This window comes from Agromyces sp. C10, assembly GCF_023217995.1.
In the GTDB taxonomy this organism is placed as follows: Bacteria; Actinomycetota; Actinomycetes; order Actinomycetales; family Microbacteriaceae; genus Agromyces; species Agromyces indicus.
In genome coordinates this window covers 388,894-444,784 of record NZ_JALPSX010000001.1, presented here as the reverse complement: position 1 = coordinate 444,784, position 55,891 = coordinate 388,894, and the positions used below count along the sequence as shown (strand labels likewise).

At 71.8% G+C, this 55,891-nt stretch carries 51 protein-coding genes, 3 tRNA genes and 1 pseudogene (2 of these 55 running past the window's edge); 24 read left to right on the top strand and 31 right to left on the bottom strand.

What is annotated here, in order from left to right:
* Together M1L56_RS02225 and M1L56_RS02220 are read left to right on the top strand one after the other, a co-directional pair.
* A protein-coding gene (locus M1L56_RS02225) for a TrkH family potassium uptake protein (protein WP_248597969.1) crosses the window boundary here: on the top strand, window positions 1–1,369 show its 3' portion. The gene continues 98 nt to the left of window position 1, outside the view; only the last 1,369 of its 1,467 coding nucleotides appear in the window; the start codon falls outside the window, past its left edge; the stop codon is at window positions 1,367–1,369.
* Window positions 1,362–2,030, top strand: a complete 669-nt coding sequence (locus M1L56_RS02220) for a TrkA family potassium uptake protein (RefSeq protein ID WP_067948273.1) — start codon at window positions 1,362–1,364, stop codon at window positions 2,028–2,030. Before M1L56_RS02225 ends, M1L56_RS02220 begins: the two co-directional genes overlap by 8 nt.
* Before the next feature lie 19 nt (window positions 2,031–2,049).
* Here the strand turns inward: M1L56_RS02220 and M1L56_RS02215 are convergent, their stop codons facing one another.
* Window positions 2,050–2,445: a hypothetical protein gene (locus tag M1L56_RS02215; RefSeq protein ID WP_248597968.1), complete on the bottom strand. Its 396-nt coding sequence runs from the start codon at window positions 2,443–2,445 to the stop codon at window positions 2,050–2,052.
* A gap of 101 nt (window positions 2,446–2,546) precedes the next feature.
* On the opposite strand from M1L56_RS02215, the gene M1L56_RS02210 reads away from it, so the two are divergent.
* The 3 genes from M1L56_RS02210 to rlmC all read left to right on the top strand — a co-directional run bounded on the left by M1L56_RS02210 (window position 2,547) and on the right by rlmC (window position 6,294).
* Complete coding sequence (locus M1L56_RS02210) at window positions 2,547–3,479, top strand: ABC transporter ATP-binding protein (RefSeq protein ID WP_248597967.1); 933 nt, start codon at window positions 2,547–2,549, stop codon at window positions 3,477–3,479.
* The gene (locus M1L56_RS02205) at window positions 3,476–5,098 is read left to right on the top strand and encodes an ABC transporter permease (RefSeq protein ID WP_248597966.1); all 1,623 of its coding nucleotides are present in this window, start codon (window positions 3,476–3,478) and stop codon (window positions 5,096–5,098) included. Before M1L56_RS02210 ends, M1L56_RS02205 begins: the two co-directional genes overlap by 4 nt.
* A 65-nt stretch (window positions 5,099–5,163) precedes the next feature.
* A complete protein-coding gene (rlmC, locus tag M1L56_RS02200) occupies window positions 5,164–6,294 on the top strand; it encodes a 23S rRNA (uracil(747)-C(5))-methyltransferase RlmC (RefSeq protein ID WP_248597965.1) in 1,131 nt (376 codons plus the stop codon).
* A 195-nt stretch (window positions 6,295–6,489) separates the two neighbouring features.
* Here rlmC and proC read toward each other — a convergent pair whose 3' ends face one another.
* On the bottom strand, window positions 6,490–7,341 hold the full coding sequence (proC, locus tag M1L56_RS02195) for a pyrroline-5-carboxylate reductase (RefSeq protein WP_248597964.1): 852 nt from the start codon (window positions 7,339–7,341) through the stop codon (window positions 6,490–6,492).
* A 23-nt stretch (window positions 7,342–7,364) separates the two neighbouring features.
* Between proC and M1L56_RS02190 the strand changes: the two genes are divergently transcribed.
* On the top strand, window positions 7,365–8,327 hold the full coding sequence (locus M1L56_RS02190) for a cation diffusion facilitator family transporter (RefSeq protein ID WP_067948262.1): 963 nt from the start codon (window positions 7,365–7,367) through the stop codon (window positions 8,325–8,327).
* Window positions 8,324–9,109: a gamma-glutamyl-gamma-aminobutyrate hydrolase family protein gene (locus M1L56_RS02185; RefSeq protein WP_248597963.1), complete on the top strand. Its 786-nt coding sequence runs from the start codon at window positions 8,324–8,326 to the stop codon at window positions 9,107–9,109. The genes M1L56_RS02190 and M1L56_RS02185 overlap by 4 nt, the downstream gene beginning before the upstream one ends.
* On the opposite strand, the gene tadA is transcribed toward M1L56_RS02185, so the two are convergent.
* Window positions 9,034–9,504, bottom strand: coding sequence for a tRNA adenosine(34) deaminase TadA (gene tadA, locus M1L56_RS02180; RefSeq protein WP_248597962.1), 471 nt, complete (start codon window positions 9,502–9,504; stop codon window positions 9,034–9,036). The genes M1L56_RS02185 and tadA overlap by 76 nt on opposite strands.
* A gap of 78 nt (window positions 9,505–9,582) precedes the next feature.
* Here tadA and upp point away from each other — a divergent pair, with 78 nt between their 5' ends.
* From upp to M1L56_RS02165, 3 genes are all read left to right on the top strand, one after another.
* On the top strand, window positions 9,583–10,215 hold the full coding sequence (gene upp, locus M1L56_RS02175) for a uracil phosphoribosyltransferase (protein ID WP_067948258.1): 633 nt from the start codon (window positions 9,583–9,585) through the stop codon (window positions 10,213–10,215).
* 529 nt (window positions 10,216–10,744) lie between these two features.
* Window positions 10,745–11,548, top strand: a complete 804-nt coding sequence (locus M1L56_RS02170; protein WP_248597961.1) for a winged helix-turn-helix domain-containing protein — start codon at window positions 10,745–10,747, stop codon at window positions 11,546–11,548.
* Window positions 11,549–11,858: 310 nt separating this feature from the next.
* Entirely contained in the window at window positions 11,859–12,338 is a 480-nt protein-coding gene (locus M1L56_RS02165; RefSeq protein ID WP_248597960.1) for a MarR family transcriptional regulator, read from the top strand.
* A gap of 36 nt (window positions 12,339–12,374) precedes the next feature.
* On the opposite strand, the gene M1L56_RS02160 is transcribed toward M1L56_RS02165, so the two are convergent.
* The 4 genes from M1L56_RS02160 to M1L56_RS02145 all read right to left on the bottom strand — a co-directional run bounded on the left by M1L56_RS02160 (window position 12,375) and on the right by M1L56_RS02145 (window position 15,768).
* Window positions 12,375–13,256, bottom strand: coding sequence for a manganese catalase family protein (locus tag M1L56_RS02160; RefSeq protein ID WP_248597959.1), 882 nt, complete (start codon window positions 13,254–13,256; stop codon window positions 12,375–12,377).
* 437 nt (window positions 13,257–13,693) lie between these two features.
* Window positions 13,694–14,011, bottom strand: coding sequence for a GNAT family N-acetyltransferase (locus M1L56_RS02155; protein ID WP_248597958.1), 318 nt, complete (start codon window positions 14,009–14,011; stop codon window positions 13,694–13,696).
* Window positions 14,008–14,460 carry an Hsp20/alpha crystallin family protein gene (locus tag M1L56_RS02150; protein ID WP_248597957.1) on the bottom strand — a complete coding sequence of 151 codons (453 nt, stop codon included), beginning with the start codon at window positions 14,458–14,460 and terminating at the stop codon, window positions 14,008–14,010. Before M1L56_RS02150 ends, M1L56_RS02155 begins: the two co-directional genes overlap by 4 nt.
* An 84-nt stretch (window positions 14,461–14,544) precedes the next feature.
* Window positions 14,545–15,768, bottom strand: coding sequence for a hypothetical protein (locus tag M1L56_RS02145; RefSeq protein ID WP_248597956.1), 1,224 nt, complete (start codon window positions 15,766–15,768; stop codon window positions 14,545–14,547).
* 189 nt (window positions 15,769–15,957) lie between these two features.
* On the opposite strand from M1L56_RS02145, the gene M1L56_RS02140 reads away from it, so the two are divergent.
* On the top strand, window positions 15,958–17,895 hold the full coding sequence (locus tag M1L56_RS02140; RefSeq protein ID WP_248597955.1) for an alpha-amylase family protein: 1,938 nt from the start codon (window positions 15,958–15,960) through the stop codon (window positions 17,893–17,895).
* Between the two features lie 70 nt (window positions 17,896–17,965).
* On the opposite strand, the gene M1L56_RS02135 is transcribed toward M1L56_RS02140, so the two are convergent.
* A tRNA-Arg gene (locus tag M1L56_RS02135) sits at window positions 17,966–18,038 on the bottom strand.
* A gap of 228 nt (window positions 18,039–18,266) precedes the next feature.
* On the opposite strand from M1L56_RS02135, the gene M1L56_RS02130 reads away from it, so the two are divergent.
* A complete protein-coding gene (locus tag M1L56_RS02130) occupies window positions 18,267–18,935 on the top strand; it encodes a DUF6766 family protein (protein WP_248597954.1) in 669 nt (222 codons plus the stop codon).
* Between the two features lie 57 nt (window positions 18,936–18,992).
* On the opposite strand, the gene M1L56_RS02125 is transcribed toward M1L56_RS02130, so the two are convergent.
* The 4 genes from M1L56_RS02125 to M1L56_RS02110 all read right to left on the bottom strand — a co-directional run bounded on the left by M1L56_RS02125 (window position 18,993) and on the right by M1L56_RS02110 (window position 23,668).
* Window positions 18,993–19,937 carry a carbohydrate ABC transporter permease gene (locus M1L56_RS02125; RefSeq protein WP_082847127.1) on the bottom strand — a complete coding sequence of 315 codons (945 nt, stop codon included), beginning with the start codon at window positions 19,935–19,937 and terminating at the stop codon, window positions 18,993–18,995.
* Complete coding sequence (locus M1L56_RS02120; protein WP_082847126.1) at window positions 19,934–20,941, bottom strand: carbohydrate ABC transporter permease; 1,008 nt, start codon at window positions 20,939–20,941, stop codon at window positions 19,934–19,936. The genes M1L56_RS02125 and M1L56_RS02120 overlap by 4 nt, the downstream gene beginning before the upstream one ends.
* Window positions 20,941–22,326 carry an extracellular solute-binding protein gene (locus M1L56_RS02115; protein ID WP_248597953.1) on the bottom strand — a complete coding sequence of 462 codons (1,386 nt, stop codon included), beginning with the start codon at window positions 22,324–22,326 and terminating at the stop codon, window positions 20,941–20,943. The genes M1L56_RS02120 and M1L56_RS02115 overlap by 1 nt, the downstream gene beginning before the upstream one ends.
* Before the next feature lie 160 nt (window positions 22,327–22,486).
* Entirely contained in the window at window positions 22,487–23,668 is a 1,182-nt protein-coding gene (locus M1L56_RS02110) for an alcohol dehydrogenase catalytic domain-containing protein (RefSeq protein WP_248597952.1), read from the bottom strand.
* 105 nt (window positions 23,669–23,773) lie between these two features.
* Between M1L56_RS02110 and M1L56_RS02105 the strand changes: the two genes are divergently transcribed.
* Window positions 23,774–24,097 carry an ATP-dependent DNA ligase gene (locus tag M1L56_RS02105; RefSeq protein WP_067948241.1) on the top strand — a complete coding sequence of 108 codons (324 nt, stop codon included), beginning with the start codon at window positions 23,774–23,776 and terminating at the stop codon, window positions 24,095–24,097.
* Between the two features lie 27 nt (window positions 24,098–24,124).
* Here the strand turns inward: M1L56_RS02105 and M1L56_RS02100 are convergent, their stop codons facing one another.
* Entirely contained in the window at window positions 24,125–24,328 is a 204-nt protein-coding gene (locus M1L56_RS02100; protein ID WP_248597951.1) for a hypothetical protein, read from the bottom strand.
* A 137-nt stretch (window positions 24,329–24,465) separates the two neighbouring features.
* Between M1L56_RS02100 and M1L56_RS02095 the strand changes: the two genes are divergently transcribed.
* Window positions 24,466–25,056, top strand: a complete 591-nt coding sequence (locus M1L56_RS02095; RefSeq protein ID WP_308198801.1) for an SRPBCC family protein — start codon at window positions 24,466–24,468, stop codon at window positions 25,054–25,056.
* 4 nt (window positions 25,057–25,060) lie between these two features.
* Here the strand turns inward: M1L56_RS02095 and M1L56_RS02090 are convergent, their stop codons facing one another.
* A complete protein-coding gene (locus M1L56_RS02090; protein ID WP_248597950.1) occupies window positions 25,061–25,426 on the bottom strand; it encodes a hypothetical protein in 366 nt (121 codons plus the stop codon).
* Window positions 25,427–25,502: 76 nt separating this feature from the next.
* Window positions 25,503–25,667, bottom strand: coding sequence for a hypothetical protein (locus M1L56_RS02085; protein WP_197466993.1), 165 nt, complete (start codon window positions 25,665–25,667; stop codon window positions 25,503–25,505).
* A 282-nt stretch (window positions 25,668–25,949) separates the two neighbouring features.
* Between M1L56_RS02085 and M1L56_RS02080 the strand changes: the two genes are divergently transcribed.
* The 4 genes from M1L56_RS02080 to M1L56_RS02065 all read left to right on the top strand — a co-directional run bounded on the left by M1L56_RS02080 (window position 25,950) and on the right by M1L56_RS02065 (window position 29,389).
* Window positions 25,950–26,831, top strand: coding sequence for an SDR family oxidoreductase (locus M1L56_RS02080; protein WP_248597949.1), 882 nt, complete (start codon window positions 25,950–25,952; stop codon window positions 26,829–26,831).
* Between the two features lie 37 nt (window positions 26,832–26,868).
* Window positions 26,869–27,141 carry a Rho termination factor N-terminal domain-containing protein gene (locus M1L56_RS02075; RefSeq protein WP_067948234.1) on the top strand — a complete coding sequence of 91 codons (273 nt, stop codon included), beginning with the start codon at window positions 26,869–26,871 and terminating at the stop codon, window positions 27,139–27,141.
* Between the two features lie 10 nt (window positions 27,142–27,151).
* Window positions 27,152–28,135 carry a DNA topoisomerase IB gene (locus M1L56_RS02070; protein ID WP_248597948.1) on the top strand — a complete coding sequence of 328 codons (984 nt, stop codon included), beginning with the start codon at window positions 27,152–27,154 and terminating at the stop codon, window positions 28,133–28,135.
* Between the two features lie 153 nt (window positions 28,136–28,288).
* A complete protein-coding gene (locus M1L56_RS02065) occupies window positions 28,289–29,389 on the top strand; it encodes an acyl-CoA desaturase (protein ID WP_248597988.1) in 1,101 nt (366 codons plus the stop codon).
* 66 nt (window positions 29,390–29,455) lie between these two features.
* Here the strand turns inward: M1L56_RS02065 and M1L56_RS02060 are convergent, their stop codons facing one another.
* The 3 genes from M1L56_RS02060 to M1L56_RS02050 all read right to left on the bottom strand — a co-directional run bounded on the left by M1L56_RS02060 (window position 29,456) and on the right by M1L56_RS02050 (window position 32,989).
* The gene (locus tag M1L56_RS02060; RefSeq protein WP_248597947.1) at window positions 29,456–29,803 is read right to left on the bottom strand and encodes a hypothetical protein; all 348 of its coding nucleotides are present in this window, start codon (window positions 29,801–29,803) and stop codon (window positions 29,456–29,458) included.
* 111 nt (window positions 29,804–29,914) lie between these two features.
* Window positions 29,915–32,401, bottom strand: coding sequence for an ATP-dependent DNA ligase (locus M1L56_RS02055; protein ID WP_248597946.1), 2,487 nt, complete (start codon window positions 32,399–32,401; stop codon window positions 29,915–29,917).
* 90 nt (window positions 32,402–32,491) lie between these two features.
* Window positions 32,492–32,989 (bottom strand): hypothetical protein, encoded by a 498-nt coding sequence (locus M1L56_RS02050; protein ID WP_248597945.1) that lies wholly within the window; start codon window positions 32,987–32,989, stop codon window positions 32,492–32,494.
* Window positions 32,990–33,106: 117 nt separating this feature from the next.
* Here M1L56_RS02050 and M1L56_RS02045 point away from each other — a divergent pair.
* The 3 genes and pseudogenes from M1L56_RS02045 to M1L56_RS02035 all read left to right on the top strand — a co-directional run.
* A pseudogene (locus M1L56_RS02045) lies at window positions 33,107–33,304 on the top strand (hypothetical protein); the annotation flags it as partial.
* A 4-nt stretch (window positions 33,305–33,308) separates the two neighbouring features.
* The gene (locus tag M1L56_RS02040) at window positions 33,309–34,250 is read left to right on the top strand and encodes a Ku protein (RefSeq protein WP_248597944.1); all 942 of its coding nucleotides are present in this window, start codon (window positions 33,309–33,311) and stop codon (window positions 34,248–34,250) included.
* A 61-nt stretch (window positions 34,251–34,311) separates the two neighbouring features.
* A complete protein-coding gene (locus M1L56_RS02035; RefSeq protein ID WP_248597943.1) occupies window positions 34,312–34,623 on the top strand; it encodes a hypothetical protein in 312 nt (103 codons plus the stop codon).
* 49 nt (window positions 34,624–34,672) lie between these two features.
* On the opposite strand, the gene treZ is transcribed toward M1L56_RS02035, so the two are convergent.
* The 10 genes from treZ to serS all read right to left on the bottom strand — a co-directional run bounded on the left by treZ (window position 34,673) and on the right by serS (window position 47,189).
* On the bottom strand, window positions 34,673–36,424 hold the full coding sequence (treZ, locus tag M1L56_RS02030) for a malto-oligosyltrehalose trehalohydrolase (RefSeq protein WP_248597942.1): 1,752 nt from the start codon (window positions 36,422–36,424) through the stop codon (window positions 34,673–34,675).
* Window positions 36,421–38,817: a malto-oligosyltrehalose synthase gene (gene treY / locus M1L56_RS02025; protein WP_248597941.1), complete on the bottom strand. Its 2,397-nt coding sequence runs from the start codon at window positions 38,815–38,817 to the stop codon at window positions 36,421–36,423. The genes treZ and treY overlap by 4 nt, the downstream gene beginning before the upstream one ends.
* Window positions 38,814–41,021 (bottom strand): glycogen debranching protein GlgX, encoded by a 2,208-nt coding sequence (gene glgX / locus M1L56_RS02020; RefSeq protein WP_248597940.1) that lies wholly within the window; start codon window positions 41,019–41,021, stop codon window positions 38,814–38,816. The genes treY and glgX overlap by 4 nt, the downstream gene beginning before the upstream one ends.
* A 171-nt stretch (window positions 41,022–41,192) precedes the next feature.
* Window positions 41,193–41,651 (bottom strand): hypothetical protein, encoded by a 459-nt coding sequence (locus M1L56_RS02015; RefSeq protein ID WP_067948211.1) that lies wholly within the window; start codon window positions 41,649–41,651, stop codon window positions 41,193–41,195.
* Between the two features lie 136 nt (window positions 41,652–41,787).
* Window positions 41,788–41,876, bottom strand: a tRNA-Ser gene (locus M1L56_RS02010).
* An 86-nt stretch (window positions 41,877–41,962) separates the two neighbouring features.
* On the bottom strand, window positions 41,963–43,267 hold the full coding sequence (locus M1L56_RS02005) for an LCP family protein (RefSeq protein ID WP_248597939.1): 1,305 nt from the start codon (window positions 43,265–43,267) through the stop codon (window positions 41,963–41,965).
* Between the two features lie 55 nt (window positions 43,268–43,322).
* Window positions 43,323–43,407: transfer RNA gene (locus M1L56_RS02000), tRNA-Ser, on the bottom strand.
* Between the two features lie 140 nt (window positions 43,408–43,547).
* Window positions 43,548–45,032: an LCP family protein gene (locus M1L56_RS16045; RefSeq protein ID WP_248597938.1), complete on the bottom strand. Its 1,485-nt coding sequence runs from the start codon at window positions 45,030–45,032 to the stop codon at window positions 43,548–43,550.
* Window positions 45,033–45,066: 34 nt separating this feature from the next.
* Complete coding sequence (locus M1L56_RS01990; protein ID WP_248597937.1) at window positions 45,067–45,912, bottom strand: HAD family hydrolase; 846 nt, start codon at window positions 45,910–45,912, stop codon at window positions 45,067–45,069.
* A gap of 8 nt (window positions 45,913–45,920) precedes the next feature.
* Entirely contained in the window at window positions 45,921–47,189 is a 1,269-nt protein-coding gene (gene serS, locus M1L56_RS01985; protein WP_248597936.1) for a serine--tRNA ligase, read from the bottom strand.
* 108 nt (window positions 47,190–47,297) lie between these two features.
* On the opposite strand from serS, the gene M1L56_RS01980 reads away from it, so the two are divergent.
* Window positions 47,298–48,539: a diacylglycerol kinase family protein gene (locus M1L56_RS01980; protein WP_082847124.1), complete on the top strand. Its 1,242-nt coding sequence runs from the start codon at window positions 47,298–47,300 to the stop codon at window positions 48,537–48,539.
* A gap of 37 nt (window positions 48,540–48,576) precedes the next feature.
* Here M1L56_RS01980 and pheA read toward each other — a convergent pair whose 3' ends face one another.
* Entirely contained in the window at window positions 48,577–49,536 is a 960-nt protein-coding gene (gene pheA / locus M1L56_RS01975) for a prephenate dehydratase (protein WP_067948200.1), read from the bottom strand.
* Window positions 49,537–49,659: 123 nt separating this feature from the next.
* Here pheA and M1L56_RS01970 point away from each other — a divergent pair, with 123 nt between their 5' ends.
* Together M1L56_RS01970 and pgm are read left to right on the top strand one after the other, a co-directional pair.
* Window positions 49,660–50,949, top strand: a complete 1,290-nt coding sequence (locus M1L56_RS01970) for a DUF445 domain-containing protein (RefSeq protein ID WP_248597935.1) — start codon at window positions 49,660–49,662, stop codon at window positions 50,947–50,949.
* A gap of 148 nt (window positions 50,950–51,097) precedes the next feature.
* Window positions 51,098–52,732 carry a phosphoglucomutase (alpha-D-glucose-1,6-bisphosphate-dependent) gene (gene pgm / locus M1L56_RS01965; protein ID WP_248597934.1) on the top strand — a complete coding sequence of 545 codons (1,635 nt, stop codon included), beginning with the start codon at window positions 51,098–51,100 and terminating at the stop codon, window positions 52,730–52,732.
* 46 nt (window positions 52,733–52,778) lie between these two features.
* Here the strand turns inward: pgm and M1L56_RS01960 are convergent, their stop codons facing one another.
* Complete coding sequence (locus M1L56_RS01960) at window positions 52,779–54,092, bottom strand: glycosyltransferase (RefSeq protein WP_248597933.1); 1,314 nt, start codon at window positions 54,090–54,092, stop codon at window positions 52,779–52,781.
* Window positions 54,089–55,891, bottom strand: partial view of a glycosyltransferase family 4 protein gene (locus M1L56_RS01955; RefSeq protein WP_248597932.1) — the 3' portion only. Its footprint extends 369 nt past the window's final position; only the last 1,803 of its 2,172 coding nucleotides appear in the window; its start codon lies off the right edge, out of view; its stop codon occupies window positions 54,089–54,091. Before M1L56_RS01955 ends, M1L56_RS01960 begins: the two co-directional genes overlap by 4 nt.

Here is a 55,891-nt window from a genome sequence, read left to right as displayed (position 1 = left end):
CTCGCTCGTGCGCACGTCGCCCGCCCGCTTCGCGATCCTCATCTTCGCCGGACTCATCGGCATCACGACGCTCCTGCTGTCGCTGCCCCTCGCTCGCGCCGGCGAGGTCAGCGCGACGCCGCTCGCCGACGCGTTCTTCACCGCGACGTCGACCATCTGCGTCACGGGCCTGACCACGGTCGACATGGCGACGTACTGGTCGCCCTTCGGCAACGCCGTCATCTTCATCGGCATGAACATCGGCGGCATGGGCGTGCTGACGATGGCGTCGATCCTCGGCCTCGTGGTCTCGCGCCGGCTCGGGCTCCGGGCTCGGCTGATCGCCGCGAGCGACACGAACGCCGCGCGCGCGCACGCCGGACCGGTCTCGGAGCAGCAGGCGATCCGGCTGGGTGAGGTGGGCGGCCTGCTCGCGACTGTCGCGCTCAGCACGCTCGCGATCGAGTTCGTCATCTTCGTCGGCATGATCCCGAGCGTGCTCGCGCAGGGCTACGACTTCGGCACGAGCGTCTGGTACTCGGCCTACTACTCGGTCAGCGCGTTCACCAACACGGGCTTCAGCCCGAACCCGGAGGGGCCGGTCGAGTTCTTCGACGACTACTGGTTCCAGTCGCTCATGATGCTGGCGGTGTTCCTCGGCAGCCTGGGGTTCCCGGTGATCTTCGCGCTGCTGCGCACGTGGCGGGTGCCGCGGCGCTGGGGCGTGCACGTGAAGCTCACGCTCACCACGACCGTCAGCCTCTGGATCGCCGGCGCCCTCGCCTTCCTCGTGCTCGAGTACGACAACCCGAAGACCTACGGTGCGTTCGGGTTCGGCAAGACGCTGTACGAGGCGTTCTTCATGTCGACGATGACGCGGTCGGGCGGGTTCGCGACCATCGACATGGCCGACCTGTACGGCTCGAGCCTGCTCGTCACCGACATGCTGATGTTCGTCGGCGGCGGCTCCGCGTCGACCGCGGGCGGCATCAAGGTCACAACGCTCGCCGTGCTGTTCCTCGCCGCCTACGCCGAGGCCCGAGGCGCGCCCGCGATGGAGGCGTTCGGCCGCCGCATCCCGCGCGACATGCTGCGACTCGCGGTGAGCGTCGTGCTGTGGGGCGCGACGATCGTGGCCGTGTCGACGGTCATCATCGTGCAGATCACAAAGGCGCCGCTCGACTTCGTGCTGTTCGACGTCATCTCGGCGTTCGCGACCTGCGGGCTGTCCACCGGCCTCACCGAGTCCCTCCCACCGGAGGGCAAGTACGTGATGGCTGCGACCATGTTCATGGGACGTGTCGGCACCGTCACGCTGGCCGCGGCCCTCGCGGCGGCGCAACGGCGCCAACTGTTCAAGCGACCGGAAGAGAGGCCCATCGTTGGTTGATCGCATCAAGCACGACGCCCCCGTGCTCGTAATCGGACTCGGCCGGTTCGGGGCGGCCACCGCCGGCCAGCTCGACCGACTCGGCCGCGAGGTGCTCGCGGTCGACGAGGACGAGAACCTCGTCCAGAAGTGGGCGGAGCGCGTGACGCACGCCGTCGTCGCGGACGCGCGCTCGCTCGAGGCGCTGAAGCAGATCGGCGCGCAGGAGTTCTCGATCGCCGTGTGCGCGGTCGGCTCCTCGATCGAGGCGTCGGTGCTCATCACCGCGAACCTCGTCGACCTGAAGATCCCGCAGATCTGGGCGAAGGCGATCTCGAGCTCGCACGGCAAGATCCTCGAGCGCATCGGCGCCAACCACGTGATCTACCCCGAGCGGCAGGCGGGCGAGCGCACCGCGCACCTGGTGAGCGGCCGCATGCTCGACTTCATCGAGTTCGACGACGACTTCGCGCTCGTGAAGATGTACCCGCCGAAGCCGATCCGCGGCAAGAACCTCACCGAGTCGGGCGTGCGTTCGCGGCACAACGTCACGGTGGTGGGCGTGAAGAGCCCCGGCAAGCCCTTCACGTACGCGACCGAGAAGACGGTCGTCTCGACCCACGACCTCATCATCGTGTCGGGCACCGAGGGCGACATCGAGCGGTTCGCCGCGCTCGAGTGACGGATGCCGCGACCCGGCGTCAGTCGATGAGGCCCGCGACCGTCGACGCGATCGTCGCGAGCAGGCCGATCGACAGCAGGATCGCCGCGAGGCCGCCGAGCGCGCGCGGCAGCGGCGAGTCGGGCTGGAAGCGGAGCCGGTCGGGCGTTCGGCGCCGGTAGTACGCCGGCTGCGACTCCCCGGGCTGGATGTGCTGGCGCTCCTCCTCGTCGAGCGGCCGCTCGTGGAACTCCCCGCCCGCGAACCAGCGCACGCACGGGCCCGCAGGACCGTCGGCGACGACGGCCTCGGTGGGCTCCCAGGTGCCGTCGACCACGCGCGCGAACGCGAACGCCAGCAGGCACAGGGCGCCGCCGACGAACGTGATCCACGCGACCACCTCGCCGACGAGCGCGATCACGACGAGCACACCCATGCGCTGAGCGTACCGGCGCGATCGGGCGACGGATGACGCGGGGCCGGCGCCGCGACATCCGCCCCTACCGTCGTGCCCGCGCCGGGCGTACCATCCGCGCCATGACCACCGTGATCAGCACGCGCGCCCTCGAGAAGCGGTTCGAGCGGACGGTCGCCCTCGACGGGCTGGACCTCGAGGTGCGGGAGGGCGAGATCCACGGCTTCCTCGGGCCGAACGGCGCGGGCAAGTCGACGACGATCCGCATCCTCCTGGGGCTCGCGCGACCCACGGGCGGCGAGGCGCGGCTGTTCGGCGACGACCCGTGGCGGAACGCCGCCGCACTGCACCGGCGGGTCGCGTACGTGCCGGGCGACGTGAGCCTGTGGCCGAACCTCACGGGCGGCGAGGCGATCGACCTGCTCGCGCGTCTTCGCGGCGGCGTGGCCGACCGGGGCCGGTACGAGGAGCGGAAGGCGCGGCTGCTCGAGGCGTTCCAGCTCGATCCGCGCAAGAAAGGGCGGGCCTACTCGAAGGGCAACCGGCAGAAGGTCGCCCTCGTGGCCGCGCTCGCGACGCCGGCCGAGCTGTACATCCTCGACGAGCCGACGAGCGGCCTCGACCCGCTCATGGAGCAGGTGTTCAACCGGGAGATCACGCGCGCGGCGGGCGAGGGCGCGACCGTGCTGCTCTCGAGCCACATCCTGTCCGAGGTCGAGGTGCTGTGCGATCGGGTCACGATCATCCGGGCCGGGCGTCGGGTCGAGTCGGGGACGCTGCCCGAGCTGCGGCACCTCACCCGGTCGTCGGTCGCGTTCGCCCACCACCCGGGGCAGGACTCCGAGCTCGCCGCCCTCGAGGGCATCCACGATCTCGCGGTCGGCGACGGTCGCGTCAGCTTCACCGTCGACAGCGACCGCATCGCGGGCGTCCTGCCCGAACTCGGGCGTCTGGGCGTGCAGGGACTCACCGTCGCGCCGCCGTCGCTCGAGGAGCTGTTCCTCCGGCACTACGGCGACGAGTTGTCGCCGGTGGGCGAGGGGGCGACCCGGTGAACCGGCTCGCGGTGCTCCTCGCGCACCGGATGCGACGCGACCGCGTGCAGCTGGCGCTCTGGATCGTCGGCACGGCGGCCCTCGCGCTCATGGCGACCACGGCCGTCGCCGACACGTTCGGCGATCGGGCCGAACGCGAGTCGATCCTGCGGCTGACGATCCTCGCCCCGGCGATCCTCGTCTTCCGCGGCACGCCCAACGGGGCCGATGAGGGCGAGTTCACGACGTTCCTGATCCTCGCCTTCCTCGCGCTGCTCGCCGGGCTGATGAGCACCTTCCTCGCAGTGCGCCACACGCGCGGCGACGAGGAGCAGGGGCGCGCCGAACTCGTCGAGGCGACACCGGCCGGGCGGACGCTCCCGACGGCCGCGACCGTGGTGCACGGCATGCTCGCGAACGCGCTGCTCGGCATCGCGGTCGCGCTCGCATTCGCCATGAGCGGGCTGCCCGTCGACGGTTCGGCGGTCGCGGGCGCGGCGCTCGCGGCGACCGGGCTCGCTTTCTTCGCGATCGGCCTCGTCGCCGCCCAGGTGTTCCGCACCTCGCGCGGGGCCAACGGGTTCTCGGTCGCGATCGTGCTCGGCGCGTACCTGGTCCGCGGCCTGGGCGATGCCCTCGGCACGGCGTCCGAGGACGGGCTGACCCGGACGGCCGCGTGGCCGAGCTGGCTGTCGCCGATCGGCTGGGCGCAGCGGACCGAGCCGTTCGCGGCGAACGACCTCGCGCCGCTGCTGCTGTCGGTCGGCGTCGCGGCGCTGCTCGTCGGTCTCGTCTTCGCGTTCCAGTCCGCTCGCGACAGCGGCGCGAGCATCCTGCCCGACGCGCAGGGCCGGGCGCATGCCGGACCGCTGCTCGGCAGCGCGATCGGCCTCGCGTGGCGGCTCAACGCCGGCGCGATCCTCGCCTGGGCGGTGGGCGCGACGGTCTTCGGCGTGCTGGCCACGACGATGTCACCGCTCGTCGACGAGATCGGCTCGGACGCGCCGGCGATCGCCGAGACGCTCCGCCGGTTCGCGGGCGAGACCGCCTCGTTCGAGGAGGCGTTCGTCACGACCTTCTTCACGATGGTCGGCATCCTCACGGCCGCCGCGGCACTCCAGGCGGTCATGCGCGCCCGGCTGGAGGAGGCGCACGGCACGGCCGAGCCCGTGCTCGCCGCACCCGTCGCCCGCGAGCGCTGGCTCGGCGGGTACGCCGCGGTCGCCACGATCGCCGCGGCCGTGGTCGTCGGCCTCTCCGCGGTCGGCGCGGTGGTCGGCGCGCAGAGCACCGACGACCCCGGCGCGACGACCGAGCTCGCGCTGCGGGCGGCGGTCGCGCAGCTGCCGGCGGCGCTCGTCTACCTCGGCGCCGTGCTCCTGCTGTTCGTGCTCGCCCCGCGACTCGTCATCCCGCTGGGGTGGGCGCTGCTCGCGCTCGGGGCGTTCTTCGGCGTGTTCGGCGAGCTGCTCGGCATCCCCGAGTGGATGCACGAGCTGTCGCCGTTCGCGCACGTGCCCGTGCCCGTCGGCGGCGACGTCGACTGGACCGGCGGGACGTGGCTGCTCGCGATCGCGGTCGGGCTCGTCGCGGCATCCGTCGTGGGGATGCGCCGCCGCGAGCTCGTCACCGAGGGCTGACCGCGGGGCCGGCCGCGGGGCCGACCGCGGGGCCGACCGCGCGACGCCCCGCGTACCCTTGACGGGTGCAGTGCCCGTACTTCGACGCGGGGCGATGCCGGTCGTGCTCGCTCATGGGTCGGCCGTACCCGGCGCAGCTCGCCGACAAGCAGGCGCTCGCCGAGCAGTTGCTGGCCCCCTTCGACGTGCCGGCCTGGCTGCCGCCCGTGGCCTCCGGCGAGCGCGATTACCGCAACAAGGCGAAGATGGTCGTCGGCGGCACGGTCGAGGCGCCGACGATCGGCATCCTCGACGCCGACGGGCACGGCGTCGACCTGCAACTGTGCGGCATCTGCTCGCCCGGGCACCGGGCCGCGTTCCCCGTGCTCGCTCGGTTCATCACGCTCGCGCGCATCACGCCGTACGACGTCGCCGCTCGGCGCGGCGAGCTCAAGCACGTGATCGTCACCGAATCACCCGACGGCGAGCTCATGGTGCGCTTCGTGCTGCGCTCGACCGAGCCCCTCGGCCGCATGCGCAAGCACCTGCCGACGCTGCTCGCCGCGCTGCCGAACGCGCGCGTGGTCACCGCGAACCTGCTGCCCGAGCACAAGGCCGTGCTCGAGGGCGCCGACGAGGTCGTGCTCACCGAGGCCGACACCCTGCCGATGCGGCTCAACGACGTGACGATGCACCTGCGGCCGCAGAGCTTCTTCCAGACCAACACCGCGATCGCCGAGGCGCTCTACGCCGAGGCGCGCGACTGGATCCGCGACCTCGCGCCCGAGGACGCGTGGGACCTCTACTCCGGCGTCGGCGGGTTCGCGCTGCACTTGGCCGACCCGGCCGGGCGCACCGAGGTCACCGGCATCGAGACGAGCGTCGAGGCGGTGGCGAGCGCCGAGCTGAGCCGAACGGATGCCGCGCTCTCGCGGGTCCGCTTCGCCGCGGGTGACGCGACCGCGTACGCCCTGGCCGCGGCGTCCGCCCCCGACCTCGTGGTCGTGAATCCGCCGCGGCGCGGGATCGGCGCCGAACTCGCGGACTGGCTCGAGCGGTCGGATGCCGCGCACGTGCTCTACTCGAGCTGCAACGTCGCGTCCCTCGCGAAGGACCTCGCGGCCATGCCGTCGCTGCGGCCGATGAAGGCACGCGTGTTCGACATGTTCCCGCAGACGACCCACTTCGAGGTCATGGTCCTCCTCGCCCGCGCCTGAAGCATGCGAGGCCATGGTCCTCCTCGCCCGCAACTGATGCGTTTCTCAGGAGGCCCGGCGGGAAACGGCACCGTTCTCAGGAGGACACGCCGCCCGCGATCGCGACCCGCCGCATAACTCCTGAGAAACGTAATCGCGCACGTGCGCGCTGAGGAGGGCACGCACGTGGGTGCGTCGTGAGGAGGGCGCCCGCGCCTAGGCGCCGGCGGCGAGCTCGCGGGCTCGGGCGAGGGCCGCGGCGGTCGCTCGGTCGAAGAGGGCGGCGAGGTCGGCCTCCTGCAGGACGGCGACCGCGCGCTCGGTGGTGCCCTTGGGGCTCGTCACCCGACGCCGAAGTTCGGCCGGGTCGTCACCGGATGCCGCGAGCAACTCGCTCGCTCCGCGGAACGTGCCCTGCACCATGACCGCCGCCTGTTCCGGCGTGAAGCCCTTCGCGACCGCCGTCTTCGTGAACTCCTCGATGAGCAGGAACACGTAGGCGGGGCCGGACCCGGAGATCGTCGACAGCGCGTCGAGCTGCGCCTCGGGCACCACGAGCACCTCCCCGACGGTCTCGAACATCGACACCACGAGCGCCAGGTCGGCGTCGCCCGACCGGGTGCCCGCCGAGACGCCCGTCACCGCGCGACCCACGACCGCGGGCGTGTTCGGCATCGTGCGGACCACCGAGACGTGCGACGGGAGGTGCGACTCGAAGGTCGCGACCGTCACCCCGGCGGCGACGCTCACCACGACCGCGCCCGGCTCGAGCGCGTCGGCGATCTCGTCGAGCAGGTCCGGCACCATCCCGGGCTTCACCGCGACGACCACGAGCTTCGCGCCGGCGACCGCGCGACGGTTCGCCTCGGCATCCGCTTCGGTCGCGTACGCCGTGACCCGCGGCTCGTCGTCGAACTCGGCCGCCTTCGCCGCCGACCGGTTCGTCGCGCGGATGCCGCCCGCGACCTCGACGTGGGGCTGGAGCAGCCCCGCGAGGATGGCGCGGGCCATCGAACCGGCCCCCAGGAAGGCGATCGCGGGCAGGGCAACGGGCTGGCGGGAGGTCATGGCGACCATCCTAGGATTGGCCCATGAGCGCATCCGGCGGCACGAAGGCGATCCTGGCGGCATTCCTCGCGAACACCGGCATCGCCGTGACGAAGTTCATCGCATGGCTCGTCTCGGGGTCGGCGTCGATGCTCGCCGAGGCCGTGCACTCGGTCGCCGACGCGGGCAACCAGCTGCTGCTGTTCCGCGGCGGGCGCAAGGCCCGCAAGGAGGCCGACCGCGAGCACCCGTTCGGCTACGGCCGCGAGCGGTACGTGTACGCCTTCGTGGTCTCGATCATCCTCTTCGCCCTCGGCGGCATGTTCTCGATCTACGAGGGCGTGCAGAAGATCCTCGACCCGCACGAGATCACCAACGCGTGGGTGCCGCTGACGGTGCTGGCCGTCGCGATCGTGCTCGAGGCGTTCTCGCTGCGCACGGCCGTGCGGGAATCGAACCAGGTGCGCGGCAAGCAGAGCTGGGTGCAGTTCGTGCGCCGCGCGAAGGCCCCCGAACTCCCGGTGGTGCTGCTCGAGGATGTCGCCGCGCTCGTCGGTCTCGTCTTCGCGATGTTCGGCGTCGGGCTGACGGTGATCACGGGCGACACGATCTTCGACGCGATCGGCACGCTCATGATCGGCACGCTGCTCGTCATCATCGCGATCATCCTCGGCATCGAGACGAAGAGCCTGCTCGTCGGCGAGGGCGCGAGCGAGGGCGACGTGGGCCGCATCGAGAAGGCGATCCTCGCGGGTCCCGAGGCCGAACGCATCATCCACATGAAGACCCTCTACCTCGGCCCCGACGAGCTGCTCGTCGCCGCCAAGCTCGGCTTCCACGCCGACCTGCGCCTGCAGGAGGTCGCGACGGCGGTGAACGTCATCGAGCGCCGCATCCGCGACGCCGTGCCCGCCGCCCGCGTCATCTACCTCGAACCCGACATCTGGGTCGACCCGAACCTGCAGGCGCCGCCCACCGACGCGATCGTCATCAAGGGGCTCGAGTGACGGATGCCGCCGGCCGCCCGACCGCGCTCGTCCTCCGCCACGACTCCGCGATCGGCCTCGGCAACCTCGGGCCCGTCCTGGAGGAGCACGGCTACGAGCTCGTCGTCGTCGACGCCCCTCGGGATGACGTGACGGCGATCGACGCGCTCGCACCCGACCTGGTCGTGGTGCTCGGCGGCGACGAGGCCGCGTACGAGACCGACCGCTACCCGTACGTCGGGCACGAGATCGAGCTGCTCCGGCAGCGGGTCGCCGCCGAGGCGCCCGTCTTCGGCGTCTGCCTCGGCGCCCAGATGCTCGCCGAGGCGATGGGTTCCCGCGCGTACCGCGGCCCTCGCAAGGAGGTCGGCTGGCTCGGCGTCGACCTCACCGAGGCGGGGGCGTCGTCGCCAGTGCGCCACGCGCGCGGCATCCGCTTCGTGCAGTGGCACGGCGACACGTTCGACCTGCCGGAGGGCGTCGAGCGGCTCGCGTCGTCGCCGCAGTACGCGAACCAGGCGTTCCGTGCGGGCGACTGGCTGCTCGCCGTGCAGTTCCACCCCGAGGTGACGCCGGCGATCCACGAGGACTGGCTGGCCGCGTGGGGCGACGAGCTGCCCGAGTACGACCTCACGGTGGAGCGCATGCGCGCGCTGCAGGCCGAGTGCGGCGCAGCGGCCGAAGCGGCCTCGCGCGCGATCCTCGGCGAGTTCCTCGACGGGCTCGGTCAGGGCCGGCGCGCCGGGTCCTCGAAGAAGTCGACGAGCAGCTTCGACGCGGCATCCGCCTCGACGCCCGCGTAGACCTCGACGCGGTGGTTCAGCCGCCGGTCGCGCAGCACGTCGTAGAGCGACCCGCCGGCGCCCGCCTTCTCGTCCCACGCGCCGAACACGACGGTCGGCACGCGCGCGGCCAGGATGGCGCCGGCGCACATCACGCACGGCTCGAGGCTGACGACGAGCGTGCAGTCGGTGAGGTGCCGGTCGCCGGTGACGCGGGCGGCCTCGCGGATCGCGAGCAGCTCGGCGTGCGCCGTCGGGTCGCGGTGCAGCTCGCGCTCGTTGCGGCCGGTCGCGATGACCTCGCCGTCGCGCACGACCACGGCGCCCACGGGCACGTCACCGGTAGCGAGGGCGGCGGATGCCTCGGCCAGGGCGAGCCGCATCCACTCGACGTGCTCCGGGCGGGGCAGCGGCATCCGTTCGGCCCTTCTCACCGGCGGGCGGCCCCACCGCGTCTTCACGCGCGGGAACCCCCCGCAACTAGACTCGAGCCTATGCGAGTCCATGTTGCCGACCACCCGCTCATCACCCACAAGCTGACGGTGCTCCGCGACTCGCAGACCACCTCCCCCGTCTTCCGGGCGCTGGTCGAGGAGCTCATGACCCTCCTGGCGTACGAGGGCACGCGCGACGTCCGCGTCGAGCCGGTCGACATCATCACCCCGGTCGCGCCGACGACGGGCGTGCGCATCGCCGAGCCGAAGCCGCTCATCGTGCCGATCCTCCGTGCGGGGCTCGGCATGCTCGAGGGCATGGTGAAGCTCCTGCCGTCGGCCGAGGTCGGCTTCCTCGGCATGGCGCGCAACGAGGAGACCCTCGAGCCCACGACGTACGCCGAGCGCCTGCCCGACGACCTGTCCGGTCGCCAGTGCTTCGTGCTCGACCCGATGCTCGCCACGGGCGGGTCGCTGATCGCCGCGATCGACTTCCTCCTGCAGCGGGGGGCGACGGATGTCACGGCCATCTGCATCCTCGCCGCGCCGGAGGGGCTCGAGGCCGTCGAGAAGGCCATGTACGGACGTGACGTGACGGTCGTGCTCGGCGCGGTCGACGAGAAGCTCAACGAGCACGGCTACATCGTGCCGGGCCTCGGCGACGCCGGCGACCGCCTCTACGGCACCGTCTGAGTCGCCGACCGCGGCGCGCCTGCGAGGGTGGGCGCGCATGTGCTAGCGCCCCTCACATCGCAGGATCTTCGTCGTGAGACACGCCGACGCGAGTGCGATCTGGCGAAATTCGACGAGATCGACTCATATCGAAGGATCTTGCATGCGGCTCGCCGGGCGTGCGGAACCCTCTCTCCCCCGCGCAGGGCGCACGCACCGCGTGCGACGTCGCGACGCGTCATCCGTCGTCACTATTTGACACATCCTCGGCGTCCCGGTTGACTTCCCCCATGACTGACACCGCACGCACCCTGATCGCCCTCGAGGCTCAGAGGTCTGCCGGCACGATGATGCCGGCGCGTGCGCCCATGTGTTGTCGAATGTGCCGCTGACCAGCGAACCCCCGCCGAGTCACGCGACTGATCCCACCCCGATCGGCGCGGCTCCGTCGAACCCGATGCGCTTCCGGGTTCTCCCGGCCCACCTCGCGGCCATCGCTCCGACCCCATGACCGGGGTCCACGACGCATCCTCAGCACTAGGAATCCGCCATGTCTCTCACGCTCGCCCGTCCCGTCCGCACCACCCACCCCGCCGTGCGCACCGCGCACCCCGCCGCCTACGTGCCGCAGCCGGCCGCACGCCCGGTCGCCGCATCCGCACCGACGCCTCGAGCCGCCTCGGCGCCGGCCTCGCCCGCTCCGGCAGCCGAGCGATCGGCGCCCCGCGTCCGCGCGGTACCCGAGGGCACCGAGGCCCGCGGCTTCGTGCTGTACGTCGGCATCGACGAGGCGAAGGCCGAGGCCGACGGCACGAGCCTGCACCGCATCGTCGAGGCCCTTCGCACCCTCACCGCGGAACTCGCACCGTCGGCCGAGACCTACGCCGCCGTCGCGCTCGCGCCGGAAGGCGCGGGCGGCCGCGACGTCGACGTGGTCCGCCTGGCCCTGCAGGACCCTGCGGCGCTCGCCAAGCAGCGCGAGGAGCAGGGCTCGGGGCTGCGCGCCGACGCCGACCGCCACCCCGACGGCGTGATCATCGACATCTCGCGCAAGCGCGTGCTGCTCGACGGCGAGCCGGCCGGCCTCACCTACAAGGAGTTCGAGCTGCTGCAGTACCTCGTGCTCCGCGAGGGTCGTACCATCGACCGCCACGAGCTCATCGACGGACTGTGGTCCGACGAGGACGACGTGCCCAACGAGCGCACCATCGACGTGCACGTGCGCCGCCTGCGCGCGAAGCTCGGGCACTACCAGGACATCGTCCGGACGGTTCGCGGGGTCGGCTACCGCTTCGACCGGCACGCGGACGTCTCGATCCGCCAGGCCTCCACGCCGAGCCCGGACGTCTTCTAGGACGCCCCGCATTCGGGGCACAGAGGACTAGCGCCCGTTACCTTTCCGTTATATATTCGGAGTGCGCCGGTTGTTTGCTGTGGCGGCCGGCGCGGAATGTGATTGCAGGACACTCTTGGTGCAAGGGCGAGGGCCGGTCGTCAGCCTCTACGACCGGCCCTCAACCGTTCGCCGGCGCGGTTTCCCCCAGAAGGGGTGACGTGCGCGCACGGTCCCCCGCACCGGGCCCGCGGGTCCCTATCCTTGACAGAGCGGCGGCACGTCGCCTCGACGGCGGCCCGGCTGGGACGACCCGAGGAAGGAGCACGGAGTGGGGGATCGCGCGGCGGCGGTGGCGGCATGGGAGGCGCTGTTCCGCGCCCAGGTGCAGGTGATGCGCGGGCTCGCCGCCGAGTTCCCGACCGAGGTGATGTCGTTCAACGAGTACGACGTGCTGCTCTACCTCTCGCGGGCTCCCAACCGGTCGCTCCGGCTCAAGGAGCTGAACCGCCACGTGCTCATCTCCCAGCCGAGTGTGAGCCGGCTGATCGACCGCCTCGCCGGACGCGGGCTCGTCGAGAAGTCCGACGACCCGAACGACGGCCGCGGCACCCTCGTCCGCCTGACCCCGTACGGGTTCGAGCAGTTCCGTCGCGCCGCGATCCTGCACATGCAGTCGATCACCGACCGCGTCGGCACCGCCCTCGAGGACGATGAGCTGCGCGAGCTGACCGCCCTGTGCGACCGGCTCCGCGAGGCGCAGGAGGAACGCGCGGCTCGGACGCGCTCGAACACGCCGGCCGTGGACTGACCGCGCGTCGAACGGACACGCGGTCAGTGCCGCGCGTCACTCCTTGTTGAGCTTGTCCTGAACCCGGCCGGCCACCTTCTCCACGGTGTTGGGCACCTCGGTCGTGCCGTAGAACCGCGCGTCGGGATGGGTCGGCGGCGGCATCGGAGCGGAGGTCGTCGGGCCGTCGTGGTAGCTGAACTCGCCCTTGCCGTCGGGCGTGGGGCCGGAGGCCCAGCTGCCCTCCGCAGCGGCGGGCCCGTCGCTGAAGTTCAGGTACTGGTACGCGACGTCGCGGTTCTCCTTGGAGAGCGGGAAGTTGCTCGGCACGGGAAGTTCCTCGACTCCCTCCTCGCGGAGTTCCGCCGCGGCGGCGAGCCACTGGTTCTGATGCATGGTGTCGCGCGCGAGGAGGAAGGCGAGCAGGTCCCGGATGCCGTGGTCGTCGGTCATGTGGTACAGCCGCGCGACCTGGGTGCGTCCCTGCATCTCGGCGTTGGCGTTCGCGGTGAAGTCCGCCAGCAGATTGCCGCTCGCGGTGATGTAGCTCCCCTGCCACGGGTTGCCGTTGCTGTCCACCGGGCGCGCTCCGGCCCCGGCGACGATTCCCTGCTGCACGTCGGTGCCGCCGATGACGGCGGCCACCGTCGGGTCGTCCTGGACGGCATCGCCGGTGATGCCGAGCGGGGCCTTCTCGAGGAGCTGGGCGATCATGACGGCGAGCATCTCGACATGGCCCATCTCCTCCGCCCCGATCCCGAACACCAGGTCGCGGTACTTGCCGGGCAGGTGCATGTTCCACGCTTGGAACTGGTACTGCATGGCCACGGTGATCTCGCCGTACTGTCCGCCGAGCACCTCCTGAAGCTTGCGCGCGTAGACGGCGTCCGGCGCGTCGGGCTTCGCGGAGTGCTGGAGTTCCTGACGGTGGAAGAACATGGATGGTCCCCTCGTTCGTGACGTTCAGTCGACGCAGGCGCGCACTGAAGCCCACCGAACGACGGAAGCGGCGAGTCGCCGATGCCCTCCCCCTGGCGGACGTGGGGGCCACGGTACGTTCCGGGCTCGTCGGCGTTGAGGGGCTTGACAGCCCGCTCGCGGGATCGAACGCGAGCTGCCGTCGCGGAATGACGGTGGGGCGGGAACCCTACCTCCCGCCCCACCGCGGCCTCCAAGAGGCCCTCCCCGCCGAGCGACCCGAACTGAGCTCGGCGAGCTGGTTCCCGAGCGACCTCTGCTGGGACATCCGGTCGCATGTGGCGTCTTTCGACGACTGCCGGGCTCGGGGACCCGGCTCGGGTGTTGAGCGATCGTATCGTCCCACGCGTGCCCGGCACACCGCCCCAGAGCGGGGGTCACGCGCGGATGGCCCCGGGTCAGCCCTTGCGCGGCACGCCCTCGGGCCAGTCGACCGACGCCTCGTAACCGCCGTGGCGACGCAGGTACGCGGCGATGAACGGGCAGCGCGGTACGATCCGCTCCCCGCGTGCAACCGCGTCGTCGAGGACGTGGCGGGCGAGCATGCTGCCCAGCCCCTGCCCCTCGCGGCCGGGGAGCACCACCGTGTGCGTGAACACGATGGTGCCCGCCGGCCGGATGCGGAACTCCGCGAATCCGGCGAGGTCGCCGTCGACGTGCATCTCGTAGCGGCGAGCCTCGTCGTCTCGACGGAACCGCACCCCGGTGTCGGTCACGACTCGACCGGCTGGATGGACTCGCCGCCCGCGGCGACGGACCGCGCCGAATCGGCCGACTCGACGACGACCTTGCGCGGCTTGGCCCTCTCGCTCACCGGGATGGTGACGCTGAGCACGCCGTTGGCGTAGCTGGCCGAGATGCGCTCGGTGTCCACGCCCTGGCCGAGGCTCAGCTGGCGCAGGAACGAGGCGGCCTCGCGCTCACGCGTGATCCACTTGACGTCGTCGCCCGAGGGCAGCGTGCGCTCGGCGCGGATCGTGAGCAGCTGCCCGTCGACGTCGATGTCGACCGAGCCCGGGTCGATGCCCGGCAGGTCGGCGGTCAGCACGTAGTGGTCGCCGTCGCGGTACAGGTCCATCGGCATGCGACGCGGCCCACGGCGCGTCGTGTCGAAGATCGCGGACGCGAGGCGGTCCAGGTCGCGGAACGGGTCGTTGGTGGCCATGATCGGATCTCCTTTCGGTCGCGGTGAAGTTGAGTCGTCTCGACTCATGCTCTGCCACAATCGTACGAATTGAGTCGGCTCGACTCAAGTTCTGATCGGAGTCAACCGCGCGAACGCCCCGGCCATTCCCGACGGTGAGACGACAGATGCCGCGCGGGAGGCGGGACCACCCCGCGCACCCGCCGGCTCGAGCACCGCAGCGCCGTCCGCGGCGCCGCGCATCCGGTCGTCGGCCCGTTCGTCGACCAGCGGCTCGAGCTCGGCGAGCTCGTGGATCACCACCGGGTGCGTCGTCACCACGAGGGTGATCAGCCACACGAAGACGAGGGCGAATGCGACGATCTCGAACACCGTCAGGGAGACGAGTCCCAGCCGCTCGTACATGACGAACGCCGACACCTCGAGCGCGAGCGACGCCCGCGACGTGCGCACCAGCACCCGCGGCATCCGTCGCACCAGGACGGGCGTGAGCGAGGCGAGCAGCGCGAACGCCGCACCGGCACCGCACGCGAACACGTTGTGCAGCACCTCGTCGGTGTCGATCGGCACGACGCCCACCCCGGCGAGCGCGACGCCGATGACCGCGATGAGCGCGCTGATGGCGGGAACGGCACCGCGGCGTGCGCCGTACCCCCCTCGCGCGATGCCGCCCGCGAGTCGCCGGGCCATCGCGGCCATGGCCCCGCCGGAGCAGACCAGAGCGAGATTGAAGCACGCCGCAGCGACATCGTTCGAGGTGCCGAGCGTGCTGAAGTTCAACGTCCACCACTCGCCGGTCGACGTCATGCTCATGCTCGCCAGGCAACCGGCCGCGAGCAGCATCGCGACGACGTTGAACGAACGGTACGCCGACTGCCGGTGCGCGCGGCGGTGAACGGCCCCGGTGACGGCGGCGAGTCCCCCGGCGATGAGCGCGGCGGCGACGACGGCGCCGCCGGGCAACGGGGTGAAGGCGTCCGCTGCTGCGGCGACCGCAAGCGCCGCGATCGCAGCCCAGACGGTGGCGTTGGCGATGGCACGGCGACCGCTCGTCAGGCTCGGGCCCCGTCCGCTCTCGGGCGCGGCGGAAGGCTCGTGCCCGGCGGCCGAGACGATCAGCGCCCCGAGCAGCACGGTCGCGACGACGGCAGCCAGGATGAGGCATGCGGTCGTGACCGTCGCATCGACCGTGTCGATCGCCCGTCCCGACCACCGAAGCAGCAGCTGCACGGCGGCGACGGCCACCGCGAAGGCGATGGCGGTCATGGCGGCGAGCATCGCCGCGCGACGGATGATCGGCGCCTGGCCGATCGTGGTGGTACCCCTCATAGTCGACCCCGATCGCGGAAGACAAGCCGGTTCCGAGGGTATCCGGGAGACCTGTGTGCGCGACATCGCGTTTCGCCCCGCGAGGGCCCGAGGCGGCCGCGAGCCCCCGTGGATCCCTGTGATGGCGCGGATCCGCGACCTGTCCCCCAAACCGGGGGACACGGGCCCGGAATGGTGCAGTCTTGACGTATGGCACGCCTGGGAACCGACGCCGCACGTGATCTCGCCGACATCCGCCGGGCGCTGCCCGCGGCATCCGTCGCCGCCGATGCGGCGTTCGGCGCGCGTCTCGCCGCGCACTTCCCCACCCTGCACGGGCTGTTCCGACGCCTGTACGGCGACCGACCCGACGCACTCGAGGCCCTGACGGGCGTCATCGCCGACGCCGGTGCGTCGTGGGCGGCCCGCCCCGCAGAGCTCAAGGCCGCCGACGCCCGCCGGGAGCAGGACACCGGATGGTACCTGTCGAACCGGATGCTCGGCGGGGTCTGCTACGTCGACCGCTACGCCGGCGACCTCGACGGCGTGCGCGCGAAGATCCCGGAGTTCGTCGAGCTCGGCCTCACCTACCTGCACCTCATGCCGCTGTTCGCGGTGCCCGAGGGCAACTCGGACGGGGGCTACGCGGTCACCAGCTACCGGGCGGTCGCGCCGCACCTCGGCACGATCGACGACCTGCAGCAGCTCGCGACCGAACTCCGCGCCAACGGCATCTCGCTCGTGCTCGACTTCATCTTCAACCACACCGCGTCGAATCACGAGTGGGCCGAGCGCGCAGTCTCGGGCGACCCCGCGTACGAGGACTTCTACCTGATCTTCCCCGACCGCACGATGCCCGACGCCTACGAGCGGACCGTGCGCGAGATCTTCCCCGACGACCACCCCGGTTCGTTCGTGCAACTGCCCGACGGTCGCTGGATCTGGGCGACGTTCCACTCGTTCCAGTGGGACCTGAACTACGCCAATCCGGCGGTGTTCCGGGCGATGGCCGGCGAGATGCTCTTCCTCGCGAACCTCGGCGTCGACGTGCTGCGCATGGACGCGGTCGCGTTCATCTGGAAGCGACTCGGAACGCCGTGCGAGTCGCTCCCCGAGGCGCACCTGTTGCTGCAGGCGTTCAACGCCGTGCTGCGCATCGCCGCGCCGAGCCTGCTGTTCAAGTCCGAGGCGATCGTGCACCCCGACGAGGTCGTGGAGTACATCTCGCTCGGCGAGTGCCAGCTCTCGTACAACCCGCTGCAGATGGCGCTCACCTGGGAGGCGCTCGCGACGCGCGATCCGCGGATGCTGCGGCAGGCGCTGGAGCGCCGGCACGCCCTGCCCGACGGGTGCGCGTGGGTCAACTACGTGCGCGGCCACGACGACATCGGCTGGACCTTCGCCGACGAGGATGCCGCCGAGTTCGGCATCGACGGGTTCGACCACCGCCGGTTCCTCAACGCGTTCTACGTCAACCGGTTCCCGGGCAGCTTCGCGCGCGGCGTCCCCTTCCAGGAGAACCCGCGCACGGGCGACGCGCGCGTGGCCGGCACGACCGCCTCGCTCGCCGGCGTCGAGGCCGGCGACCCGCACGGCGTCGACCGGGTGCTGCTCGCCCACGCGATCGCGCTGTCGACGGGCGGCATCCCGCTCATCTACCTCGGCGACGAGGTCGCGCAGCAGAACGACTACTCGTACGTCGACGACCCGGCGCTCGCCGACGACAGCCGCTGGGTGAACCGACCGCACTACCCCGCCGAGGCGTACGCGCGCCGCCACGACCCGTCGACGCCCGCGGGCGCCGTCTACGAGGGCCTGCGTCGCCTCGTGCAGGTGCGGCGATCCACGCCCGAGCTCGCGGGCGGGCGGCTCGTCCCGTTCGACGCGAAGCACCCCACGGTGCTCGGCTACCAGCGGCCGGGCGGGGCGGATGCCGCGGCATCCGCCGACACCACGGTCGTGCTCTGCCTGGCCAACGTGGGTGACGCGCCCGCGACCGTCGACGCGCTGACCCTCTCCGGGTTCGCGCCGGAGGCGCACGAGCTCATCACCGACCGGCGCATCACGCTCGACCGCGGCATCGTGCTCGACCCGTGCCACGTGGCGTGGCTGCGCGTGCGGCCGGCCGACGCGCCGCCGCGCTTCTAGCCGACCGCTCCGGCGGGCCGCACCGGGAAACGACGAACGGCCCGCCGAAGCGGGCCGTTCAGTGGTTCCGCGCGCCCGGAGGGACTCGAACCCCCAACCTTCTGATCCGTAGTCAGATGCTCTATCCATTGAGCTACGGGCGCATGGGATGTCACCTGCGCGATCTCCGCTCATCAGGCAACCCCGTTACTCTAACCCACCCGCCGCCGCGGCGCCAATCGACGGCCCGACCGCCTCCCGTCAAGCCCATGCCGGAACGCGCTGCTCGGGGAGTACGTTCCGAGCATGAGGCTCGTGTTCACCGCGTGGATGGTCGGCATCTTCGCCGGACTCGCGTACATGTTCGCCGTCGCACTCTCCGGGAGGTAGCCGTGCGCATCCGCCAGCACCTGCTCAGCATCGCCTTCGCCGTGCTGTTCCTCATCTCGCTGGGCCTGCAGTCGCTCGCCGGTCTGGCCGTCGTCAACGAGGAGCACGTCGAGCACGGCCGGCCGGTCGTGAGCTGGCTGCAGTTCGTGACCTCGTCCGACTTCGTGGTCGACGTCGCCGAGAACTGGCAGTCCGAGTACCTCCAGTTCTTCGCCTTCATCCTCGCGACGATCTGGTTCGTGCAGCGCGGGTCTCCCGAGTCGAAGCAGCCCGGCGAGGAGGGCGTCGAGGGGGACGACGAGCAGCACGTCGGCCGGCACGCCCTCCCGGACTCACCTCGCTGGGCTCGCGCCGGCGGCTGGCGCCTGTGGCTCTACAGCAACTCGCTCCTGGTGACGATGGGCGCGATCTTCCTGCTCTCGTGGCTCGCGCAGGCCCTGACCGGACAGGTCGTCTACAACGAGGAGCAGGCCATGCACGGCGAGCCTGCCGTCACCCTCGCGGAGTACGTCGTGAACCCGGACTTCTGGAACCGCACCCTGCAGAACTGGCAGTCGGAGTTCCTCGCCGTCGGCAGCATGGTCGCCCTGACCATCGTCCTGCGACAGCGCGGCTCGAGCGAGTCGAAGCCCGTGGGCACGCCGCACGACGTCACCGCGGTCGAGGGCTGAACGGATGCCGCGAGGCGGGGCGTGGGGGGCGCGGCCGGCCCCGCGGCATCCGCTCGTCTAGCCCTTGAGCCCCGTCGAGGCGACCCCGTCGATGATGCGCTTCTGCGCGAGGAAGAACACGATGATCAGCGGGATCGTCGTGATCACGCTCGCCGTGACGATGATCTCCCAGTGCCACTCGCCGCCGAAGCCGTAGGCGTCGACGAGCGACTTGAGGCCGCGCGGCACCGTGAAGGTCGACGAGTCGCGCAGGTAGATGAGCGCGCGCATGAGATCGGTCCACACCGCCTGCACCTCGAACACGAGCACCACGGCGAGCGCCGGGCCCGTGAGCGGCAGGGCGATGCGCCAGAAGACCCCCCACTGGCTCGCCCCGTCGATGCGCGCCGCCTCGAACAGGTCGCGCGGCAGCCCGAGGAAGAACTGCCGCAGCAGGAAGATGTAGAACGCGCTGCCGAAGAGGTTGCCCGCCCACAGCGGGGTGAGCGTGCCCACCTGTCCGAGCGCGTTCCAGATCAGGAACGTCGGGATCATCGTCACCGCGCCCGGCAGCATCATGGTCGCGAGCACGAGCCCGAACAGCACGCCGCGACCGCGGAAGCGGAAGTACGCGAATCCCCAGGCGACCATCGCGCTCGAGATCGTGACCGTCACGGCCGCGAGCACCGTGACGATCGCGGTGTTCAGGATCCAGAGCGCGAGCGGCGCCTCCTGCCACACCTGGAAGTAGTTGTCCCAGGTGAACGTCTCCGGGATGAGCCGGTTGTCGAAGACGTCGCTGCGCGGCTTGAAGGATGCGCTGACCAGCCACACGAACGGGTACACGAACACGATGCCGAGGAGCGAGAGCGCGACCCACGCGAGCACCGTGCCCACGCGTCGCTTGGTTCGCGCCCGGCCCCGGGGGCCGGCCGGGACCGACCGGGTTGCGGCATCCGTGCCGCTTCGATCAGGCTGCACCGCCTCGGATTCGGCGGCCGCCACGCGGATGTCGGTGCTCATCGGTCCCCCTCGTAGTAGACGAGCCGGCGCGAGACGACGAGCTGGATCGCGGTGATGATCATGATCACGAGGAACAGCAGCCACGCCATGGCGGACGCGTAGCCCATGTTCAGGAACTCGAACGCCTGCTGGAACAGGTAGATGACGTAGAACAGGGCCGCGTCGTTGCTGTACGTGGAGTTGCCCGCGCCGAAGAACGCCGTGTACGCCTCGTCGAACGTCTGCAGCGCCGCGATCGTGTTGACGACGATGATGAAGAACAGTGCCGGGCTGATCATCGGCAGGGTCACGCTCGTCGCCTGCCGCCAGAAGCCCGCCCCGTCGAGCTGCGCCGACTCGTAGAGCTCCTTCGGCACGTTGCGGAGGGCGGCGAGCAGGATGATCACCGACGCGCCGACCGTCCAGAGCGACATGAGCACGAGGCCCGGCTTCACCCAGTTCGGGTCGGTCGTCCACGACGGACCGTCGATGCCGACCATCCCGAGCGCGGCGTTCACGATGCCGTTCGAGCCGTTGAACAGCAGCAGGAACAGCACGCCCACCGCGACCGGAGGCGTCATCTTCGGCAGGAAGAACACCGTGCGGAAGAAGCCCGACGCCCGGCCGGCGCGGTCGAGGAGCAGGGCGAGGCCGAGCGAGACGACCACGTACATCGGCACCTGGAGCAGGGCGAAGAACGCCGTGTTGCCGAGCGCGAGGAGGAGCTTCTCGTCCGAGGCCATCGCCACGTAGTTCTCGATCCCGACGAACTCGGGATTGTTGATCACGTCGTAGTCGGTCAGCGAGAGGTACGCGCTGTAGATCATCGGCCACGCCGTGAAGACGAGGAAGCCGATCATCCACGGGCTGAGGAACAGCAGCGCCGAGAAGAGGTTGCGTCGCCGCGCCCGCGCACGGTTGCGGGGAGCCGCCCCGGTCGGCGGCGCGACGCGCGCGCCGCCGACCGGGGGCTTCGAGTCATCCGGCTGGGAGCTGACGCCGCCCGGCCGGGTCGCCGTGGTCATCAGTCACCGCCCTCGAGCTCCGCCCATGCCTCGTCGAGTGCCGCCTGCGCGGTCTCCTGCGCCTTGGCGAGCGCCTCGGCCGGCTCGGCCTGGCCGTTCAGCACCCGGTTCACCGCCTCCTGCATCGCGTCGTCGAACTCGGCGTCGGCCGGGTTCGCGGGGAGCGTGCGGGTGTTCTGGTTCGCCTCGTACATCGCGGCGACGCCCTCGCTCCACGGCGCCTCGTCGGCGGTGGTCATGCCCTCGATCTCCTCGTCGGCGACCGTGTTGCCGGTGAGGATGCCGGTGAAGGGCAGGCCCTCCTCCTCGCGGAGCGCGACTCGCGCATCGGCGGCGGCGCGCCAGGCGTCGACCGAGGTCATGACGCGCGCCCAGCGGCAGGCCGCCTCGGGGTTGTCGCTGCCGGCCGGGATCGCCCACGCCGAACCGCCGGCGAAGGCGATGGGCTCGCCCTCGGTCGTGCGGACCGTGTCGAAGGCCATCGGCGCGTCGGGCGACACCTCGTTCAGCACGTTGAGGTACCACTGCTCCATGGGCATGGCGCCCAGCGTGTTCGTGGCGAACTGGTTGCCGCCGCCGAAGAAGTCGGCCGCGTCGCGGGTCGCCTTGATCGCGCTGAACCCGCCCTGCTGCTCGTAGATGTCGACCGCCCACTCGAGCGACTCGACGGTCGTCTCGTCGTCGAGCTGGGCGGTGCGGCCGTCCTCGCTCATGACGGATCCGCCCGCAGCGGCCACCCACAGCGGAAGGAACTCGGGCAGCTTGGAGTCGACGCCGATGACGCTGACCTTGCCGCCGTCGTTCTGGGCCATCGCGGCCGCCGCCTCGGTCATCGCCTCGCGGTCCGACCCGTTGACGTCGTCGATGCTCATGCCGGCCGCCTCGAGGAGGTCGGCGTTGGCCATCGTGAGCTGCACGGTGTTGAACTCGGGGATGCCGTAGACGGTGCCGTCGAGCGTCACCTGGTTGAGCGCGGACTCGACGAAGTCACCGGTCTCGATCCCCTCGCCCTCGATGCAGTCCTCGAGCGGGAGGATCGCGCCGCGGGCGGCGAGCGAGCCGATCTGGTCGCGGTCGGCGTACAGGAGCGAGGGCGGGTCGCCCGTCGCGACGGCGGAGAGGAACTGCTGGATGTCCAGTTCGCCCTCGATGAGCTTGACGTTCACGTCGCCCAGTTCGGACTCGGCGAGTTCCATGCGCGAGGTCGCGACCTCGTCCACGCCCGAGAATCCCATCACCGTCAGGTCGCCCGACAGCTCCGCACCGGAGTCGAACTCGGCGTCGGTTCCCCCGGACTGTCCGCCCGTGCCGACGGCGCATCCGCTCAGCAGCAGACCTGCCGCGGCGAACGCCCCCAGCGCACGTGCGCGTCGATCGATACCCATGCCAACCCCATTCGTCTGCGTCCACGTCCCCCGGACGGAGCAAAGCTAGGCGGGTGCGGGCGCTGCCGAGAAGGGCCTTGACAGAAGCGCTTCTCTGGCGAAGCGGTTGTCCCCTCGCCGGGGGACAACCGCTTCGCCGGTCGGCTCCGGATGGGCGGGCTCAGGGCTTCAGGACGACCTTCACGCAGCCCTCGCGCTTCTCCTTGAAGAGGTCGTACATGGCCGCCGCCTCGGTGAGCGGGGCGCGGTGCGTCGCGAAGTCGGCGAACCCCAGCGGGTCGTCGTCGGCCTCGGCCAGGGGCACGAGGTCGTCGAGCCACCGCTGCACGTTGGCCTGGCCGAACCGCACGGTGAGTTGCTTGTCGAAGATCGTCATCATCGGCATGGGGTCGGCGTTCCCGCCGTACACCCCGACCACCGACAGCCGACCCCCGCGGCGGACGCCGTCGATCGAGAGGTTCAGCGCGGAGAGCCGATCGACCCCGGCCTTCATCAGCATGCCCTTGGCGAGTCCCTTCGGCAGCGACCCGACGACGTTCTGCAGGAGCGCCGCACCCGGACTGCCGTGCGCCTCCGTGCCGACGGCGTCGATGACGGCGTCCGGCCCCGCGCCGACGGTCGCGCTCAGGAGGCCGTCCACGGCCTCCTCGTGGCCCGCGTAATCGAGCGTCTCGACGCCGTACCGCTCGGCCATGAGCCGCCGCTCCTCGACCGGGTCCACCCCGAGGACCCGATGCCCGCGGTGGCGGGCGATGCGCGCGGCCATCTGGCCGACCGGGCCGAGGCCGACCACCGCGACGGTGTCGCCCGACTCGAGCCCCGCGTACTCCACTGCCTGCCAGGCCGTCGGCGCGACATCCGTGAGGAAGAGGTACCGCTCGTCGGGCAGGTCGCGCCCGACGACGCGCAGGTTCGCATCGGCGAGCAGCACCCGCAGGGCCTCGGCCTGCCCGCCCATGACCCGCCCGTAGAGCTCGGTGTACCCGTACAGCTTGGCGCCGGTGCCCTGGTCCACGTTGCGGGTCGTCTCGCACTGCGTGTTGAGGCCGCGCCGGCACATCGAGCACGCGCCGCACGAGATCACGAACGGCACGATGACGCGGTCGCCCACCGCCACGCGCTCCACGTCCGACCCGACCGCCTCGACGACGCCCATCGCCTCGTGGCCGAGGATGTCGCCCCGGTGCATCACGGGTCCGAACACATCGAGCAGGTGCAGGTCGGATCCGCAGATCGCCGTCGACGTGACCCGCACGACGGCATCGGTCGGATCGACGATGCGCGGGTCGTCGACCTCGTCGACGCGGATGTCTCGGGCAGCGTGCCAGGTCACGGCTCTCATGCCTGCCATCCCAGCGGGCCCTGCCGCGAGGCGTCAGGGGGTTGACACCCCCTCGCCGCCGTCATGGTACGGGGATCAGGCCCTCCGGCGCGTTAGAGTCTCGGCATGGGCAAGCTCATCTACAACTCCTCGAACCGCGAGATCGAGATCGAGGACCGGACCCTCGCGCACCTGCGCGTGGCGATCATCAACAAGCTGCGCCGTTCCGAGAGCTTCGCCATGACCTGGGAGCACGGCATCGAGCACGGAAGCGGTCGCACCACGCTCTGGCTGCACGAGTCGATCCCGCTGCAGTTCGTCTTCAGCGGCAATCGTCCGCCGAAGCTCAACCGCCTGTGGATCGAACAGCTGCTGCTGTCGGCGAACAGCACGGCCGGGCTGCAGTACGTGCCCGAGCCCACCGAGGACGAGCCCCTCGAGATCGAGTGACGCGCGTCGCGCCGAGGTTCGAGCCGGTCAGTCGACCGGCTCGATCTGCGTGCGGATGAACCGCACGTCGGCGTCGGAGAGCCGCTCGGGCGCCTCCCCGTCCGAGTGCTCCGCGATCTCGCGTCGCACGTGCTCGGGCAGGTCGCCCTCCAGGTCGTCGAGGATGGCGTGCTTCGCCTCGATCGACACGTGCGGCCACCACCGCTCGGCATCCGTCGCCTGATCACCCATTCGCGCACCCCCGAGCTGTCGTCGTCCCTCCGTGGTATCAGCGGCCGACGGATGCTGCAACCCCTCGACCCCTCGGAGGCGCCTGCCTAGCGTGAGGTCTGGGCGCGCACCGAGCGTGCCCGGAACGGAGGATCAGCATGAGCACGACCGTCACCGCTGACATCGAGGTGGACGTGCCCGTTCGCGTGGCCTACGACCAGTGGACGCAGTTCGAGTCGTTCCCGCACTTCATGAGCGGCGTCGAGTCCGTCACGCAGGTCGACGACACCACCACGCACTGGGTGGTCTCGATCGCGGGCGTGAAGCGCGAGTTCGACGCCGACGTCTCCGACCAGGTGCCCGACGACCACGTCGCCTGGCGCAGCACCGCCGCCGAGGTCCAGCACCGCGGCCGCGTCGACTTCCGGCCCGGATCGGACGGACGCACCCGGATCGACCTCACCATCGAGTGGGAGCCCGAGGGCTTCATCGAGAAGGCCGGCGCTGCGCTGCAGCTCGACGACGCGCAGGTCAAGCGCGACCTGCACCGGTTCAAGGAGTTCATCGAGGACCGCAACGCCCCGACCGGCGCGTGGCGCGGCGAGGTGCACGGCGGTCAGGAGACCACGCCGGGCACCGGCGGCACCGGCACCGCGGGCGCCGGGATGGGCGGCACCGCCGCACCGGGTTCCGTGAACCCGCCCACGAGCGACGGCGTCGCCGGCAGCGACCCCGACCTCCGCGCCTGACGCCCTAGTCGGCGCGCACCCCGACACCGGGTTCGATCGCGAGCGGGTCCACCGTCGCGATCGGCCCGGTGTCGAGCTGTTCCGGCACGAGTCGGATGCCGCCGGTGGAGTTCGCCGAGCGCATCAGCTCCTCGATCCACGCCCGGCTGAGCTCCGGAGGCTCCGGCTCGTCGAACACGAACCGCAGCGGGATGTTGGGATGCAGCCAGAGCGTCGATCGCCCGCGCGGCTGGTCGTCGGCGTGCTGCCAGGAGACCGTGAAGGACTCGCCCCGGCGCAGCTTCGTGATGATCGCGACCTTGAGATGAGCGAGCGCGCGATCCTCGATGCCGATCGGGGTCGCGGCGTCGCCGTAGAACAGCGTGCCCATGCCCCGAGGGTACTCCCGCACGACGACGGCGGGCGCCTCCCGAAGGAGACGCCCGCCGTGAGGTCGGTGCGGTCCGTCAGACCGCCTTCTTCCCACCGAGGTAGCGCACCAGGAACACGATGACGGCCAGGACCGCGAGCACGAGGCCGACCCAGAGCAGGAACTGCAGGGACTGCACGACGCCGCCCGTGATCAGCAGCACGATGGCGGCGATGGCGATGATGGCGATGAGGATGTTCATGATCTCTCCTTCGGGTTCCGTCGCGTGGACGGTTCACGGCCCGCCGGGCTCGGCGGGCCTCCGAGGCAGCCGGTGGCCTCGTGCCCTCGACCGTACGGGGGACGCGACGCCGGTCGCGAGGGGTTGCCGCTGCTTCGCGGCGCGTGATACCCGCGCGGCATCCGCTCGCCCCGCCCCCGCCGCGCAGCGCCTCGGCGGCGCCTGTCAACCCTTCGCGGCGGCCGTTGGCCGCGCGTACGGTGGCATGGTCCGGACGAGCTGGAACCGACACGAGGAGGTCCCATGACCGACCACCTGATCGACCCGACCACCAAGCACGCCGCCGAGCCGTTCCCGCGACAGGAGCAGCAGCCGCCCGGCCTCACGCCGGCGATGTCGCCGCAGCCCGACCACGGCGAGTACAGCTACCGCGGCTCGGGTCGGCTGACCGGCCGCCGGGCCCTCATCACCGGCGGCGACTCCGGCATCGGCCGCGCCGTCGCCATCGCCTTCGCCCGCGAGGGCGCCGACGTCGCCATCTCCTACCTGGAGTCGGAGCAGGCCGACGCGGAGGAGACCGCCCGCTGGGTCACCGACGCCGGTCGCAAGGCCGAGCTGCTGCCGGGCGACCTGCGCGACGAGCAGCACTGCGCCGACCTCGTCGACCGCACGTGCGACGCGTTCGGCGGCATCGACCTGCTCGTGCTCAACGCGGCCCACCAGCGCGACCGCGGCGGCATCGACGAGGTGCCCTCGGCCGACTTCGACGCCGTCATGCGCATCAACCTCTACGCGAGCGTGTTCCTCGCCCGGGCCGCAGTGCCGAGGATGCAGGCGGGGGCGTCGATCGTCACGACCTCGTCGATCCAGGGCTTCGACCCGTCGTCGCGCCTCGTCGACTACGCGATGACGAAGGCGGCGCTCGTCGCGTTCACGCGCGCGCTGGCCGAGGAGCTCGGGCCCCGCGGCATCCGCGTCAACTCGGTCGCGCCGGGTCCCATCTGGACCCCGCTCATCCCGGCGACGGGATGGCCCGACAAGCTGCCGAAGTTCGGCCAGGACACGCCCCTCGGCCGTGCCGGCCAGCCGGCCGAGCTCGCCGGCGCATACGTCTACCTCGCCTCGGATGACGCGTCGTACACGTCCGGGGCGATCCTCCCGGTCACCGGGGGCAAGCCGCTCTGAGCCACGGGCGGCCGCAGCAACGAGGAAGGAGCAGGTCATGCCGGCGAATCGACGGGGACAGTCGTCCCTGAAGGACCCGGAGCTCTACGAGAAGCTCCGCGACGAGGGGAACTCGAAGGAGAAGGCGGCCCGGATCTCCAACGCCGCCGCTGCGCGCGGCCGCAGCTCGGTCGGTCGCAAGGGCGGCAAGTCGGGCGACTACGAGGACTGGACCGTGCCCGAGCTGAAGAAGCGGGCGAAGGAACTCGGCCTCTCCGGGTACAGCAGCAAGCGCAAGGGCGAGCTCATCAGCGCCCTGCGCAACCACTGAGGGGCAGCGGATGCCGCGACTGCGACGCGTCGAACCGTACGCGTCGCCCGGCATCACGCGGCTCCGCCGGGGTCGCGGCTTCGCCTACCGGCACGCCGACGGCACGCCCGTCGACCGCGTCGACCGCAACCGGATCGCCGACCTGGCCATCCCGCCCGCCTGGAACGACGTCTGGATCGCCGAGGCGCCGAACGCGCACATCCTCGCGGTGGGCGTCGATGCCGCCGGGCGGCGGCAGTACCTGTACCACCCGGTGTGGCGCGAGCAGCAGGACATGGAGAAGTTCCTGCGGATGACCGCCCTCGCCGAGGCGCTGCCGGGTGCCCGGCGCAGCGTGCGCCGCGACCTGGCCCTCGCGGAACTCGTGCGCGAGCGCGTGCTCGCGGCGGCGTTCCGGACCCTCGACCTCGGCGCCATCCGCATCGGCTCTGAGGAGTCGCTCGCGACGGCGCGCAGCCGCGGCCTCACGACGCTGCTCGTGCGCAACGCCCGGCTCGAGGGCGAGGACGTGGTGCGCCTGAAGTTCCGCGCCAAGGGCGGCATCTCGCAGGACCTCAAGCTCTCGGACGAGTCGCTGGCGGCGTTCATCGCCGCGATGGAGGGCCGCTCCCCCAGCTCCCGGCTGTACGCGTTCAGTCACGGACGCCGGATGCGGCCGCTCGGGCCGGTCGACGTGAACGAGGACATCCGCGGTCGCACGGGCGGCGACTTCACGGCGAAGGACTTCCGCACGCTGCGCGGCACCGTCGCCGCGGCCGACCGGCTCGCACAACTCGGCACCGCCGGCACCAAGCGGGCTCGAGCGGCATCCGTCAAAGAGGCGATCGTGCACGCGAGCGAGGTGCTGGGCAACACCCCGGCGATCGCGAAGGCGAGCTACGTCGACCCGCGGGTGATCGAGGCGTACGAGCACGGGCGGCTCGTGAACCTCCGCGGCACCCGCGAGACGGCGCTGCTCCAGCTGCTCGTCGACGACGTCTCCGAGGAGTCGTAGCATCGCCCACCCGTGTGCCGGGTGGCGGTCTGCTGGGGATCTGCCGGACATGCCCCACGCGGTACGCACCCCGACGTACGCTTGCGATATCTGCAGCGGGCATTCGCTCGTGCTCCACCGGCTGGGAAGTCGACGACGACGACAGGCCGGATCATCACGACGCTCAGCCCTTCCGCGCACCTCGGTGCCGTTCGCTCCACCTCGCCCCGCGGGAACCGTCCCGCGGTCACCCAGAGCTACTCCGCGCTCTCGCAGGTCATCAAGGAGAGCGGCCTGCTGCGACGCACGCCGTGGTTCTACAGCCTGCTCGTGGGCGGGCTGGCAGTCGCCCTCGGCGGCGCCATCGCCGGGTTCGTCCTGCTCGGCGACTCGTGGTTCCAGCTGCTCATCGCCGCGGCGCTCGGCATCATCTTCACGCAGTTCGCGTTCTTCGCGCACGAGGCCTCGCACCGCGCGGTGATGTCGTCGGGCAAGGCGAACGACCGTATCGGCCGGGTGGTCGCGACCGCCGTGGTGGGCATCAGCTACCAGTGGTGGATGACCAAGCACACCCGGCACCACGCCAACCCGAACCAGGTCGGCAAGGATCCGGACATCGAGTTCGACACCGTCTCGTTCACCGAGGAGTCGGCGGCGAAGCAGCGCGGCCTCATCCGCTGGATCACGCAGCGCCAGGGCTGGCTCTTCTTCCCCCTGCTGATGCTCGAGGGCATCAACCTGCACGTGACGTCGATCCGGTCGCTCTTCGAGCGGCGCGCCGTGCCCGGCCGTGCGCTCGAGCTCGGGCTCATCGGCGCGCGTCTCGCACTGTACGTGGGCGTCGTCTTCTGGTTCCTGCCGCTCGGGATGGCGTTCGCGTTCCTCGGGGTTCAGCTGGCCGTCTTCGGCGTCTACATGGGCGCCTCGTTCGCACCGAACCACAAGGGCATGCCGCTCGTTCCGGCCGGCGCGAAGCTCGACTTCCTGAGCAAGCAGGTGCTGACCTCGCGCAACATCACGGGCCGGTGGACCAGCCCGCTGATGGGCGGTCTCAACCACCAGGTCGAGCACCACCTGTTCCCGAGCATGCCGCGCCCGCACCTCGGCAAGGCGCGCGACATCGTGCGGGAGCACTGCCGCTCCCTCGACATCCCCTACACCGAGACGACCCTCATGCGCTCGTACGGGATCGTCGTGGAGTACCTGAACCGGGTCGGGCTCGCCGCCCGGGACCCCTTCGACTGCCCCGCGGCGGGCGAGCTGCGCCGCCGCTGACGGCATGGCGAATGCCGGCCGTCCCGTAGCGGACGGCCGGATGCGTCGGACCGGCGTACCCCCCGGTCAGGCCGCTTCGACGGGCTTCGGCCCGACGTGCGTGCCGAGTTCCTTCGCCATCCGCTCGGGGTCGAGCTGGATGCCGCCGCCGGAGTTCGCGGACCGCATGAGGTCCTCGATCCAGTCGCGGCTGAGTTCGCCGGCCTCGATCTCTTCGAAGACGAAGCGGAGCGGGATGGCGGGGTGCAGCCAGAGCGAGCTGCGCCCGCGAGGCTGGTCGGGGCCGTGGCGCCACGAGAGCATGAAGCTCTCGCCGCGACGCAGCTTCGTCGTGATCGCGATCTTCAGATGCGCGAGCGCGCGATCCTCGACCTCGACCGGAGTACCGGAATCGCCGTAATAGAGAGTGCCCACGGAGCACACGGTACCCCCGTTCGGGGGCGACCGCACGCATCTTGTTCCACAATGACCGCTCTGTACGTCGATTCACAGGTCGTTCGGGCAACCGCCTTCCGCTGAACGACCTCAGGCGCCGTCCTGCGGCTCCTCCAGCCGGATGTCCTCCGGCCGCTTGTCGGGTCGCAGCCCCCGCCACCTGGGGTGCCGGGCGACCCCCGTGCGCGTCCACTCGCCGAACTCGATCTCGCCCACCAGCTCGGGTCGCACCCAGACGGCGTCGACGAGATCCTCGCCGGGCACGCCCGGCACCGGCGGCTCCGGCACGGTCATCCCGTCGAGCCGCTCGAGCAGGCGTTCGGCGTCGCGCTCACGCAGGCCCGAACCGACCCGGCCCGCGTAGCGCCATCCGCCCTCGGCCGTCGGCACGCCGAGCAGCAGCGAGCGGATGCGACCGGCACGGCCGCCCACGCCCCGCCGATACCCCACGACCACGACCTCCTGCGTCCGCGAGAGCTTCACCTTCACCCAGTCGTCGCTGCGCGCCCCGGGACGGTAGGTGGACCGGCGGCGCTTGGCGACGAGCCCCTCGAGGCCGAGGCGGCGGGCCTCCTCGAGCGCCTCCTCGGGCGGCATCCCGACGCCGGCCGGCAGGTCGACCGGGACGTCGTCGCGACGCCGCACGAGCCGCTCGAGCCGCTCGCGCCGCCGCTCGTACGGCTCGTCGACCGTCGCCGTGCCCGCGACCTCGAGCACGTCGAACAGGTGCAGCACGACCGGCACGGATGCCGCGGCCGCCTCGATCTCGCGCGGCTTCGACAGGTTCATGCGCCGCTGCAGCAGCCCGAAGTCGGGGCGCTCGGCCTCGTCGAGCGCGACGATCTCGCCGTCGACGACCGCGTCGGCGCGGAGCACGCGCGCGAGTTCGGCGAGCTCCGGATAGGTGGCGGTGACGTCGATGCCGTTCCGGCTCACGAGCCGGGTCTCGCCGTCCTCGACCTGGGCGATCACGCGGATGCCGTCCCACTTCCACTCGAGCGCCCAGTCGTCGCCCGTCACGCGGCCGATGGTGCCCGAGGTCGCCAGCATGGGCTTCGGCACGGCGGGCAGTCGAGCGGATGGCGCGGACCCGCCGCGGGCCCGCGGCCGGCGGGCGGCCGGCGGCGCGGGGTCGGCGACCGGGGTCCGAGCGGCGGGCTGCGTCTCGGCCCGGGTCGGCTCCGCGGCCGCCGCGTGCTGCTGCTCCTTCATGCGGTGCAGCAGCCACTGGCTCTTCTCGCCCTCGCCCTCGGTCCGGATGAGCGCGAGCCGCACGCGGCCGAGCGGACCGCCGACGCGACCGGAGAGCGTGAAGATGACCTCGTCGTCGCGCCACTTCTCGATCTCGTACATGCCGGTGTCCCACACCGTCATCGAGCCCGCACCGTACTGTCCGTCGGGGATGGTGCCTTCGAAGACGAGGTACTCCATCGGGTGGTCCTCGGTCTGCACGGCGAGGCTGTTGCGCTGGGCCGTCTCGGGCACGCCCTTCGGCACCGCCCAGCTCTTCAGCACGCCGTCCCGCTCGAGCCGCAGGTCGTAGTGGAGTCGGCGGGCGTGGTGCTCCTGGATCACGAACCGCGGGTCGCCGTCGTTCGCGACGCCCCACGGCGACTCGGGCATCGGCTCGGGGGTCGCGCCCGCGGTGCGCATGGACAGGTAGGTGCTGAGCGGGCCCTCGGCCGACGCCTGCGTCACCGCCAGCATCGGGTCGCCCCGTTCGGCGACGAGGGCGACCACCTCGTCGGCCTCGAGGTGCCGCAGGTCCGGGTCGTCGAGCTCCTCCCACGTGCGCGGCGCCGCCACGGTGGGGCGGAACCGGCCCCGCAGCGAGTACGGCGCGATGGTCGTCTTCTTCCCGTTGTTCTGGCTCCAGTCGATGAGCACCCGGCCGCCGCGGATGCTCTTCTTCATGCTCGACACGATGAGGTCCGGGTGGTCGGCCTCGAGCGCCTTCGCCAGCTCGTGCGCGACCGCGGAGATCTGTTCAGAGGTCTGCGACCCGTCGAGCGCGGCGTACAGGTGGATGCCCTTGCTGCCGCTCGTGACGGGCACCGCGTCGAGCCCCATGCCCGCGAGGATGCCGCGGACCATGCGGGCGACCTCCGCGCACTCCGGCAGCCCCATGCCCTCGCCCGGGTCGAGGTCGAAGACCATCCGGTCCGGATTGCCCTGGTCGCCCGCGGGCGTGAACCGCCACTGCGGCACGTGCAGCTCGATCGCGCCCATCTGCGCCAACCAGACGAGCGTCGCCCGGCTGTCGGCCATCGGGTACGACTTGTCCCCGTCGCTGTGGTGCTGCACGCCCCGGCGGATCCAGTCCGGCGCGTGCTCCTCGAGGTGCTTCTCGAAGAACGCCTGCTCCGGATGCTGCGGCGTGCCCACGCCGTTCACCCACCGCTTGCGCGTGATCGGCCGACCCGCCAGGTGCGGCAGCATCGCCGGGGCGATCTCGGCGTAGTACGCGATCATCTCGCCCTTGGTCATGCCCGTCTCCGGGTACATGACCTTGTCGAGGCTCGTCAGGCGCAGCCGCCGTCCGTCGACGTCGACCATCTGGTACGGGCCCTGCGCCATGCCCCCATCCTGCCGCGCCGACACCACCCCCACACCGACTCACGCGAAATGCCCACGCGGGGAGAACAGATCGGCTGGATCGCCGCCGGCTCACTCCGCGGGCAGGTACGGCGCGTACGCCTCCAGGCTGCCGTCACGGACCGGGACCTGGAGGGTGATCTCCTCGCCGCCGGCCGCGAGTGCGATCTCCACGTAGGAGCCGGGGATCTGCTCCACCGTCTGCATCAGGAACTCCTGCTCCTCGAGGGCGACCAGGTCGCCCGCGGGTATCTCGACCAGGACCGAGTCGTCGGCATCACTCAGTTCGACCTCCACGGCGTCGTCGCCGCGGTTGAAGATCGTGCCGAGCAATCGGCCGGGCTCGCCTTCGTCGGCCGCGACGATGACGATGCTCCGCGCTGCGACGTCGCCGACCTCGCCGTTCGCACCGAGCGCGATCGCCTCCAGTTCCTCGGGCGGGAGCGGTTCCTCACCCCCGATGATCGCGCATCCGGACATCGAGGCGAAGGCCGCGGCGGCGATCAATACGGCGGCCGCGCGACGCAGTGCGGTCCCGGGGGACGGGCTGGCGTACGGTGACGTCGTCATCCGGCGGCCCTCCTTCGGTGGGGTCTCGTGCGGTCGTCGTTCCATGCAACCCGGCGGCGGCGCGACGTTCAAGGGGGTTGCCCCGCGCGGGAATGGAGCGCACCCTGACGAGCCGATGATCCGACGTTCTCGATCCGCGGCGACGTGGCCGAGGAGTGCTGGCGGATCGTCGAGCCCGTCCTCGAGGCCTGCCGTGAAGGCCGGGTGCCGCTCGAGGACTACCGGGCCGGGTCGGCCGGCCGGGTCGGCCGGCCCGGTGGGCTGGTCGCCGCGCCGCAAGGGGTACCGCTGGCGGCATCCGCGGGTGTCTACTAAGGGAATGCGAGCCGTCTGGAAAGGGGCGGTCACATTCGGCCTGGTCAATGTGCCCGTCAAGCTGTACAGCGCCACCGAGGACCACGACGTGTCCCTGCACCAGGTGCACGACAAGGACGGCGGTCGGATCCGCTACCAGCGCGTGTGCGAGATCGACGGCGAGGTCGTGCCCTACCAGCACATCGACAAGGCGTACGACGACGGGGACCGCACCGTCATCATCACCGACGAGGACCTGAAGTCGCTGCCCGCCGAGCGGAGCCGCGAGATCGAGGTCGTCGAGTTCGTGCCCACCGAGCAGATCGACCCGATCATGTTCGACCGCAGCTACTACCTCGAACCCGACTCGGCGTCGAACAAGGCCTACGTGCTGCTGCGCGAGGCGCTCGAGTCCACCGAGCGCACGGCGGTCGTACGGATGGCGCTGCGGCAGAAGACGCGGCTCGCGGCGCTCCGCGTGTTCGGCGACGTGCTCATGGTGCAGACGCTGCGGTGGAGCGACGAGGTCCGCGAGGCGAAGTTCCCCGCGCTCGACGAGCCCGCGAAGATCACGTCGAAGGAGCTCGAGCTGTCGAAGCAGCTCATCGAGAGCCTCTCGAGCGACTTCGACCCCGAGGAGTTCGTCGACGAGTACCAGCAGGAACTCCGCACCCTCATCCAGGCCAAGCTCGAACAGGGCGACGCGATCGACACCGCGGCCACGTTCGGCGAGCAGCCCGAGGAGGAGGGCGGCGAGGTCATCGACCTCATGGAGGCCCTGCGGCAGTCCATCGCCGCGAAGCGCGGGGGCGGAGGCGCCGCCGAGGGCGAGGACGCGGAGAAGAAGCCCGCGAAGAAGCCAGCCGCGCGGAAGTCCACCGCCAAGGGCGCAGCCAAGGGCTCGTCGAAGAGCGACGACGAGGAGAAGCCCGCGGCGAAGCGCCGCACACCGAAGAAGGCGGGCTGACGGCCCGCTGCGGGAGCGTCAACCCCTGTGCCTCGCGGTCGCGCCGACGTAGCGTGGCGCCATGAGCGACAACGACGACATCCTCTCGCGCTTCGCCGCCGGCGAGGGCGAGGACGGCCCGCCGCCGCCCCGGGCGGACACGAGCGGGTCCGGCGACGACATCCCCGGCGCCAACACGAATCCCGACGACGAGCGCACGAGCCCGAGCTCGGAGAACGAGACGGCGGCCAAGCAGTCGGACCCCGTTCCCGACCGGGTCGCCGACGACGTCGACGAGTCGCAGATCCGCGCGGTGCCGGGCACCGGTGGACCCGACGACGCGGGCGACGTCGAGGTCGACCCCGACGAGCTGAACCTCCCCGGTCGGAGCTGAGTCCGACCGTCCGGACCCCGCCGACGCGGCAGGCGGCGGCGGCTCCCGCTCAGTGCACGAGCAGGACGGCCGCCGACTCGGCGGGAAGCGCCAGCACCCCGTCGGCGGGGACCTCGTCGGCGAGCGCCGGCCCCGTGGTCAGCAGGATGCTCGCGGGTTCGCCGAGTTCGACCTGCCACGCGTCGGGCCCGAGGTTCGCCAGGACCACGACGCGTTCGGGGGCGCCGGGCGCACCGCGCTCCATGCGGAACCGCTTGGTCGCGTCATCCGCCCAGGCGCTCGTGTGGCCGAACGCCGGGTCGGTGAGCTCGGGCCGCGCGCGGCGGAGGGCGATCAGACGGCGGTGCAGGTCGAGCAGGCGGGCGTGCGCGCCATCCGTCGGCTCGGTCCAGTCGAGCTTCGACCGGCGGAACGTCTCGGGATCCTGCGGGTCGGGCACGACCGATTCGTCCCAGCCCATGCGCGCGAACTCGGCGATGCGGCCCTCGGCGGTGGCCCGCCCGAGCTCGGGTTCCGGATGCGACGTGAAGAACTGCCACGGCGTCGACGCGCCCCACTCCTCGCCCATGAACAGCATGGGCGTGTACGGCGTCGTGAGGTTCAGGACCGCCGCGATCGCGAGCCGCGGCTCGGACAGGGTCTGCGAGATGCGGTCGCCCGTCGCGCGGTTGCCCACCTGGTCGTGGTCCTGCGTGAACGTGACGAGGCGCCACGTTGGCGTCGCGGGGTCGATGGGGAAGCCGTGGTCGCGGCCGCGGAACGACGAGAAGGTGCCGTCGTGGAAGAACCCGCGCGTCGTCGTCTTCACGAGCGCGTCGAGCGACGCGAAGTCGGCGTAGTAGCCCGCCGTCTCGCCCGTGAGCGCGACGTGCATGGCGTGGTGGTGGTCGTCGCTCCACTGCGCGGTGAGGCCGTAGCCGCCGGCGTCGCGCGGGGTGATCAGCTTCGGGTCGTTGAGGTCGGACTCGGCGATGAGCGTGAGCGGCCGGCCGAGCTCGGCCGAGAGCGCGTCAGCGTGCTCCGCCAGCTCCTGCAGGATGTGCCGCTCGGAGCCGTCGCGCAGGGCGTGCACCGCGTCGAGCCGCAGGCCGTCGACGTGGAAGTCGCGGAGCCACATCATCGCGTTGTCGACGATGTAGCGGCGCACCTCGGGCTCGTCGAGGTTCACCGAGTCGCCCCAGGTGTTGCGCTCGGCCGCGCGCAGGTAGGGTCCGAACCGCGGCAGGTAGTTGCCGCTCGGGCCGAGGTGGTTGTACACGACGTCCTGGATCACGCCGAGGCCGCGCGCGTGGCACGCGTCGACGAACCGCTGGTAGGCGGCCGGCCCGCCGTACCCCTCGTGGACGGCGTACCAGAGCACGCCGTCGTAGCCCCAGTTGTGGGTGCCGTTGAACGCGTTCACGGGCAGCAGCTCGACGAAGTCGACGCCGAGGTCGACGAGGTGGTCGAGGCGGTCGATGGCGGAGTCGAGGGTGCCCTCGGGCGTGAACGTGCCGAGGTGCAGCTCGTAGATCACCCCGCCCGCGAGTTCGCGGCCCGGCCACGCGGCATCCGCCCACTCGTGCGCCCCGAGATCGACCGCGGCGCTGAGGTCGTGGACGCCGCGCGGCTGGCGGCGCGACCGCGGGTCGGGCAGGGCGCGGTCGTCGTCGTCGAGCACGAAGCCGTACTCGTCGCCGACGGCGAGGTCGACGGCGGCGCGCCAGTGGCCGGCGTCGTCGCGCTGCATCGGCAGGTCGTCGTAGCCGGGCCGGCGGAGCGCCACCCGCTGCGGGATGGGCGCCCAGAGCTCCACGGTCATCGGGTCTCCTCGGGTTCGGCGGGGGTGAGCAAGGCCACGGGATAGGTCGCGAGCAGGTCGGCGAGGCGCACCCGGCCGCCGTCGAACCGCCGGCCGGTGAGTGCGTCCCGCAGCGGCATCCGCCGCACGAGCACCTCGGTGTCGCCCCAGGCCTCGGGGCCGACGGATGCCGCGGGGTCGCCCCCGGCACGCCCGGCGAGGCCCACGGGCAGTCGCGTGGCCACGGTGATCGCGCCGCCGCGATCGAACGCGACCGCGTGCCGTGCCGCATCGCCGACCACCTCGAGCGGGGTGTACCTCGTGAACCACTCCGGGCGGTCGCGCCGCAGTCGGAGGGCGCGGGAGGTGACGAGCAGCTTCACCGCGGCGGTCCCGTCGACGTCCGGCAGCTCGCCGCGCTCGAAGCCGGCGTCGACCTCGCGCAGCAGGCGCCGCCGCAGGTCGAAGTCGACCGGGCGGCGGTTGTCGGGGTCGACGAGGCTCGTCTCCCACAGCTCGCTGCCCTGGTAGACGTCGGGCACGCCGGGCATCGTGAGCTGCAGCAGCTTCGCGGCGAGCGAGTTGGACCATCCGGCGGGTGCGACCCAGGCCACGAACGCGTCGAGTCGTTCGCGCACGGCCGGCACGTCGAACGCCCGGTCGACGACCTCGTGCATGCGCCGCTCGAACGCCTCGTCGGGCGCGGTCCAGTGCGTCGACACGGATGCCTCGCGCGCGGCCTTGTCGGCGTAGGCGTGCGCCCGTTCGCGCTCGAGCGGCCACGCTCCGACGATCGCCTGCCAGAGCAGGGCGTCGAAGGGGCCGTCGCCCGTGGAACCGGCCGTCGCGCGCAGCCCGTCGAGTTCGAGCGACCAGCGTTCCGGGATCTCGGCGAGCACGTCGATGCGGGCGCGGACGTCCTCGCCTCGCTTGGTGTCGTGCGTCGACAGGGTCGTCATCGAGTCCGGCCACGCCGCGTTCCGCCGCACCTGCCGGGCGTGGAAGGCCTCGACGTCGATCGCGAACTCCGACGGGTCGCCGCCGACCTCGGTGAGCGATCCGAGGCGCGTGAAGCGGTAGAACGCCGTGTCCTCGACGCCCTTCGCCATGACCATGCCGCTCGTCTGCTGGAACCGGATGGCCACCGGATGGGTCGGATCGGCGAGCACGGGCAGCAGCGCGTCGACGGATGCCGCGAGGTCGGGCCGGTGCTCGCGCGCGAGCCGCGCGGCCTCGTCGAGGTGCTCGCGGCCGGCCGGGAGGTACGAGCGGTACACCGGGAAGCACGCGAGGAGCTCGGCGAGCGCGTCGGCGGCGTCGGCCGGCCGAGCGCCGGGCAGCATCCGCTCGAGCCGGAGCACCTCGCTGCGGAGGATGCCGTCGGCGACGCCGCGCTTGGTGCCGTGGATCAGCTCGTGCCAGTCGGTCGGGCCGTCGATGCCGGTCTCGGCGCGGAGGCGGGCGTCGAGCGCGTCGAGCGCGGCCTCCCCCGCCGGGTCGACCAGGACCCGGTCGACGTCGGCGAGGGCGTCGTACCCGGTCGTGCCGTCCGTGCGCCAGTGCGGCGGCAACGGCTCGTCGCCCTCGAGGATCTTCTCGACGAGCACGTAGGCGCCGTCGGTCGCGTCGGCGAGCCGGTCGAGGTAGTCCCCCGGCGCGGCCAGCCCGTCCGGATGGTCGACCCGCAGCCCGTCGGCGAGGCCCTCGCGCACCCACCGGACGATCTCGACGTGCGTGCCGTCGAACACCTCGGCCCGTTCCACGCGGATGCCCGCGAGCTCGTTCACCGCGAAGAAGCGCCGGTAGTTGAGTTCGGCGTCGGCGCGCTGCCAGTTCACGAGCTCGTAGTGCTGGCGCCCGTGGACGGTCAGCGCGTCGGCGCCGTCATCGGCTGAGCCGGGCGCGAGCGGGAACCGGTGCTCGAAGTACCGCAGCTCGCCGTGCTCCACCCGCAGGTCGCCCGCGGCCACCGCCTCCTCGACCGTGCCGCCGAGCACCGGCAGGCGCACCCTGCCGCCAGTCAGGGCCCAGTCGACATCGAACGTGTCGGCGTGCGGCGAGTCGGGACCGTGCTGGAGCAGGCTCCACCAGGCCGGGTTCTGCGCGGCGTCCGCGACGCCCACGTGGTTCGGGACGATGTCGACCAGGATGCCGCGGCCGCGAGCGTGCGCGGCATCCGCCACCGCCTCGAGGCCCGCCTCGCCGCCGCGCGCCGGGTCGACCCGGTCGTGCGCGACGACGTCGTAGCCGTGGTCGGAACCCGCCCGCGACGGCAGGATCGGCGACAGGTAGACCCAGTCGGCGCCGAGGGCGTCGAGGTAGTCCACGACGGATGCCGCGTCGTGCAGGTCGAACGACGGCCGCACCTGCAGCCGGTACGTCGAACGCGGCGCGCGCCGCGGCGCCCGGCTCACGCGCCGGCCTCGGACTTCGGGGGCGACCCCTCGCTCGTGCCGGAACCGGCCATCGCCGACAGCGAGGCCGCGACCGAGTGATCGACCTCGTCCGGCTCCGGGTCGCGCTGGCAGAGCACCATCATCGACCGCTGCTCGACCGCGATCGCATCGCCCGGCTCGATCGGGCCGGTGTCGGCCCGCTTGCCGGCGGTGTCGATGACGACCTCCCACTCCGGCGAGAACTCGTGCATCGGGATCCGGAACTCGACCGTGTCGTCGTGCGCGTTGAAGAGCAGGATGAAGTGCCGATCGACGATCCGCTCGCCGCGGCGGTCGCGCTCGCGGATGCCCTCGCCGTTCAGGAACACCCCGATCGCCTTGCCGAAGCCGGCATCCCAGTCCTCGGGCTCCATCGTCGAGCCGTCCGGACGCAGCCAGACGATGTCGGGCACCGGGTCGCCCTCACCGCGACGGACGGGCCGGCCGTCGAAGAACCGGCTGCGGCGGAACGTCGGGTGCTCGGCGCGCAGCTTCGCGACCGCCGCCGTGAACTCGATGAGCGGCTGGTCGGCGTGCTCCCAGTCGATCCAGCTCAGCTCGTTGTCCTGCGCGTAGACGTTGTTGTTGCCCTGCTGGGTGCGCCCGAGCTCGTCGCCGTGCGAGAGCATCGGCACGCCCTGCGACAGCAGCAGCGTCGTGATGAAGTTGCGCTGCTGCCGGGCGCGGAGGGTGAGGATCTCGGGATCGTCGGTCGGCCCCTCGACGCCGAGGTTGTACGACCGGTTGTGCGATTCGCCGTCGTTGTTGTCCTCGCCGTTGGCCTCGTTGTGCTTCTCGTTGTACGAGACGAGGTCGCGCAGGGTGAACCCGTCGTGCGCGGTGACGAAGTTGATGGAGGCCACGGGCCGGCGCCCCGAGTGCTCGTACAGGTCGGCCGAGCCGGTGAACCGCGAGGCGAACTCGCCGAGGGTGGCGGGTTCGCCGCGCCAGAAGTCGCGCACGGTGTCGCGGTACTTGCCGTTCCACTCGGTCCACTGCGGCGGGAAGTTGCCCACCTGGTAGCCGCCGGGACCGACGTCCCACGGCTCGGCGATGAGCTTGACCTGCGAGACCACCGGGTCCTGCTGCACCAGTTCGAAGAAGGTCGACAGCTTGTCGACCTCGTAGAACTCGCGGGCGAGGGTGGAGGCGAGGTCGAAGCGGAACCCGTCGACGTGCATCTCGAGCACCCAGTAGCGCAGCGAGTCCATGATGAGCTGCAGCGAGTGCGGGTGGCCGACGTTCAGCGAGTTGCCGGTGCCGGTGTAGTCCATGTAGTACCGCTTGTCGTCGTCGACGAGGCGGTAGTAGGCGGCGTTGTCGATGCCGCGCATCGAGAGGGTCGGGCCGAGGTGGTTGCCCTCGGCGGTGTGGTTGTAGACCACGTCGAGGATGACCTCGATGCCCGCCGCGTGGAGCGACTTCACCATCCCCTTGAACTCCTGCACCTGCTCGCCGCGCTGCCCCGTCGAGGCGTAGGCGTTGTGCGGCGCGAAGAACGCGATGGTGTTGTAGCCCCAGTAGTTCGACAGGCCCTTCTCCTGAAGGGTGCCGTCGTTCACGAACTGGTGCACCGGCATCAGCTCGATCGCCGTCACGCCGATCTTGACCAGGTGGTCGATGACGGCGGGGTGCCCGATGCCGGCGTACGTGCCGCGCAGCTCGTCCGGGATGCCGGGGAGCGTCTCGGTGAGGCCCTTCACGTGCGCCTCGTAGATGAAGGACGCGGCGTACGGGGTCCGCGGGTGACGGTCGCCGGTCCAGTCGAAGAACGGGTTGGTCACGACGCCGAGCATCATGCTCTTCGCGGAGTCGTCGTCGTTGCGCTTCTCGGGCTTGCCGAACTGGTACCCGAACAGGGACTGGTTCCAGTTCAGCTCGCCGTCGACCGCCTTGGCGTAGGGGTCGAGCAGCAGCTTGTTCGGGTTGCAGCGCAGCCCCTGGTCGGGGTCGTTCGGCCCGTGCACGCGGTAGCCGTACCGCTGGCCGGGCTGCACCTGCGGGAGGTAGGCGTGCCAGATGTAGGCGTCGACGTCGATGAGCTCGACCCGCGTCTCGCGACCGCGGTCGTCGAACAGGCACAGTTCGACCTTCTCGGCGACCTCGCTGAAGAGCGCGAAGTTCGTGCCGTTGCCGTCGAACGTCGCCCCCAGCGGGTAGGTGGAACCGGGCCAGGTGTGCATGCATCCCCCAACGGTCAGCTTCAGGTCATCGTAGGCGCCAGCGCCCGGTGCGTCGTACGGCCCCCGAACCGGATGGTCCGGTCCGAGGTGCGCCGAGACGACGAGACGGCGCGGGCCGGGTGTCGATGCGGTATCGCACCCGGCCCGCGCCGGTCGTGGTTCGCGGACCGGCTAGCGGTCCTCGCCGCAGACGGCCGTGACCTCGCCGGCCGCCTCCTGGACGGCGGTCTGGCGCTCGGCGAGCTCCTCCGGGTCCTGCTCGATCGCGGTGACCGACGGGTCGTCCTCGGTCGGCGCCTCCGTGAGGCCGCCGGCGTACTCGCCGACCGCGTCGAGCTCGCTCTTGAAGTCCTCGACCGCGGACTTCAGGTCGTCGTCGTCGCCCGCCTCCTCGGCGGCGGCGTCGACCCGCGACTGCGCGTCGCTCAGGTAGGACTCGATCTCGTCGGTCGACGACGCGGACGCGAGCGTGTTCTGCACGCCGTTCGAGACGTCGCGCACCTCGCTCGCGACCGTGGTGCAGGTGTCGCCGCTCGAGCCGGCGGTGTCTCCGCCGCCCTCGGCTGCGCAGCCCGACAGGGCAAGGGCACCGGCGAAGACCAGTGCGGCAGGCATGGCGATGCGTCGCATGCGTATTCCTCCGTGTTCTCGTGAAACAGATGGAGTCTACTCAGCGGCGCCGACAGGGCCCGGGGGGTTGCGCCCGACGGCCCCGACCCATGGCGGATACGACGAAGGCCGCCCCTCGGGGCGGCCTCTCATCGAGCGGAGACGGCGGGATTTGAACCCGCGGTCCCCTTACGGGGACTCCACCTTAGCAGGGTGGTGCACTCGACCGGACTATGCGACGTCTCCATGCGCGAACCCGGAGGCGCACGCGACTGCCATCATAACCGGCATCCGCTGCGATGGCGATTCGGGCACGGATGCCGCGTGGCGGCCTACTGGTCGGCGAGCGTGCGACCGGCCGAGCAACGCGTCTCGGCGGCGGTCTGGCCGGTGACGTCGGAGGGCAGGGCCTGCTCGGTGGGCGCGGGCGCGGCCTCGCCGGTCTCGCCCGTCTCGCCTGTCTCCGCGTCGCCGGTCTCGGTCGCCGTCTCGGGCGCAGCCTCGGGCGCGGGCGCGTTCGGGTCGCCGACCGACGCGTACGAGTTGTCCTCGAGCGCCGTCGGGTCGAGCACGATCGGCACGTCCTGCTGGAGCGCGAGGTTGACCGCCTCCGCCGAGTCGGTCGGCATCACCGCGCTCCAGTCCTCGGAGTACGCGGTCGGGTACTGCACGAACGCGATCTTGGCGAGGTCGATGTCCTTCGCCGCCTTGGCGATCGAGACCATCTTGGTCGGGTCGGCGAGTGAGTTGGACAGCTGCATGTTGTCGAGCGCCGCCTTGGCGATCGAGTACATCTTCGTCGGATCGGTGAGCGTGCCGTTCGACTGCAGCTCACGGGCGAGCGCCGACATGAAGACCTGCTGGTTGGAGATGCGGCCGAGGTCGGACCCGTCGCCGACGCCGTAGCGCGTGCGGAGGAACTGCAGCGCCTGCAGGCCCTTCAGCTCGTGCGAGCCGGCAGTGAGGTAGAGGTCGGTGTGCTCGTCCTCGATGGGCTCGGCCACGCACACCTCGACACCGCCGACGGCCTCCGAGATGGCCGCCGCACCCATGAACTGCACGATGCCCGCGAACGGCACCGTGACGCCGGTCAGGTTCTCGACGGTCTTCACCACGCACGGCATCCCGCCGTAGTCGAGCACCGAGTTCAGCTTGACGCCGTACTGCTCCCAGAGTTCCTCGCCCGTCTCGGGGTCGGTGCAGCCCGCGGGCACGTCGACGAGCATGTCGCGCGGGAAGCTCACGACGGACGCGTGCGTGTGGTCCTGCGAGATGTGGAGCAGCAGGTTGACGTCGTTGAGCACGCTCGTCTCGAGGTCGGGGTCGCCGAACCCGTCGCCCTGGCCCTCGCGGCTGTCGCTGCCGATGATGAGCAGGTTCACGCCGCCCTCGATGGCGCCGACGTCGGGGATGCCGTCGAGCGCCGACTCGTTGCCGAGCTCGATCGTCGGCTTGGCGGTCGCGGCGAGGTCGAACGCGGCGTACGCGGCGACGGCCGTGCCCGACGCGAGGACGACGGCGAGCACCGAGGCGGTCGCCTTCGCGACCGTGCCCCAGACGCCGTGACGGCGAAGACGGCCGTGACGGGCGATCGCCGGCGCGTCGTCGGCGCCACGAGTGGTTCGCTGGCGGCTCACTCCGGGGATCTCCTCTCGGCTCGTCGAAGTCGTTGCTGATCAGGGTCTTGTGGTGCGGAGGGCGTGGGATTCGAACCCACGAGGCATTGCTGCCCACCGGTTTTCAAGACCGGCTCCATCGGCCGCTCGGACAGCCCTCCTCGCCGCGCATCGGCGCCGGCTGGGCGGTGCCGAGTGGCGGACAGGCCCCGATTCTAGCCGACGCGCACTTCCGAAAGCCTGCCACGGCGTGCCTGTGGGAGCGCTGAAACGGATGGCGCGCCGCGCCGATCCGGTCGGATCAGCCGGGATTCGCCGTGGCGCAGCGCTCCTCGGCCGCGGTGAGGCCGGTCACGTCCTGCGGCAGCTGCTCCGCGGCGGGCACGGTCGCGGGAACCGTGGGCACGGGCGTGTCGACGGGGTCCGATGCGGGCGGCTGGTTCGCGGCATCCGTCGGCGGCGCGTTCGGGTCGGCCGTGCCGTACGACGCCTCGCTCGTGGCGTTCGGGTCGAACACCACGGGTTCGTCCTGCTGCAGCGCCCGGTTCACGATGTCGGCGGACGACGTCGGCTCGACGGCCGAGAAGTCCCACGTGTAGGCGGTCGGGTACTGGATGAAGGCGATCTTCTCGAGGTCGACGTCGGCGAGCGTGCGCGCGACCGAGATGAGCCGGCCCGGATCCTGCAGGGACGTCGACAGCGTCATGTTCTGCAGGACGGCCTGCGCGATCCCGTAGAGCTTGACCGGATCCCGAAGCGTGCCGCTCGACTGCAGGGTCCGCGCCAGCGACGCCAGGAAGGTCTGCTGCACCGAGATGCGGCCGAGGTCGCTGCCGTCGCCGACGCCGTGGCGGGTGCGGAGGAAGGCGAGCGCGTCGTAGCCGGAGATCTTGTGGCGCCCGGCGTCGAGCTTCAGCCCGGAGCGCGGGTCGTCGATCGGGTCGACGAGGCACACCTCGACGCCGCCGACCGCCTCGGACAGCGCCGCCACGCCCTTGAACTGCACGATGCCGCCGACGGGGATGGTGATGCCGGTGAGCTGCTCGATGGTCTTCGCCACGCAGGGCAGGCCGCCCCAGGAGAGCACCTGGTTGAGCTTCACGTCGTAGCCCGGCGGAAGCGTGCTCGAGGCGTCGGCCGGGTCGGTGCACTCGGGCACGTCGACCAGCATGTCGCGCGGGAAGCTCACCACCTCGACGTGGGAGTGGTCCTGGGAGATGTGCAGCAGCATCGTGACGTCGTTCAGCTCGGCCGAGTCGATCTCGGGGTCGCCGAACGACCCGTCGGCGGGTCGCTTGTCGCTGCCGACGAGGAGGAAGTTGAGGCCGCCCTCCATCGCGCCGATGTCAGGCACGTCGGCGAGGATCTCCTCGCTCTCGAACACGACGCCGGGCTGCACGCCGCGCACCAGGTTGCCGACGGCGTACGCGCCCACCGCCGTCGCGCTCACGGCGACCACGGCGACCGCGGCGCCGACCACCTTCGCGACCGTGCGCACCGTCGAACGACGGGTGAGACGCCCGTGACGGGCCGGCGGCACGTCGGCCTCGCCGAGCACCGGGGTGCCCGTGTGCGTCCGCGAGGGCGCGGGCGGCACGGGCGTGTCGATCAGCCCATCACCGGCGGGCGCATCGGCCGCGGGCGCAGCGTCGATCGGCGCATCGCTCGTGGGCGCATCGGTCTCGGGCGCATCCGTGCCCGCGTCGCCGTCCGTCGCCGGCGCCGCCCCGTCGCGCTCCGCATCACGCGGACCCGGATCCTCATCGCCCATTCGCGTGTCCCCCACCGTCGATCCTACTCGCGGCGGGGCGGCACGGCCGTCAGGGCAGGGAGTCGAGAACCGCCGCGAGTCCCGCGTCGTCGATCGTGCCGGTCGCCTCGCTCGCGGCCGCCAGCACCTCGCCGGTCGCCTGCCCCATGGCGACGGCGCGACCCGCCGCCTTCGCCCAGTGGAACATCTCGATGTCGTTGCGTCCGTCGCCGACCGCGATGACCCGGCGCAGGGGCACGTCGAGCCAGCCGCGCACGCGTTCGAGCGCCGTCGCCTTGTTCACGCCGTCGGGGGCGATGTCGAGCCAGGCCGTCCAGCCGACGGCGTAGCTGACGTGGTTGAGGCCCATCTCGTCGACGATCGCGAAGAACTCGTCGAGCTCGTGGTCGATCGACGTCGCGACGACGCGGATGGCGGGCTGCCCGAGCAGTTCGTCGAACTCGACCTTGCGGGCACGCTCGAGGTTCCAGTCGGTCATGCCCTCGGTGAAGAGCCGGTAGCCGTCGGCCAGCTCGACGAGGAAGCGGCCGCTCGGCAGGACCTCGCGGATCTGCCGCAGCACCGGCGTGGCGTCGAACGTCTCGACGTGCGCCTGCACCCAGCCGTCGGGCGACGAGGGGTCGCGCCGCATGGTCATGGCGCCGTTCGCGCACACCACGTACTCGGGGTCGAGCTCGAGGTGCTCGAGCACGGGCCTCGTGGTCGACCAGGAGCGGCCGGTCGCGAGGGTGACGCGGTGGCCGCGGGCGACGGCGGATGCCACGGCGTCGGCCACGCGCGCGTCGATCGACTCGTCCTCATGCATGATCGTGCCGTCGACGTCGAGCGCCACGAACCAGCGGTCGGCCTCGGTCGCGGGGGCGGGGGCGTCCCGTCGAGCCGCGCTGCGCGGCATCCGCTCGCTCATCGCTCGACGGGGCGGAGCACCTCGAGGCCGCCGAGGTAGCTGCGGAGGGCCTCGGGCACGACGACCGAGCCGTCCTCCTGCTGGTGCGTCTCGAGGATCGCGACGATCCACCGGGTCGTGGCGAGCGTGCCGTTGAGGGTCGCGACCGGCGCCGTCTTCCCGCTCTCGGTGCGGTGGCGGATGTCGAGGCGCCGGGCCTGGAACGTCGTGCAGTTCGACGTGGAGGTGAGCTCGCGGTACGCCTGCTGCGTCGGCACCCACGCCTCGACGTCGAACTTGCGCGCCGCGCTCGAGCCGAGGTCGCCCGCGGCGACGTCGATCACGCGGTACGCCAGGCCGAGCGCCTGCAGCATCTCCTCCTGCCATCCGAGGAGCCGCTCGTGCTCGACCTCGGCGTCGGCCGGGTCGACGTACGAGAACATCTCGAGCTTGTCGAACTGGTGCACGCGGATGATGCCGCGCGTGTCCTTGCCGTGGCTGCCCGCCTCGCGGCGGTAGCAGGTCGACCAGCCGGCGTAGCGGATGGGGCCGTTCGACAGGTCGAGGATCTCGTCGGCGTGGTACCCGGCGAGCGCGACCTCGCTCGTGCCCGTGAGGTAGAGGTCGTCGGCCGGCAGGTGGTAGACCTCCTCGGCGTGCGCGCCGAGGAAGCCGGTGCCCTGCATGATCTCGGGCCGGACGAGCGTGGGCGTGATGAGCGGCGTGAAGCCGTTCGCGATCGCCTTGTCGAGTCCCATGTTCATGAGCCCGAGCTGCAGGCGGGCACCCACGCCCTTGAGGAAGTGGAAGCGCGCACCCGACACCTTGGCGCCGCGGGCCATGTCGATGCCGTCGAGCAGCTCGCCGATCTCGAGGTGGTCGCGCGGCTCGAAGCCGAACGCGGGGATCTCGCCCACCTCGCGCAGGATGTCGAAGTCCTCTTCGCCGCCGGCCGGCACGCCCTCGATGACGACGTTGCCGATGCGCTGGACGGCCGCGCCGAAGGCCTCCTCGGCGGCGCTCGCGTCGGCGTTGGCCTGTTTGACCTTCGCCGCGAGCTCCTGCGCCTGCGCGACCAGGGCGGCCTTCTCCTCCTTCGGCGCCTTCGCGACCTGCTTGCCGAACGCGTTCTGCTCGGCGCGGAGGGTCTCGAACGACGCGATGGCGGCGCGGCGCGCGGCATCCGCGGCCACCGCCTCGTCGACGAGGGCGGCAGACTCGCCGCGCGCCTCCTGCGAGCGCTTGACCAGGTCTGGGTTCTCGCGGAGCAGCAGCGGGTCGATCACCCGTGCAAGTGTAGTCGCGGCATCCGGCGGCACCCCCGCGCGGTCAAGCCCCCGGCGCGAAGACGGCCGCACGGCTCGCTCGCGGCGACCATGCCCTAGATTCAACCCATGAGGGCTGGCGACGAACAGGTGACGGATGCCGCGGGCGGCAGCAAGCGCGCCGCGGTGATCTTCAACCCGATCAAGGAGGGCGTGGAGGAACTCCGCACCGTGGTGACCGAGGTCGAGCGGGAGCACGGCTTCGGCCCCACCCTGTGGCTCGAGACGACACCGGAGGACCCGGGCACCGGGCAGGCGCGGAAGGCCGTCGAGGAGGGCGTCGACCTCGTCATCGCCGCCGGCGGCGACGGCACGGTCCGCGCGGCGGTCGAGGGCCTCGAGGACTCGGGCATCCCGGTCGGACTGATCCCGCTCGGGACCGGCAACCTCTTCGCCCGCAACCTCGACATCCCGGTGAACGACATCCCCGCCGCGACCGCGCTCGCGTTCACGGGCGTCGACCGCGCCGTCGACGTCCTCCGCGCACGCGTGCGGCGCCCCGACGGCACCACGCACACCGAGGTCTCGCTCGTCATGAGCGGCATCGGGTTCGACGCCGCCATGATCGCCAACACCGACCCCGACCTGAAGAAGCGCGTCGGCTGGCTCGCCTACGTCGACGCGGGCATCCGCGCCATCCCGAACTCGGCGCCCTTCCGCGTGGCCCACCGCATGGACGACGGCCGCACGCACCGGTCGCGCGTGGCCAGCGTGCTCATCGCCAACCTGGGGTACCTCCCCGGCAACATCGAGCTCATCCCCGAGGCGGCCATCGACGACGGCCGGCTCGACGTCGTCCGCCTGCAGCCGCGGAACGTGTGGGGCTGGCTCATGGTGTGGCGGAAGGTCGCGTGGGAGAACCGGGTGCTGCGCAAGACCGCGCTCGGCCGTCAGCTCATCGACCTGACCGGCGGCAACAAGCGCCGCGAGGTGGTGTACGCCAGCGGCCGCACGGTCGACATCGTGATCGACGGCGAGGCGCAGGAGTTCGAGATCGACGGCGAGGAGATGGGGCAGATCACCGCCGCCCGCTTCGCGATCGACCCGAAGGCGCTCGTCGTCCGCGTCGCCGAGCAGACCGCCGAGCGGGCGTCCGAGGAGGCCACGGAACGCGCGACCGAGAAGGCGGCCGCAGGTGAACCGCCGGCCGACGAGGAACTCGACAGCGAACTCGACGAGGCGGAGCTCGAGGCGGCCGAGGCCGCCGCCGAGGAGGCGGTCGCGACCCAGCCCGTGTCCGGCGAGATCTCGACCGCGGAGATCGCCGCCGCCGACGTGGCGGCGTCCGAGCGGGACGACGCCGAGCGGTAGACCCCGCTCAGCCGGCGCGGCCGCGGGATCGCACGCGTCAGTCCTCCTCGGGCTCGCCGCTCAGGATGCCGCGCAGCCAGTCGCGCGCCTCGATGAAGATGTCGTCCTCGTACTTGGAGTGGTATTGCGCCTCGCGCCGGTCGGCGCGGGCGTACGAGCCGAGGAAGATGACCTTCGGGCTGAAGCGGCGGAGGCCGAGCAGCGCGTCGGCGACCCGCTCGTCCTCCACGTGGCCCTCGAGGTCGACGACGAACCGGTACCGGCCCATCTCGTCGCCGATCGGGCGGGACTGCAGCAATGACAGGTTCACGCCCCGCGTCGAGAACTGCTCGAGCATGGCCAGCAGCGACCCGGGCTCGTCATCCGGCAGCTCGACGATGAGGCTCGTCTTGTCGGCGCCCGTGCGCGGGGCGATCCGACGCGACCGGCTCACGAGCACGAACCGCGTCATCGCGTTCGGGTTGTCGCCGATCGACTCGGCGAGCACGTCGACGTCGAGGTGGTCGACGATGCCGGGAGGGGCGACCGCGGCATCCGCCAGGCCGTTCTCGAAGAGGGATGCCGCGGCCTGCACGTTGCTCGTCGCCGGGATGTGGCCGTGCTCGGGCAGGTGGCGCTCGAGCCAGCCCCGCGACTGCGCGTACGCGACCGGGTGCGCGTTGACGACGCGGACCTCGTCGAGCCGCGTGCCGGGGCGCGCGACGAGCACGAAGTTGACCGGCACGAGGTACTCGCCGACGATGCGCAGGCCCGGGACGGTCGCGAGCGCGTCCTGCGTGGCGGTCACGCCGCCGTCGACGGAGTTCTCGATCGCGATCATCGCGGCGGTCGAGCGCCCGGCGAGCACGTCGGCGAGCGCCTCCCCGACGTTGTTGACGCTGCGCCAGTGCTTGCCGGCGGCTTCGGGCACCTGCTTGAGCGCGGCCTCGGTGAAGGTGCCGGCCGGGCCCAGGTACGAGTACGTCTCGTCGGGTCGTGGCGTCGCGGCATCCGTCATGCGCCCAGCCTACGGCGCACGCCTTTCTCAGGAGTTCTTCGGCGGGTCGGTGCAGGGTGCGGCGTGTTCTCCTGAGAAAGCGGCAGATGCGGCGAACACTCCTGAGAAAGGGATGGTGCAGCGATGACCGAGACGACGGATGCCGCCACGCGGCGTCGCACGCTGCCGAGCGACGCCGAGCGGCTCGACGCCCTCGTGCGCATGAAGCGGCTCGCGACGAGCCTGCTGCTCGTGGCCGCGGTGGTGTTCGCGTTCGCGTTCGCGCTGCAGGACTCCGTGCCTTGGCTGGGCTACGTGCGCGCCGCCGCGGAGGGCGCGATGGTGGGCGCGCTCGCCGACTGGTTCGCGGTCACCGCGATCTTCCGCCACCCCATGGGCCTGCGGATTCCGCACACCGCGATCATCCCCAACCGCAAGGACGAGATCGGCGCGGCGCTCGGCGCGTTCGTGCAGGACGAGTTCCTGCGCGACGACGTCGTGCGCGACAAGCTGCAGCGCATGGGGCTCGCCCGGCGCGCGGGCGAGTGGCTGCGCGAGCCCACCAACGCGGAACGGGTCGTCACCGAGGCATCCGTCGCCGGGCGCGGCGTGCTCACCCTGCTCTCCGACGACGACGTCGCCGAGGTGCTCGAGCAGCTCGCCCGGCGGCACCTGCTCGAACCCGAGTGGGGACCAGCGATCGGCCGGGTCGGCGCGCGACTCGTCGAGGCCGACCAGCAGCGCGCCGCGGTCGACGCGGTGTTCGAACGCGCCGAGGCCTGGCTCGCCGAGCACCCGGAGGCGTTCGGGAACATGGTGTCCGAGCGGCTCCCCCGCTGGATGCCGGGCTTCGTCGGCCGCGTCGTCGACGACCGGGCCCACCGCGAGATCGTCGGGTTCGTGGCCGGGGTGCGGGAGGACCCGCGGCATCCGCTGCGCCTCGCCATCGACGAGTGGCTCGCCGAACTCGCGCACGACCTGCAGCACGACCCGGCCGTCATCGCGCGCGTCGAGCAGCTGAAGCACGACCTCGCCGACAGCCCGCGGCTGCGCGAGTTCGCGGGCGAGGCGTGGTCGTCGATCAAGGAGACGGTGACCGCCGCGCTCGACGACCCCGACAGCGACCTGCGGCGCCGGGCTCGCCGGGCGCTCACCGAGCTCGGCACGCGACTCGCGACGGATGCGGCGCTCGCGGCGAAGGTCGACGCGTGGGTGACGGATGCCGCGACCTACGTCGTCGGCCGCAGCCGTCACGAGATCGCGGGGCTCATCACCGAGACCGTCGAGCGGTGGGACCCCACGGAGACGACCGAGAAGCTCGAGCTGCAGGTGGGGCGCGACCTGCAGGTCATCCGCATCAACGGCACCGTCGTGGGGGCGCTCGCGGGCCTCACGATCCACGCGATCGCGACCACCGTCCAGTCCCTCGCGTGAGCCCCTTCTCAGGAGTCCTGCGTCCGGCGGCGCGTGGCGCCGGCGTGTCGTCCTGAGAAACGTTCGGTTCCGTCGCGCCGCTCCTGAGAAGAGTGCGAGGGAGGCGCAAGGGGTGTCGCCGATCCGGAGGGCGCGGCAGGATGGGGGCATGCACGAGCGAGCGGGAACTCCGGCGACCGAATCCGACCTGATCGACGTGGAGGCCCTGCTCAGGGCGTACTACGACCGCCATCCGGATGTCTCGATCCCGGAGCAGCGCGTCGTGTTCGGCACCTCGGGGCACCGCGGGTCGAGCCTCAACACCGCCTTCAACGAGGACCACATCCTCGCGATCACGCAGGCCGTCGTCGATTACCGGAACAGCCAGGGCATCACCGGCCCGCTGTTCATCGGCGCCGACACGCACGCGCTGAGCGGTCCCGCCCAGACCACGGCGCTCGACGTGCTCGTCGCCAACGGCGTGCGCGTGCTCGCCGACGAGTTCGACGACTACGTCCCCACCCCGGCGCTCAGCCACGCGATCCTCAAGTGGAACAACGACCCCGCCAGGCGCGCCGAGGGCGAGGCCGACGGCATCGTCATCACGCCGAGCCACAACCCGCCCCAGGACGGCGGCATCAAGTACAACCCGCCGCACGGCGGCCCGGCCGACTCGGATGCCACGAAGTGGATCGCCGACCGCGCCAACGAGCTCATCGCCGGCTCGCTCCGCGAGGTGAACCAGGCCGAGCCGAGCGCCGTCGAGACCTACGACTTCCGCGGCAACTACGTCGAGGACCTGGCGCAGATCATCGACTTCGACGCGATCAGGGCGAGCGGCATCCGCATCGGCGCCGACCCGCTCGGCGGTGCGTCGGTGGGCTATTGGGGCGCCATCCGCGACCGGTACGGCATCGACCTCGAGGTCGTGAACGAGAAGGTCGACACGCGCTGGTCGTTCATGACGCTCGACTGGGACGGCAAGATCCGCATGGACCCCTCCAGCCCGAACGCGATGGCGTCGGTGCTGGCCAACCGCGACCGCTTCGACATCCTCACCGGCAACGACGCCGACGCCGACCGGCACGGCATCGTCACGCCCGACGGCGGCCTCATGAACCCGAACCACTACCTCTCGGTCGCGATCGAGTACCTCTACACGCACCGTCCCGGCTGGCCGGCGGATGCCGCGATCGGGAAGACCCTCGTCTCGAGCTCGATGATCGACCGGGTCGCCGAGGCGCTCGGCCGGAAGCTCGTCGAGGTGCCCGTCGGGTTCAAGTGGTTCGTGCCGGGCCTCCTCGACGGCTCGGTCGCCTTCGGCGGCGAGGAGAGCGCGGGCGCCTCGTTCCTCCGCAAGGACGGCACGGTGTGGACCACCGACAAGGACGGCATCCTGCTGTGCCTGCTCGCGTCCGAGATCCGCGCGGTCACGGGCAAGAGCCCCTCGCAGCTGTACGCCGAGCTCGTCGAGCGGTTCGGCGACCCGGCCTACGAGCGAACGGATGCCGCGGCATCCGCTGCGCAGAAGGCCGCGCTCGGCAAGCTCGACGGCGACGCCATCTCGGCAACCGAGCTCGCGGGCGAGCCGATCGTCGCGAAGCTCTCGTCGGCGCCGGGCAACGGCGCGGCGGTCGGCGGCGTGAAGGTCGCGACCGAGCACGCGTGGTTCGCGGCCCGCCCGAGCGGCACGGAGGACGTGTACAAGATCTACGCCGAGTCGTTCCGCGGACCGGAGCACCTGGCCGAGGTGCAGGCCGAGGCGAAGCGGATCGTCGACGCGGCGCTGCAGTCCGCGGGCTGACGCGCGCGCCCTCGACGCCGGCCGACGGGGCGCCGACCCGGTCGCCTCAGGCGGCCGAGCGCGCGCCCTCGACGAGCGCCTCGTACGCGAGCTCGGGTCCGGGCCGCTCGGCCTGGCGCGCCGCGGCGTCGTCCAGACGCGACCGCGCCGCGGGGTCGAGCTCGAGCACGCGGCGCAGCGCGACGGCGAGGTCGTCGACGGATGCCGCGTTCGGGTCGATCGCGACCCCGAACCCGGCACGCTCGATCGACGCGGCACCCGCGAACTGGTCGGTCGAGAACGGCAGCACGACGAGCGGCACCCCGGCGCCGATCGCCTCGGTCACCGAGTTGTTCCCGCCGTGCGTGACGGCCGCCGCGGCGTCGTCCAGCAGGCGCACCTGCGGCAGGTAGCGGCGCACCAGCCAGTCGGCCGGGAGGTCGCCGAGCTCCGCGGCATCCGTCGACCCGGTGGCCACGGCCGCCCGCAGCCCGAGCTTGCGGAGCGCCTCGACGACCCGGCGCAGCACGTCGCCGCGCACGGAGAGGAAGCTGCCGAAGCTCACGTAGACGAACGGCCCGGCTCCGGCGATCCACCGCTCGATGTCGTCGTCGACCCGCTCGATCCGCCGGGCGGAGCCGAGGAACCGGTGCGGCGGCAGGAGGTTCCGTCGGTCGTCGTCGGCCAGCTCGACCGGCGAGTTGTACAGCACGAGGGGCCCGTGCTCGGCGAACGCGTCGGCCGTCGGCGGGTGCGACGGGGCGAGCTCGCGTGCGGCGGCGTTCCACTCGGCGGTGAAGCGCGCCGAGACCCGCTCGCAGAGCTCCCGCAGGCCCGCGAGCTCGGCGGGCTCGGGACGGAAGGCGGACGGCCACCCCGGCGGATACCCGTACACCTCGTCGCCGACGGGCAGGGCGGTCGGGTGGCCGAGCACGACGTCGCCGTGCGGAACGCCCCCGGTCTGCAGCCCGAGCCGAGCACTGAAGGCCAGGTGATCGACGATCACGTGGTCGGGACGCACCTCGTCGACGATGCGGCGCACGGCACGGGCCGCCTCGACGGGCCGCCACATGAGGTCGGTGAGCCGTTCCGCGGCCTGGTACGCGAGGGTCGGCACGGCCCCTTCCCGGGTCGCGGCGAAGAAGCCGCGCAGCGACTCGCCCTCGTCGACGGGCTGCTCGTCGGCGGCGATGACGCCCGGGTTGCTGCCGCGACCCAGCCGCAGGTCGGCCCGCTCGAGCCCGAACTCCTCGACGATGGCGGCCGTGGCCGGCCCGGTCGCGACGACGACGCGCTCGCCCCGGTCGCGCCACGCGGTGGCGAGCGTGGCGAGCGGCAGCAGGTGCGAGGCGTAGTCGGGACTGATCACGAGGAGCGTCATGCGACCGCCTCGGCGCGGCGGAGCAGTTCGGCCTCGGCCCGGGCGACGCCGTCGTAGACGCCGGCGAGCGCCTGCGACATCCGCTCGATGGTGAACTCGGCCCGCACCGTCGCCCGGGACAGGTCGGCTCGCGAGTCGTCGCCTGCCGCCGCTTCGCCGCCGGCCGTGTCGAGCGCCGCGGAGAGCGCCGCGCGGAGGCGGTCCGGTTCGGACGTCGCGGTGAGGATGCCGGTGACGCCGTCGTCGACGTACGTCGCCGGTCCCCCGCCGTCGGGGGCGACGACGAAGAGGCCGGTCGCCATCGCCTCGAGGATCGCGAGACCGAACTCCTCCTTCATGCTCGCGCAGGCATACACTCCGCCGGGCGCGGCGAGGTCCGGCAGGCCGAGCCGTGCGGCCGCCATCCAGCGGGCGGTGACGCCGTTCGGCCGGTGGCCCGCGAGGATCAGTCCGGCGGCGGCGCGATCGGCCGGCGGCACGCAGGCGTCGATGCGGTCGAGCTGCTCGCGCTCGTCGGGTGACGGATGCCGCAGGTCGCCGCCCACGATGAGCAGGTTCGCTCGCGACGCGAGCCCGCTGCCGGCCCACGCCTCGACGAGCACCGCCATGCCCTTCACGCGGTGGAGCCGCCCGACGCTGATGACGAGCGGGAGTCCGCGGCGCTCCGGGGCGAGGTCGGCGACGAGGTCGCGGAGCTCGGCGATCGCCGGCGTCGGCGCACCGCCGTCGGCGTGACCGACCGCCTCGGCCACGGCCCCCTCGATCGTCGCGAAGTCGACGCCCTCGGGCACGATCGTGTGCCGTTCGGCATGCGCGGTCAGGTCGACGCCGACGAGCCGGAGCAGGTCCTCCTCGAGTCGCGGCCGCGGGAACAGCACCGTGTGGGCGGCGTTCGCCGCGACGCGCTGCACGAGCCGCGCGCGGAACCAGAAGTGCTCGGCGAGGTCGGTGCGCCCGAAGTTCTCGCGCGTGAGGCGGCCGGCGTGGTCGAGGGACTCGATGACCCCGTGGGGGTCGGGCGCGAGCGAGAACACCACGGGGATGCCGAGCTCGCGGGCGGCCTCGACGGCGGCGAGCGTCCCGACGTCGGCCATCCGGAGGTGCAGCGCGTCCACGCGCCCGGCCGACCGGAGCACGCGACGGATCGCTCGCTGGGCCGGGACCCGGAGCGGCCACGCCGCCGCGGACGGCACCGGGTCGTGCAGCAGCGGGATGCGGCCGTACACGTGGCCGGCGGCGTCCTCGCGGAGGGCGTCGAGGTCGACGACCGCCTGCCGTGCCGATCCGCGCGAGAGGGTGAGCACGCGCCGGATCCCCGCGTCCGGCGACGCCGCGAGCGCATCGCCGAGCCGGACCAGCAGCGTGGCGATGCCCCCGTTGTCGCCCGCCCCCGCCGCGCTGAGCCCGGGGTCGATGTCCGCGTGCAGGAAGAGCTGCGCGACCGTGATGCCGGAGCCGGCCGCCCGGGTCGCCGCGTCGGGCGCGGGTGGGGCGAGGTCCGCCAGCGCGAGGCGGGCCACGTCCGCCAGGAGCCCGTCGCCGTCCGCGAGGCGCTCGAGCTCGGCGAGCGGCTCGGGGCTCGCGGGGCGGTCGCCGAGCGCGGCGATCGCGGCCACGCGGACGGGCTCGGGCTCGGCGGCATCCGTCGCCACCCGGACGAGCGCAGCCGTCGCGATCGGGTCGCGGACGAGGCCGAGCGTCTCGACGAGCCGGGCGCGGGCTGCGGGCTCGCGAACCCCGAGGAGGGCGCCCTCGACGCCGACGACGAGCGGCTCGGCGTTCGACTCGGCCCACTGCTC

Bases quoted from the DNA above. Each gene is read 5' to 3' on its own strand.
- M1L56_RS02215 (WP_248597968.1), bottom strand. From the start codon at position 2,445: ATGGGTGTGCTCGTCGTGATCGCGCTCGTCGGCGAGGTGGTCGCGTGG.
- M1L56_RS02210 (WP_248597967.1), top strand. From the start codon at position 2,547: ATGACCACCGTGATCAGCACGCGCGCCCTCGAGAAGCGGTTCGAGCGG.
- proC (WP_248597964.1), bottom strand. From the start codon at position 7,341: ATGACCTCCCGCCAGCCCGTTGCCCTGCCCGCGATCGCCTTCCTGGGG.
- M1L56_RS02190 (WP_067948262.1), top strand. From the start codon at position 7,365: ATGAGCGCATCCGGCGGCACGAAGGCGATCCTGGCGGCATTCCTCGCG.
- tadA (WP_248597962.1), bottom strand. From the start codon at position 9,504: ATGCCGCTGCCCCGCCCGGAGCACGTCGAGTGGATGCGGCTCGCCCTG.
- upp (WP_067948258.1), top strand. From the start codon at position 9,583: ATGCGAGTCCATGTTGCCGACCACCCGCTCATCACCCACAAGCTGACG.
- M1L56_RS02170 (WP_248597961.1), top strand. From the start codon at position 10,745: ATGTCTCTCACGCTCGCCCGTCCCGTCCGCACCACCCACCCCGCCGTG.
- M1L56_RS02160 (WP_248597959.1), bottom strand. From the start codon at position 13,256: ATGTTCTTCCACCGTCAGGAACTCCAGCACTCCGCGAAGCCCGACGCG.
- M1L56_RS02150 (WP_248597957.1), bottom strand. From the start codon at position 14,460: ATGGCCACCAACGACCCGTTCCGCGACCTGGACCGCCTCGCGTCCGCG.
- M1L56_RS02145 (WP_248597956.1), bottom strand. From the start codon at position 15,768: ATGAGGGGTACCACCACGATCGGCCAGGCGCCGATCATCCGTCGCGCG.
- M1L56_RS02140 (WP_248597955.1), top strand. From the start codon at position 15,958: ATGGCACGCCTGGGAACCGACGCCGCACGTGATCTCGCCGACATCCGC.
- M1L56_RS02125 (WP_082847127.1), bottom strand. From the start codon at position 19,937: ATGAGCACCGACATCCGCGTGGCGGCCGCCGAATCCGAGGCGGTGCAG.
- M1L56_RS02120 (WP_082847126.1), bottom strand. From the start codon at position 20,941: ATGACCACGGCGACCCGGCCGGGCGGCGTCAGCTCCCAGCCGGATGAC.
- M1L56_RS02115 (WP_248597953.1), bottom strand. From the start codon at position 22,326: ATGGGTATCGATCGACGCGCACGTGCGCTGGGGGCGTTCGCCGCGGCA.
- M1L56_RS02110 (WP_248597952.1), bottom strand. From the start codon at position 23,668: ATGAGAGCCGTGACCTGGCACGCTGCCCGAGACATCCGCGTCGACGAG.
- M1L56_RS02105 (WP_067948241.1), top strand. From the start codon at position 23,774: ATGGGCAAGCTCATCTACAACTCCTCGAACCGCGAGATCGAGATCGAG.
- M1L56_RS02100 (WP_248597951.1), bottom strand. From the start codon at position 24,328: ATGGGTGATCAGGCGACGGATGCCGAGCGGTGGTGGCCGCACGTGTCG.
- M1L56_RS02095 (WP_308198801.1), top strand. From the start codon at position 24,466: ATGAGCACGACCGTCACCGCTGACATCGAGGTGGACGTGCCCGTTCGC.
- M1L56_RS02090 (WP_248597950.1), bottom strand. From the start codon at position 25,426: ATGGGCACGCTGTTCTACGGCGACGCCGCGACCCCGATCGGCATCGAG.
- M1L56_RS02085 (WP_197466993.1), bottom strand. From the start codon at position 25,667: ATGAACATCCTCATCGCCATCATCGCCATCGCCGCCATCGTGCTGCTG.
- M1L56_RS02080 (WP_248597949.1), top strand. From the start codon at position 25,950: ATGACCGACCACCTGATCGACCCGACCACCAAGCACGCCGCCGAGCCG.
- M1L56_RS02075 (WP_067948234.1), top strand. From the start codon at position 26,869: ATGCCGGCGAATCGACGGGGACAGTCGTCCCTGAAGGACCCGGAGCTC.
- M1L56_RS02070 (WP_248597948.1), top strand. From the start codon at position 27,152: ATGCCGCGACTGCGACGCGTCGAACCGTACGCGTCGCCCGGCATCACG.
- M1L56_RS02055 (WP_248597946.1), bottom strand. From the start codon at position 32,401: ATGGCGCAGGGCCCGTACCAGATGGTCGACGTCGACGGACGGCGGCTG.
- M1L56_RS02050 (WP_248597945.1), bottom strand. From the start codon at position 32,989: ATGACGACGTCACCGTACGCCAGCCCGTCCCCCGGGACCGCACTGCGT.
- M1L56_RS02040 (WP_248597944.1), top strand. From the start codon at position 33,309: ATGCGAGCCGTCTGGAAAGGGGCGGTCACATTCGGCCTGGTCAATGTG.
- M1L56_RS02035 (WP_248597943.1), top strand. From the start codon at position 34,312: ATGAGCGACAACGACGACATCCTCTCGCGCTTCGCCGCCGGCGAGGGC.
- treZ (WP_248597942.1), bottom strand. From the start codon at position 36,424: ATGACCGTGGAGCTCTGGGCGCCCATCCCGCAGCGGGTGGCGCTCCGC.
- glgX (WP_248597940.1), bottom strand. From the start codon at position 41,021: ATGCACACCTGGCCCGGTTCCACCTACCCGCTGGGGGCGACGTTCGAC.
- M1L56_RS02015 (WP_067948211.1), bottom strand. From the start codon at position 41,651: ATGCGACGCATCGCCATGCCTGCCGCACTGGTCTTCGCCGGTGCCCTT.
- M1L56_RS01990 (WP_248597937.1), bottom strand. From the start codon at position 45,912: ATGCCGCGCAGCGCGGCTCGACGGGACGCCCCCGCCCCCGCGACCGAG.
- M1L56_RS01980 (WP_082847124.1), top strand. From the start codon at position 47,298: ATGAGGGCTGGCGACGAACAGGTGACGGATGCCGCGGGCGGCAGCAAG.
- pheA (WP_067948200.1), bottom strand. From the start codon at position 49,536: ATGACGGATGCCGCGACGCCACGACCCGACGAGACGTACTCGTACCTG.
- M1L56_RS01970 (WP_248597935.1), top strand. From the start codon at position 49,660: ATGACCGAGACGACGGATGCCGCCACGCGGCGTCGCACGCTGCCGAGC.
- pgm (WP_248597934.1), top strand. From the start codon at position 51,098: ATGCACGAGCGAGCGGGAACTCCGGCGACCGAATCCGACCTGATCGAC.
- M1L56_RS01960 (WP_248597933.1), bottom strand. From the start codon at position 54,092: ATGACGCTCCTCGTGATCAGTCCCGACTACGCCTCGCACCTGCTGCCG.